This window comes from Paraliobacillus sp. X-1268 (assembly GCF_003426095.1).
Lineage (GTDB): Bacteria > Bacillota > Bacilli > Bacillales > Amphibacillaceae > Paraliobacillus_A > Paraliobacillus_A zengyii.
Genome location: NZ_QJSK01000021.1, coordinates 1 through 45,329, shown reverse-complemented (window position 1 = coordinate 45,329; position 45,329 = coordinate 1). Strand labels below are relative to the sequence as shown.

The 45,329-nt window shown below is 36.5% G+C and carries 42 protein-coding genes and 2 pseudogenes; 26 read left to right on the top strand and 18 right to left on the bottom strand.

Annotation, left to right across the window (positions count from 1 at the left end; genetic code table 11):
- Positions 1-383 precede the first annotated feature (383 nt).
- The gene (locus D2K62_RS16185; RefSeq protein WP_112179470.1) at positions 384-761 is read right to left on the bottom strand and encodes a carboxymuconolactone decarboxylase family protein; all 378 of its coding nucleotides are present in this window, start codon (positions 759-761) and stop codon (positions 384-386) included.
- 638 nt (positions 762-1,399) lie between these two features.
- Here D2K62_RS16185 and D2K62_RS16180 point away from each other — a divergent pair.
- The 7 genes from D2K62_RS16180 (at position 1,400) to D2K62_RS16150 (ending at position 7,062) form a co-directional block, all read left to right on the top strand.
- A complete protein-coding gene (locus D2K62_RS16180; RefSeq protein WP_112179472.1) occupies positions 1,400-1,570 on the top strand; it encodes a XapX domain-containing protein in 171 nt (56 codons plus the stop codon).
- Positions 1,571-1,583: 13 nt separating this feature from the next.
- Positions 1,584-2,252 (top strand): deoxyribose-phosphate aldolase, encoded by a 669-nt coding sequence (gene deoC / locus D2K62_RS16175; protein ID WP_112179474.1) that lies wholly within the window; start codon positions 1,584-1,586, stop codon positions 2,250-2,252.
- A 626-nt stretch (positions 2,253-2,878) separates the two neighbouring features.
- Positions 2,879-3,418, top strand: a complete 540-nt coding sequence (locus D2K62_RS16170; protein ID WP_112179477.1) for an HD domain-containing protein — start codon at positions 2,879-2,881, stop codon at positions 3,416-3,418.
- A gap of 267 nt (positions 3,419-3,685) precedes the next feature.
- On the top strand, positions 3,686-4,267 hold the full coding sequence (locus D2K62_RS16165; protein ID WP_157967898.1) for an RNA polymerase sigma factor: 582 nt from the start codon (positions 3,686-3,688) through the stop codon (positions 4,265-4,267).
- Positions 4,264-5,061 carry a DUF4367 domain-containing protein gene (locus tag D2K62_RS16160; RefSeq protein WP_117161759.1) on the top strand — a complete coding sequence of 266 codons (798 nt, stop codon included), beginning with the start codon at positions 4,264-4,266 and terminating at the stop codon, positions 5,059-5,061. The genes D2K62_RS16165 and D2K62_RS16160 overlap by 4 nt, the downstream gene beginning before the upstream one ends.
- Positions 5,062-5,154: 93 nt before the next feature.
- Positions 5,155-5,427 (top strand): YrhK family protein, encoded by a 273-nt coding sequence (locus D2K62_RS16155; RefSeq protein ID WP_112179484.1) that lies wholly within the window; start codon positions 5,155-5,157, stop codon positions 5,425-5,427.
- Positions 5,428-5,592: 165 nt separating this feature from the next.
- The gene (locus D2K62_RS16150; protein ID WP_112179486.1) at positions 5,593-7,062 is read left to right on the top strand and encodes a Na+/H+ antiporter NhaC family protein; all 1,470 of its coding nucleotides are present in this window, start codon (positions 5,593-5,595) and stop codon (positions 7,060-7,062) included.
- Positions 7,063-7,122: 60 nt separating this feature from the next.
- On the opposite strand, the gene pepT is transcribed toward D2K62_RS16150, so the two are convergent.
- Complete coding sequence (gene pepT, locus D2K62_RS16145) at positions 7,123-8,355, bottom strand: peptidase T (RefSeq protein WP_112179488.1); 1,233 nt, start codon at positions 8,353-8,355, stop codon at positions 7,123-7,125.
- Between the two features lie 246 nt (positions 8,356-8,601).
- The gene (locus tag D2K62_RS16140; protein WP_112179490.1) at positions 8,602-9,516 is read right to left on the bottom strand and encodes a MerR family transcriptional regulator; all 915 of its coding nucleotides are present in this window, start codon (positions 9,514-9,516) and stop codon (positions 8,602-8,604) included.
- 173 nt (positions 9,517-9,689) lie between these two features.
- On the opposite strand from D2K62_RS16140, the gene D2K62_RS16135 reads away from it, so the two are divergent.
- The 10 genes from D2K62_RS16135 to D2K62_RS16090 all read left to right on the top strand — a co-directional run bounded on the left by D2K62_RS16135 (position 9,690) and on the right by D2K62_RS16090 (position 20,189).
- Positions 9,690-11,222 (top strand): phytoene desaturase family protein, encoded by a 1,533-nt coding sequence (locus D2K62_RS16135; protein ID WP_117161758.1) that lies wholly within the window; start codon positions 9,690-9,692, stop codon positions 11,220-11,222.
- The gene (locus D2K62_RS16130) at positions 11,222-12,676 is read left to right on the top strand and encodes a phytoene desaturase family protein (protein WP_117161757.1); all 1,455 of its coding nucleotides are present in this window, start codon (positions 11,222-11,224) and stop codon (positions 12,674-12,676) included. The genes D2K62_RS16135 and D2K62_RS16130 overlap by 1 nt, the downstream gene beginning before the upstream one ends.
- A complete protein-coding gene (locus D2K62_RS16125) occupies positions 12,666-13,493 on the top strand; it encodes a phytoene/squalene synthase family protein (protein WP_112179496.1) in 828 nt (275 codons plus the stop codon). The genes D2K62_RS16130 and D2K62_RS16125 overlap by 11 nt, the downstream gene beginning before the upstream one ends.
- A 139-nt stretch (positions 13,494-13,632) precedes the next feature.
- On the top strand, positions 13,633-14,244 hold the full coding sequence (locus D2K62_RS16120; protein WP_157967397.1) for a carotenoid biosynthesis protein: 612 nt from the start codon (positions 13,633-13,635) through the stop codon (positions 14,242-14,244).
- Complete coding sequence (locus D2K62_RS16115; protein WP_117161756.1) at positions 14,222-14,971, top strand: lysophospholipid acyltransferase family protein; 750 nt, start codon at positions 14,222-14,224, stop codon at positions 14,969-14,971. The genes D2K62_RS16120 and D2K62_RS16115 overlap by 23 nt, the downstream gene beginning before the upstream one ends.
- Positions 14,953-16,062 carry a glycosyltransferase family 2 protein gene (locus tag D2K62_RS16110; RefSeq protein ID WP_117161755.1) on the top strand — a complete coding sequence of 370 codons (1,110 nt, stop codon included), beginning with the start codon at positions 14,953-14,955 and terminating at the stop codon, positions 16,060-16,062. Before D2K62_RS16115 ends, D2K62_RS16110 begins: the two co-directional genes overlap by 19 nt.
- Positions 16,059-17,531 (top strand): phytoene desaturase family protein, encoded by a 1,473-nt coding sequence (locus D2K62_RS16105; RefSeq protein WP_117161754.1) that lies wholly within the window; start codon positions 16,059-16,061, stop codon positions 17,529-17,531. Before D2K62_RS16110 ends, D2K62_RS16105 begins: the two co-directional genes overlap by 4 nt.
- Positions 17,532-17,546: 15 nt before the next feature.
- Entirely contained in the window at positions 17,547-18,575 is a 1,029-nt protein-coding gene (gene fni, locus D2K62_RS16100; protein WP_112179505.1) for a type 2 isopentenyl-diphosphate Delta-isomerase, read from the top strand.
- Positions 18,576-18,657: 82 nt separating this feature from the next.
- On the top strand, positions 18,658-19,200 hold the full coding sequence (locus D2K62_RS16095) for a hypothetical protein (protein ID WP_112179507.1): 543 nt from the start codon (positions 18,658-18,660) through the stop codon (positions 19,198-19,200).
- Positions 19,201-19,202: 2 nt separating this feature from the next.
- Positions 19,203-20,189 carry an NAD(P)/FAD-dependent oxidoreductase gene (locus D2K62_RS16090; RefSeq protein ID WP_157967897.1) on the top strand — a complete coding sequence of 329 codons (987 nt, stop codon included), beginning with the start codon at positions 19,203-19,205 and terminating at the stop codon, positions 20,187-20,189.
- A 101-nt stretch (positions 20,190-20,290) separates the two neighbouring features.
- Here the strand turns inward: D2K62_RS16090 and D2K62_RS16085 are convergent, their stop codons facing one another.
- Positions 20,291-20,836 (bottom strand): M15 family metallopeptidase, encoded by a 546-nt coding sequence (locus tag D2K62_RS16085; RefSeq protein WP_112179511.1) that lies wholly within the window; start codon positions 20,834-20,836, stop codon positions 20,291-20,293.
- 150 nt (positions 20,837-20,986) lie between these two features.
- Here D2K62_RS16085 and ilvD point away from each other — a divergent pair, with 150 nt between their 5' ends.
- Positions 20,987-22,669, top strand: a complete 1,683-nt coding sequence (gene ilvD, locus D2K62_RS16080; RefSeq protein ID WP_117161753.1) for a dihydroxy-acid dehydratase — start codon at positions 20,987-20,989, stop codon at positions 22,667-22,669.
- Positions 22,670-22,795: 126 nt separating this feature from the next.
- Here ilvD and D2K62_RS16075 read toward each other — a convergent pair whose 3' ends face one another.
- Positions 22,796-23,908 carry an NAD(P)/FAD-dependent oxidoreductase gene (locus D2K62_RS16075; RefSeq protein ID WP_112179515.1) on the bottom strand — a complete coding sequence of 371 codons (1,113 nt, stop codon included), beginning with the start codon at positions 23,906-23,908 and terminating at the stop codon, positions 22,796-22,798.
- 241 nt (positions 23,909-24,149) lie between these two features.
- On the opposite strand from D2K62_RS16075, the gene D2K62_RS16070 reads away from it, so the two are divergent.
- The 4 genes from D2K62_RS16070 (at position 24,150) to D2K62_RS16055 (ending at position 28,377) form a co-directional block, all read left to right on the top strand.
- Positions 24,150-25,157: an ABC transporter substrate-binding protein gene (locus D2K62_RS16070; protein ID WP_117161752.1), complete on the top strand. Its 1,008-nt coding sequence runs from the start codon at positions 24,150-24,152 to the stop codon at positions 25,155-25,157.
- Between the two features lie 96 nt (positions 25,158-25,253).
- Positions 25,254-26,240 carry an ABC transporter permease gene (locus tag D2K62_RS16065; RefSeq protein WP_112179520.1) on the top strand — a complete coding sequence of 329 codons (987 nt, stop codon included), beginning with the start codon at positions 25,254-25,256 and terminating at the stop codon, positions 26,238-26,240.
- A gap of 1 nt (position 26,241) precedes the next feature.
- Complete coding sequence (locus D2K62_RS16060; protein WP_117149510.1) at positions 26,242-27,036, top strand: ABC transporter ATP-binding protein; 795 nt, start codon at positions 26,242-26,244, stop codon at positions 27,034-27,036.
- 150 nt (positions 27,037-27,186) lie between these two features.
- Complete coding sequence (locus D2K62_RS16055) at positions 27,187-28,377, top strand: aminotransferase-like domain-containing protein (protein ID WP_117149513.1); 1,191 nt, start codon at positions 27,187-27,189, stop codon at positions 28,375-28,377.
- 35 nt (positions 28,378-28,412) lie between these two features.
- Here D2K62_RS16055 and D2K62_RS16050 read toward each other — a convergent pair whose 3' ends face one another.
- The 7 genes from D2K62_RS16050 to D2K62_RS16020 form a co-directional block, all read right to left on the bottom strand.
- Positions 28,413-28,847 carry a YueI family protein gene (locus D2K62_RS16050; protein ID WP_332871759.1) on the bottom strand — a complete coding sequence of 145 codons (435 nt, stop codon included), beginning with the start codon at positions 28,845-28,847 and terminating at the stop codon, positions 28,413-28,415.
- Positions 28,848-28,962: 115 nt separating this feature from the next.
- Positions 28,963-29,349, bottom strand: a complete 387-nt coding sequence (locus tag D2K62_RS16045) for an ectoine synthase (protein ID WP_112179524.1) — start codon at positions 29,347-29,349, stop codon at positions 28,963-28,965.
- 30 nt (positions 29,350-29,379) lie between these two features.
- Positions 29,380-30,639 carry a diaminobutyrate--2-oxoglutarate transaminase gene (gene ectB / locus D2K62_RS16040; protein WP_369974657.1) on the bottom strand — a complete coding sequence of 420 codons (1,260 nt, stop codon included), beginning with the start codon at positions 30,637-30,639 and terminating at the stop codon, positions 29,380-29,382.
- 68 nt (positions 30,640-30,707) lie between these two features.
- Positions 30,708-31,223 carry a diaminobutyrate acetyltransferase gene (gene ectA, locus D2K62_RS16035; protein WP_112182615.1) on the bottom strand — a complete coding sequence of 172 codons (516 nt, stop codon included), beginning with the start codon at positions 31,221-31,223 and terminating at the stop codon, positions 30,708-30,710.
- 243 nt (positions 31,224-31,466) lie between these two features.
- Complete coding sequence (locus D2K62_RS16030; RefSeq protein WP_112179529.1) at positions 31,467-31,613, bottom strand: YfhD family protein; 147 nt, start codon at positions 31,611-31,613, stop codon at positions 31,467-31,469.
- Positions 31,614-31,679: 66 nt separating this feature from the next.
- On the bottom strand, positions 31,680-32,285 hold the full coding sequence (locus D2K62_RS16025) for a DNA-3-methyladenine glycosylase (protein ID WP_112179531.1): 606 nt from the start codon (positions 32,283-32,285) through the stop codon (positions 31,680-31,682).
- Positions 32,286-32,402: 117 nt separating this feature from the next.
- The gene (locus tag D2K62_RS16020) at positions 32,403-33,872 is read right to left on the bottom strand and encodes a catalase (RefSeq protein ID WP_112179533.1); all 1,470 of its coding nucleotides are present in this window, start codon (positions 33,870-33,872) and stop codon (positions 32,403-32,405) included.
- A gap of 396 nt (positions 33,873-34,268) precedes the next feature.
- Here D2K62_RS16020 and D2K62_RS16015 point away from each other — a divergent pair, with 396 nt between their 5' ends.
- The 3 genes and pseudogenes from D2K62_RS16015 to D2K62_RS16005 all read left to right on the top strand — a co-directional run bounded on the left by D2K62_RS16015 (position 34,269) and on the right by D2K62_RS16005 (position 36,507).
- A complete protein-coding gene (locus D2K62_RS16015; protein WP_112179535.1) occupies positions 34,269-35,045 on the top strand; it encodes an ABC transporter ATP-binding protein in 777 nt (258 codons plus the stop codon).
- Positions 35,046-35,105: 60 nt separating this feature from the next.
- A pseudogene (locus D2K62_RS16010) lies at positions 35,106-35,976 on the top strand (bile acid:sodium symporter family protein).
- 183 nt (positions 35,977-36,159) lie between these two features.
- A complete protein-coding gene (locus tag D2K62_RS16005) occupies positions 36,160-36,507 on the top strand; it encodes a DUF1360 domain-containing protein (RefSeq protein WP_112179537.1) in 348 nt (115 codons plus the stop codon).
- A 102-nt stretch (positions 36,508-36,609) separates the two neighbouring features.
- Here D2K62_RS16005 and D2K62_RS19510 read toward each other — a convergent pair.
- From D2K62_RS19510 to D2K62_RS15975, 6 genes and pseudogenes are all read right to left on the bottom strand, one after another.
- Positions 36,610-36,918, bottom strand: a pseudogene (locus tag D2K62_RS19510) (Mov34/MPN/PAD-1 family protein); the annotation flags it as partial.
- A gap of 184 nt (positions 36,919-37,102) precedes the next feature.
- On the bottom strand, positions 37,103-38,179 hold the full coding sequence (locus tag D2K62_RS15995; protein WP_112179541.1) for a glycosyltransferase: 1,077 nt from the start codon (positions 38,177-38,179) through the stop codon (positions 37,103-37,105).
- Between the two features lie 152 nt (positions 38,180-38,331).
- Positions 38,332-40,554 carry an NTTRR-F1 domain gene (locus D2K62_RS15990; protein WP_117161751.1) on the bottom strand — a complete coding sequence of 741 codons (2,223 nt, stop codon included), beginning with the start codon at positions 40,552-40,554 and terminating at the stop codon, positions 38,332-38,334.
- Positions 40,555-40,806: 252 nt separating this feature from the next.
- Positions 40,807-41,508 (bottom strand): acyltransferase, encoded by a 702-nt coding sequence (locus D2K62_RS15985; protein WP_112179544.1) that lies wholly within the window; start codon positions 41,506-41,508, stop codon positions 40,807-40,809.
- Positions 41,508-42,596, bottom strand: a complete 1,089-nt coding sequence (locus D2K62_RS15980) for a Gfo/Idh/MocA family protein (protein WP_112179546.1) — start codon at positions 42,594-42,596, stop codon at positions 41,508-41,510. The genes D2K62_RS15985 and D2K62_RS15980 overlap by 1 nt, the downstream gene beginning before the upstream one ends.
- Positions 42,593-43,696 carry a DegT/DnrJ/EryC1/StrS family aminotransferase gene (locus tag D2K62_RS15975; protein ID WP_112179548.1) on the bottom strand — a complete coding sequence of 368 codons (1,104 nt, stop codon included), beginning with the start codon at positions 43,694-43,696 and terminating at the stop codon, positions 42,593-42,595. Before D2K62_RS15975 ends, D2K62_RS15980 begins: the two co-directional genes overlap by 4 nt.
- 209 nt (positions 43,697-43,905) lie before the next feature.
- Here D2K62_RS15975 and D2K62_RS15970 point away from each other — a divergent pair, with 209 nt between their 5' ends.
- Positions 43,906-45,228, top strand: a complete 1,323-nt coding sequence (locus tag D2K62_RS15970) for a nucleotide sugar dehydrogenase (protein WP_232824292.1) — start codon at positions 43,906-43,908, stop codon at positions 45,226-45,228.
- The last annotated feature ends 101 nt before the right edge of the window (positions 45,229-45,329 follow it).

Genomic DNA, 45,329 nt, shown 5'->3' with positions numbered 1-45,329 from the left:
TCTATCAAAATGTCTACAGGCATGGAAGGAAAGATCATCGCTATAAGCATAAGAGTCCTTTTGATATTCTAAATCTTGCGTATGAAAGAACCGTTAAAGCAGCATAGAACAACTGTATAAAATTTCCGCAATAAAGCAGGAAACGCTTCTTATTTACCTTGTTGTAAAATAATTCAATATTTAGTAAAAAGTTGTTTGGACACTGTTTTGTTTTTCTATATTTTATCCTTAGCTTGACGGCTATGAGCCGTGCCCACGGAAAGCGGAGTATACTTCCAAGGCGGTATGTTACGTCGCAGTTTCTATCACTTGCGATGTTACAGGGTAATGCGGCTTACTAATAAACAATAAAAAAGAGCCTTCGGTTAAGGAAGGCTCAAAAGTTAATGTGTTTGTTGTGAAAAATATTGATATGCTTCCATTGTTAGAGTAACGCCTTGTGCAAATGCGGCGCCTCCACCTAATGCAGCACTTACACCGATAGTTTCGGTAATTTCTTCTTCAGAAGCACCATGCTCAATGGCACCTTTCGTATGGTAGATAATACAATATTCGTCTTGAGCATAAATACTGATTCCAAGTGCAATAAGTTGTTTTTCTTTTTCTGCAATAGAACCACCTTCAAAACAAGCATCTGTAAAATCCATATAATGTTGGGTGATCTTAGGTAAATGCTCTTTTAAATGACTTGTTCCTTCTTTGTAGTCAAAAATAGCTTGATCAAAAAAATTTTCAAAGGTTTCTTGTTGAGGTTCTTCCATTTCATCCCGCCTTTTATTTTCAATAATAGTTAGAGTTTACAATTAGAAAAAGATTATACGTAGAATCTGTTTTCAGTTTAAAAAAGCATGTAAAGGGTAACTAATTACTATAGATGAGCTTTATATTTAAGGAGATGATAAGAATATGGAACAAAATAAAGATGTAGAAATAGAGAAGAGAGAGAGAAGAAATCTGATTCGAGTAAGGTAGGTGTAGCGTTAATAAAATATACTACCTATCTAATTATATTTTTTGGTATTATATGGTTTTTAATTACTTATGTATTTGGACAACTTTTATAAGGAAACGGAAGCGCCATAGTGAGCCTGCTATGGTGCTTTTTTAATTCCGATTCAAACCTTTAACAAAAATCTCACTTCAAAATTGACGGGATTGAAACGGTTTAAGCGGGATTAAGAGGAGATTAACAATCCAATTGATTTAACTAATAAGCCGTGATGGAGAGTGAAAATCCGCACTAATTGGAGTTTCAGTTTGTTTAATATACTGTGTTTTTGAGTATCAAATAGATTGATGTATGTTATTATTATTATGTTATAGGAACAGCTTAAGGCGTATTGTTGTTGGGACAATAGCGCAAAATAAAGTCATCAAAAGATAAGTAAGGAGAATAACAATGAAGGAATTATTTCTAAGTTTAGTGGCAGGCATGATTATTGGTATCGTATTTAAGTTTTTACGGCTACCATTACCAGCTCCACCAGTTTTAGCAGGGGTTTTAGGAGTTGCGGGTGTATATTTTGGTGGAACTCTGGTAGATTGGATATATAAAACATTTTCAATGTGAAAGGATTGATAACATGGAAGAATTAGCTAATAAGATTGATCATACAATTTTGAAAGCTGATACGACGAAAGCGCAAGTATTACAAGTATGTGAAGAGGCAAAAGAACATGGTTTTTATTCTGTTTGTATAAATCCTACTTGGGTAGAGGAAACCAATCAAGCTTTAAGCGATTCAGACGTTAAAGTATGTACTGTTATTGGATTTCCTTTAGGAGCAACTACATCAGAAGTAAAGGCAATTGAAACTTCTGACGCAATCCGTAAAGGTGCTAATGAAATTGATATGGTTATTAATATTGGCAAGTTGAAGAGTGGCGATTATACGGTTGTAGAAACAGATATAAAAGCTGTTGTAGCTGCAGCAAAAGACAAAGCATTAGTAAAGGTTATTATTGAAACGTCCTTGTTAACAGATGAAGAAAAAGTAAAAGCATGTGAACTTGCAGTACAAGCTGGGGCTGATTATGTAAAAACTTCTACTGGCTTTTCGACTGGAGGAGCAACTGTCGAAGATATCGCGTTAATGCGTAAAACAGTAGGACCAAATATTGGTGTTAAAGCTTCTGGTGGGGTACGTGATCGTGAAACAGCGATAGCGTTGGTAAAAGCTGGTGCATCTAGACTGGGAGCAAGCTCTGGTATTGCGATTATAAAAGATGAATTAGGAACCAGTGATTATTAACTAAAAGTTGGAAATAGGATGTATATTCGCTTGTAAAGCGTATGTGCATCCTATTTTGTTAGATGTAACAACCGAAATTAAGATTCTAGAGAAACAAAGTCTCGTCAGCAAAAGAAAAACCTATTGCTTAATGAATTCTGATTTATAATGTAGCATATAAAAAACGTCTTTTGAGTATAATTCAAAAGACGTCATCATCCATAATAGTGACTTAGGAAACTGATTCGAATATTATTGGTGTTGGATCTGTATCCATGAATGGTTTATTATTGTTGCGTGTAGTTAATCTGTCAATCAAGGAAATGACTTTAAAAGTAATTAATATAACAGCTAAAAGAAGAAATAATAACATATTCAACTAGCCCCTTTCAAAACAAAAATGTTTAAATATAAATGAATTCCTCTATATAATACCAAATAATACGTATAAGTAAAGAAATATATTGAGATTCTTTTATATTCTTTTAATTACTTAACTATATGCTTGATTTCTCGTATTTATAAGTAACATAATCTAACAACTTCAAAAGGTAAAATCGAGCATAAATATTGCAATTTAAATTGAGTTATGCTATTTTATTTAGCAAAATACTTTTCTTTTGAATTAGGATTAGGAGGTAGAGAAAATGAGAAATGTCACTATAGAAAAGCTGTTTGTTCATCCAATTGTTCAAAAGTATGTCGGAAGATCCGGAATGGAACATGCCATCACAGTTGCCGAAAAAGCTGTTGATATAGCAGTTAAAAAGAATGTGAATCCAGATCTTGCAGCAAAAGCAGGTCTCTTACATGATATTGGTCATTATAAATGGTATCAAAATGGTGAATGGAACTTTGAACTTTATAAAGAAAATGATATTCATGCAATTAAAGGAGCAGAACGAGCACATAAGTTATTAGTAAGGTGTAACGAGAATTTGCAAGATGCAAAAGAAATTGCTTTGGCAATTTTACTGCACACAGATTCGTATTTACCAGATGGAGAATTGCATTTAAGGCCATTACAAAAAATCGTTGCAGAAGCGGATACTTCAGATGAAGAAACTGGTGGTGCACACCATTACCGAGAAATTGATTATGAAACCGCTCTTGATCGAGTTAAACGTTTAGACAGGAAAATAGACGATTTAATAAATATGACAGAAAATGCCGAACAACATAATTAATCCTTCAATCCCCTAAAATACCACTTACAATTAAGAAGAATAGTGCCAATAAACCTTTTGTCTGTTGCCTCTCATCGATTTCTTTATTTTTCTTTTAACAAGAAGAATAAAGAAAATTACATATCCTCTACATCAACTTGTAAGAGTGTAAAAAATCCCCTTTTAAAATACTAATATTACCTTTTGATAATTAAATTGTGATAAACTAAGGGAATAAATATAGAAAATTTTAGTGGACGCTCAATTTGGTTGCGAAGGTGTGATGGAGTGAAAGTAAAAAAACACATAAAAAAATTGGAACTATCTGAGCAAGAGTTCCGTCTTATATATGATCTATTCTATGACCGTGTGTATCGAGATGCTTATTTTGTTATTAAAGATAAATATTTAGCACAAGATATTGTCCAAGATACGTTTGTGAAGGTTTATAAACACATTGATAATTTAGAAAGTAGAGATAAGTTGGGTTCCTGGCTATCAACAATCGCAACAAGAACAGCAATTGATTTGATTCGCAAACAAAATACTTGGAATGGTATACCTACAGAGGATTTGGTGCTAGAGCATGTAAAATCGAAACATGAAATCGCAGCTTCAGTAGAGACGCTAGTTGTAAGTGGTATTATCCAAGAAGCTGTTATTGGAAAAATTGCAGAGCTTAAACCTGAATATAGAGAAGTAATGATTTTAAAGTATATCCATGAATTAAAAGATAAGGAAATTTCGAAGTGGACAGACTTAAAAGAAGGAACGATTAAATCACGTATTCATCGAGCGAAATCAGAATTGCGTCAACTCATAAAACAAGACGAGTCATGTAAACATTTATTTGGTGGTGAACCGTTATGAAGCAGTCCAGCAAAAATGACATCATGAATGATCGATTTGTTCAAGACATTGTAAAAAAGGATTATGATCAGCCCCCAGAAGCTCCACTTTCAAAAGAAACAGTGTGGGAACGAATTAATGCAGACTTAACAGAACAGCAGGTTTCAAATTGGTTTTCGCGTAGAATAAATAACAAAATGCTAAGTGTGGCTAGTATACTTGTTATTTTGATTATCAGTTCACTGTTTTTTCATATAAAAGATGGGGAGGCATTTGGTTGGTTTACAGACTATTTTGTTACTAAACAAGGTTCAACAACACAGGTAACCAATCAATTGTCTGATGAACCTATAGAGGCAGAGGATCTGCCACCAGTCCCGTCAAAGGATGAAATAGAGGTAAAAGAGTTGATCCCGTTAGAAGAATCAATGAGCTTTGAGGAAGCGAAAGAAGTGGTTACCTTTTCCTTATTAAAACCTACTTATGTACCGGATGGCTATATATTGTCTGATGTTACGGTCATCACATTTAATGATCATCCACAAGAAGAGGTGATTTTATCTTATCAAAGTGAAGAAGAAATAGTCACTATAGGACAGGAACCTATTATGGGTGAACAGTTTTCTGCTAATATAACTGTAAATAATGAAGATGCTGTTGTATCTACTATTGATGTTAATGGACAAGAAGCAACATATTTTGCTTTTAATGATGGGGTAGCTCAATTAGTTTGGATGCGTATGCGTACATTGATTACAATAGAAGGTTCGCTTGGACAAAGTGAGATGCAAAAGGTTGCCTCAACATTACAGTAAGAAAAGCCTATTATAGGCTTTTTTTATTTTAATAGTAACTACTCAGATTGGTGTTAAAGATAGGGAATAAGTATAGATGGGGGGTGAATTTTAATGAAAAGTCAGATGCCAACTGATATAGACGTTTTTTTTGGAAAACATGAGATAAAAATTAGTCGTCGATATGAATTCTATTATAATGTAAATGATATTTTAATAGCGTTGTGGTTTATTATTGGAAGTATTCTATTTTTTAAAGAAACTACTAGTTTTGCTGGAACATGGTTCTTTTTAATAGGTAGTGTTCAGTTATTGATTCGACCGGTTATTCGTATTATTAGAAGCGTACACTTAAAGAAATCGAATGAGAAACGTTCAAAACGATAAGTTACTTGTTAGATTTCTTTTCCTATATAATTTAACAAGTAAAATGAAGTATAAAAAATGTCATCAAATTGTTTTTTTTAGTCTTCAGAAAGTTCGTATGATTATGATAAAATAAGATATCTCATATGAGTGATTAATATATTCCGTGGTCAAAGGAGGAGCATTATGCAACAGGGTAATGAAGAACTAGCACGTGCAACGGGAAATGCTCAAGTCAGAACCTTAAGTTTCCGATTAGGAGCATTTGGAGCAGCTGTTCCCTTACTATTTTTTGTGGTGTGGGCGATTACCACTAGTGTATTAAAATTATCATCAGAAGTGGGTCTTGTAATGGGTGCAGTAATTGGTCTTACACTAGGTTTGTTTTTTAGTAAAAGCAAATGGGCTGATTATGCACAGGGATTATTTGAAGGTTTGACGCAACCAATTGGTGTGGTTGCGATGGTTGCTTGGTTTTACGCCGGAATGTTTGCCCAGGTTTTACAAGTAGGTGGTTTAGTCGAGGGACTTGTCTGGGTTGGGGCAGTAACAGGTTTTACCGGTGGATTATTCGTTGCGTTAACGTTTATTTTGGCAGCAGTATTTTCAACTGCAGTTGGGACAGGTTATGGTACGACTGTTGCATTTTGTACGTTAATGTATCCGGCGGGCGTTGCTACAGGGGCTGACCCGACGATGTTATTTGCAGCAATTTTAGCTGGTGCTGTCTTTGGTGATAATTTAGCGCCAGTTTCTGACACAACAATTGTATCCGCTACTACACAGGATGCTGATGTTCCTGGAGTCGTACGTAGTAGATTTAAGTATGCAATTGCAGCAGCAATTCCAACAGTTATTTTATTTGCCATCTTTGGTGGTGGAGGTAACGCATTAACTAATGAAACGGTGATTGGAGAATCTACAAGTCCAACAGGTTTACTTATGTTAATTCCATTTGCAATTGTATTAATTTTAGCTTTATCTGGTCATCATTTACTTACTTCCTTAACATGGGGGATTCTAGCAGCAATTGTTAGTATTGTTGTTTTCCCAATCGGTTCTTTTGAAGCAATCATATCTTTTAATCCAGATTCAGATGCAATTGTTGAAGGAGCACTAATAAATGGTATTACCGGTTACATGAACATGGCAATATTAATTTTATTAATTGTAGCAGCTGCACATTTAATGAAATTAGGTGGTACGATGGAGGCTATAACAGGAGCGTTAGTTAAGTGGATTAAGAAATCTGTCAGACGAGCTGAACTCTCTATTTGGGCAATTGTGGCGCTTTTGAATAGTGCAATTACAATTAATACGGCTGCAGAGATTGCAGCGGCTCCGTTTGTTAAAGAAATAGGAGAAAAGTATAAGATTCATAGCTATCGACGGGCCAATATGCTTGATGCGATTACATCAGCTTTAGGATATATCTTCCCTTGGGGTGCACCAGTTCTACTCGGTTGGTCTACTATTAATATGATGAAAGAAACGTATGAGTGGCTTCCAGTTGTAGCACCAACAGCAGTCTTTCCGTTTGTTTTTCAGGGTTGGTTCTTAGTGATTGTTATGCTAATAGCGGCATTGACAGGATGGGGCTTGCGCTACCAAGGAAAGAATGGTGAAGAATTAATAGAGCCACCAGAAGATGAATAAAGTATCTTAATGATTAAAATAAAAGCCAACTATGCGTTTAATCGCTAGTTGGCTTTTATTTTATGCTCTTTCTTCAAACAGTGTACTAATTTCTACAATCGTTTTAACTGCCTTCTCCATATTGTTAACTGATATATACTCATATTTACCGTGGAAGTTTTCTCCACCAGTAAATAGATTTGGTGTAGGTAGTCCTTTAAATGAAAGTTGTGATCCATCTGTACCACCACGGATAGGGTGAATTAGTGGCTCGATACCTAAATTCTGCATTGCGTCTGAAGCGGTATCAACTATTTCACGTACCGGTTCAATTTTTTCGCGCATGTTGTAATATTGATCAGACATTTCTAGGGACACAGCTTGGTTTCCGTGCTTCTTCTTAAATTCAGCTACAAGTTTTTCAATCACTGATTTTTTTGCACTAAATTTGGTTCGGTCATGGTCACGAATGATATAGTATAATTTAGCATCTTCTACGTCCCCTTGAAAGGAAAGAAGGTGATAGAAACCCTCATGTTTGTCAGTAAATTCAGGTGCTTCTTGAGCAGGTAGTCTGCTGTTAAAAGCAATAGCAATCTTTGTAGCACTTATTAGTTTATTTTTAGCTGTTCCTGGATGTACGTTGTTTCCTTTAAAAGTGACTTTAGCTGCTGCGGCATTAAAGCTTTCGTATTGTAGTTCGCCAAGAGGACCGCCGTCAACGGTGTAAGCAAAGTCAGCTCCAAATGCTTTTACATCGAATTTATGAGGGCCACGGCCAATTTCTTCATCGGGAGTAAAAGCTACACGAATTTTTCCGTGTTTCACTTCTGGATGTTTGATAAGGTAATCCATTGCTGTCATAATTTCAGCAACACCAGCTTTATTATCCGCGCCAAGTAATGTTGTGCCGTCTGTTGTTATTAATGTATGTCCTTGATATTTTTTAATTTCTGGATAGTCTTTCGTTTTCAATAGGATACCTAAAGATTCATTTAAAATAATATCATTTCCATCATAATTTTCGATAAGCTGAGGCTTAACATTTTTTCCGGTAAAGTCTGTTGCAGTATCAATATGTGCTAGAAATCCAATGGTTTGAACTTCTTTTTCCGTATTAGCAGGCAGTGTAGCCATTACATAACAATTCTCGTCAATCGTTACATCTTGCATACCAATTTCCTTTAGCTCATTAACTAATATGTGAGCTAGTGTCCATTGTCCTTCTGTTGATGGACAAGTATCGTTATTTTCATTTGATTGCGTATCAATTTTGACATATGTAGTAAAGCGATCTATTAGTTTCTTGTTCATTCTCAGTTCATCTCCATTTATTAGAATCCTTTTCATTTTAACACATTTATCCCGGTGTAACCGTCCATAAGACTTCCTCTGCAAAATAGGAAGTGAAACGAAGCAATTTAAGTGGGAGTTAGTGTATGCTAATACCCAGAATGGTTTAATTGATAAAATGGGGGAATAGCATGTCATGGCTAGAAGTGCCGCCTTTCAGAGAGAATATAAATTGAAATTAATAAATCTATTGACTAGCGTAATGAATTAAATTTTCACATTACGTCGTTTTTCTTGTTTGTGGTAATGCGTTGTTTGAAACCATTTTTCCCAATCTTCTAGTTCACCAGTAAGTACATGATTCTGATATTCCTTTGGTAGTTGATTAGCTGCATGTCCACCAATTAAATAGTCTAATTTAACGGGCTGCTTTTCAAGATATTCAATAAAATCTACAACGTAATGGATATGAGAATCCAATGTAACAGAAAAGCAAATCAACCGAACTTGGTTTATCTGAATTAATGACTTAATACTTTCCTTTGTCGTGTTTTCTCCGATATATATAACATCAACGCCTCTTTTTTTGAGAAATAATGAGAATAGTAGTAAGCCTATATTATGAAATTCATTTGGAGGACAGATTGCCAAGGCTTTAACATTTCCTTGTTCACTTTGCGTATCTTCAAAAAAACGCAGAATTTTTCGTTGTATAAAGTGACTAATAAAATGTTCTTGTGCAACACTTAGCTTCCCCGTCTCCCATTGATAACCAACATTATATAAAATAGGAATGAAAATTTGATGAAAGACAGTTTCATAGTCAAAATTTGCAAAGGCTGAATTGACGATTTCTGTAGCTGTGCTTGCATCATATTCAATAAGAGCTTCGTAAATAGTATCTATTAAATTGGAGAAGTTGATGTCCGAAGAAGAGAGTGATGTAAAGCTAGTTTGCGATGCTTGCTTTTCTTTAAAGGCAAGCATCGCTTGTCGGATTGAAATCATTTTATCTTCTTTTTCATCTAGAATCCATTTTAAATCACTTAGGTCTTGCTCGGAGTAAATTCTAGTACCCCCTTCTGTTCGGGTTGGTGTTATTACACCATAGCGATTTTCCCATGCACGTAAAGTGATAGGTGAAACGCCAAGCAATTCAGATATTTTTTTAATGCCATACATGTTTCCCACTCTTTTCTACAAGACAGTTAAATTTGTACTATTAGTATACCATTTTTATATGTAATCCAAAATCTATACAAAAGTTATACAAATATTATATAATTAGAGTAATAGATTTGTCACGGCGTATTCAGCATGAATAACTAGCTTTTTAGTGAAGAGGAGAAGATTGGATGAAGAAGAAAGTTATAGTAGTAGGTGCAGGTCCAGGAGGTTTGGCTGCAGCAATGCGTCTAAGTGCCGAGGGTTATCAAGTAAAGGTATTTGAGAAGCAACCGCATATTGGAGGGCGCACTTCAAAATTACAAGTAGGGGATTACACATTTGATTTAGGTCCGACGTTTTTTATGATGCCACAGATGTTGGAAGAGTTATTTGTGAAATCAGGGCGAAATTTGCATGATTATGTAGATATGCGAGAAATTGATCCACTCTATACACTCAAGTTTGGCGATGTGACATTCTTACCTAGCCAAGATCCTGAAAAAACAAAAGCTGAAATTAAACGGTTATTTCCAGGTGATGAAGAAGGGTATGAAAGATTTCTTCGGTATGAAGGAGAAAAATTTGATCGTGTTATTGCATTGTTAAAGCAGCCGTTCACAAAATGGAGTGATTTCTTTACCAAAGAAATGTGGCGAGCATTACCTAAGTTAAATGCTTTAGATACAGTATATGGACGTCTATCAAAGTATTTTAAAGATGAACGTTTAAAATGGGCCTTTTCTTTTCAATCTAAATATCTTGGGATGTCTGCTTGGGACTGTCCGGGTACATTTACGATTTTATCTTTTTTAGAACACCGTTATGGTTTATTTCATCCTATTGGAGGAGTAAACCAAGTTTGTGCAGCAATGGAGCGTGTAATTATAGAGTTCGGTGGAGAGATATTCACTGAAACAGGTGTCAAGCATGTCTTAGTTGAAGAAGGAAGTGCAACAGGTGTTTTGTTAGAAAATGGTGAAAGTATTTTTGCTGATGATGTCGTAATTAATGCCGATTATGGTTATGCGATGGCGAATTTATTCGACCAAGATAAATTAAAAAAACATACAAAAGAAAAGGTAGATAAAAAACGTTTTTCTTTATCCACTTTCATGGTGTATTTAGGTATTGATCAAAAACTTGACTTGCCTCATCATATGGTACTGTTTGCGGATGATTACAAACAAAATGTTGATGATATTACGAAGGAAGGCCGAATTTCAGATGATGCATCTATTTATATCCATAATCCGTCCAAACGGGATCCTACGATGGCACCAGAAGGGAAATCTGCGTTATATGTGTTAATGCCTGTTCCTAATTTAGATGCGAATATAGATTGGGAAGAAGAAAAACCGAGGTTACGAGAAAAAATAATCCGTCGCTTAGAGCTTGAGACTGGAATTAGTGACTTTAAAACCCATATCGAGGAGGAAAAAATTGTATCTCCTTTAGAATGGCAAAATGATTATTTCGTATATCGAGGTGCGACTTTTAATTTAGCGCATAATTTAGATCAAATGATGTATTTTAGACCGCATAATAAATTTGAAGATGTTGATCACTGTTTCTTAGTTGGTGGCGGAACTCATCCGGGAAGCGGCTTGCCGACTATTTTTCAGTCAGCAATGATTAGTTCGGATCTATTGAATAAACAATACGAAACGAAAGTAACGAAAAGTATTAAACGAGATATTGCCAAAGCGAAGGAGCAGGTATAATGGAGATCGCTATTGTTGGAGCTGGAATCGGAGGACTTACTGCTGCACTTTTATTAGAGAAACAAGGTCACAAGATAAGCATCTATGAGAAAGAAGATCGACTGGGAGGAAGAGTAGTCTTTCAGTCAAACGGTGAATTTACAATTGACCAGGGACCTACCATCGTACTGTTGCCAGATATGATCCGTGAAATTTTGGGTGAGGCAGGAATTGATCAAGAAGCAATTGAGTTCATTCCTTGTGATCCGCTTTACGATATTCATTATCCAGATGGAACGATTTATCGAAAATGGCGTGATCAAGTAAAACAACTAGAGGAAATTGAAAGATTGTTTCCTGGAGATAAACAGGGTTTTCTTCATTATACGGATGAAATGAAGAAGGTTTATCAGTTTGGTACAGAAGCCTTTTTATCTCGTATCTTTGGACGTAAACGGGATTTTCTATCCTATCAAAATATTAAATTTATTTTGCAGTCGCAATCCTATCAAAGTGTTACCAATTATTTAGCTAAATTCTTTAAAGATATTCGTTTGCGTCATGCATATGCATTACAAACGTTATACATTGGGGGCGCGCCACATCGTGTTCCAGCACTATACGGTTTAATTTCATATAGTGAGCATGCATTTGGTATTTGGTATGTGAAGGGTGGTTATGCAAGTTTAATACCTGTTTTAGAACAAGCTTGTGTAGAGCGGGGGATTGCTGTCCATAAACAAACAGCTGTAGATGAAATTATTGTAGAAAAGGACCGTGCTACAGGGATTAGAATAGACCAAACAATCTTCTCGTATGATGCAATTGTTTATAACGGGGACTATCCAATGATCAAGTCACTTGTTCCAAAAAAACATATAGAAAAGAAGAAGGTTAAACCCTCATCAGGCTGTGTGCTGGTTTATTTAGGGGTTAAGAAAAGATGGGAAAATGCAATTCCGCATCAATTTTTCTTATCAGAGGATTTCGATAGCTATATGAAAAAAGTGACAGAAAAGAGTAAGGTGCCAAATGATGCGTCATGTTATATGTTTAATCCAGTGACACTTGACCAAGACGCTGCACCACCAGGCAAGAGTGTTCTTTATATGCTAATCCCAGTACCTTCTAGTATGGAAGATGATCAAGAGGCTATCGAACATTTAATAGATACTCAAATTAGTAGGGTAGAACGTGCTAGTTTTCCTGGTTTACTAGAAGCAATTGAATGGAAGGATGTTCGTACTCCACGAGATGCTGAAGTAGAAGGATTATTTCAAGGAGGAAGTTTTGGAGTCGCACCGGAGATAAGACAATCAGGAGGGTTCAGATCTCAAATTATCCACCCTACTATTAAAGGTCTATATGCAGTTGGTGCGTCTGTGCACCCAGGTGGCGGTATTCCAATTGTCATGCAAGGTGCTAGATTGCTGAGTCAACACTTTGAGAGAGAGGTGGAGAGAAATGTTAGATGAGAATATAGCGTTAGCATGTAAAGCCATGATGAAAAAAGGTTCATCTAGCTTTTATCACGCTTTTAAATTTTTGCCCAAAAAACAACGAGAGGCTGTATATGTCATTTATTCCTTTTGTAGAATGATTGATGATGCAGTTGATGAGCCTGAAAATTCACCTTATTCATTAGATGAATTAGAACGGCTGTTTGACCATTTAGACACGGCAGAGGGACATTTTATCTGGCCGGCTTTACGTTGGGTAATAAAAGAATATGATTTGCCGAAGGAACCTTACTATATTCAAATTAGTGGTCAACGTTTAGATTATATTCGTACATCTTACCAGACAATGGACCAATTAGAAGACTATTGTTACAGGGTTGCTGGTTCAGTTGGTGAGATGTTAATTCCAGTCCTGCGTAGTGATGCGGATGAAACGTTAATAGAGGCTGGTATTTCTTTAGGTAAAGCCATGCAAATTGTTAATATAATTCGAGATATTGGTGCAGATAAGAAGCTTGGTAGAAGGTATGTACCACTTGAAATTATGGAAAAGTATAAGTATCAAGAACGAGAGTGGGAAAATAAGGTTGTTAATGATGAACTGAGAGAAGTAATCGAAGCATTAACTGATCAAGCAGATGAGTGGTTTAATGAAGGTATGCGTTATATAGATGCATATCCTCCTAAAAGCGCGTTATCGATGAAGCTTGCAGCTGGATATTATCGTGAAATCATACGGGTTGTTCGAGATAATAATTATCATGTTTTTACGGAGAGGGCCATTGTTACGAGTAAACGAAAAAGTCAATTGTTATTACAATTGACGAAATAGAGAGTGGGTTACTGTTATCGGAGGAGAGAAAAGATTCTTATTATATCCAACTTTTTTAATATGGTATACCATTGGCCTTATTCTACAATTGTTCTGGTATGTACCTACTAGTCTAGCATTCTCTAAAGCGCTTTTTCTTGTGTTTTATGCACTATGTTTAATTGAAATTTTTGGGCGAATATTTAATAGTTGGAAAATATTCTATGTAGGTGTCGGAGTCATCGCCCTGATAACTTTTGGTATTGAAGCAATTAGCGTTGCAACTGGTTATCCATTTGGTTCATATAATTATACTAATACGCTAGGCCATCTCATAGCGGGTGTCCCGTTTACGATAGCAATTGCTTGGGTGGGTGTCATTTTAAATAGTATGCTATTATCAAATCAAAAGTCGAAAACGAAGCGTGCAGTGGAAACTGGGGTTTGGGTAGTTGTACTTGACCTTATTTTAGATCCAGTCGCAGAAAAGTTAATTTTTTGGGAGTGGCATGGTACCGGAGCCTATTTCGGTATTCCACTATCAAACTTTATTACATGGTTTATTCTTTCAGCATTACTAACATATATTTTCCCATTATATAAGATTAACAAATCGATACATCGAAAAGGCGCACTTGTTTTTCAGTTAATGCTTTTCTTCTTTGGGATGCTTGGTTTTAAAACAGGCTTAGTAGCAATTGGGTGTTTGAGTATGCTGTTCATAATTCTGGTAGAAAGTAGGTACCGATATGATTACCGCGAAAAAAAGTAAATGTTTTTCGCAATTATTTTATTTTTATTTAAATAACTATTTATTAAAACGACACTTTCAATCTATTGTGGTCGAAGGCGAAGTGGATCCACTGCATAAGGGACCTGTTATTTATATAGCAAATCATAGCTCTTGGTGGGATGGATTATTGCTCTTTTACATGACACATCAGCAATCTAAACGTCACCATTATATTATGATGGACGAAGTTGGTTTGAATAAATATCCGTTCTTTCGCAAAATAGGTGCATTTTCTATTAACCGTGATCAACCAAAAGAAGTGGTTAAGTCTTTACGGTATAGTGAACAACTAATTAAACAAGGAAATTCGTTATGGCTTTTTCCACAAGGAGAAATTCAAAATCAGGAAATACGACCACTTCAATTTAAAACAGGTATTGGTTATCTATTAGAGCGCTTTGAACAAGTGACTATTAAGCCTGTAACTTTTTATTATGCTTTCGGAGAAGCGCAAAAACCAATTGTTTCTATTCGAATTGGCAATCCGTTTTTAGTAGAGGGTACGAGTAAAAGTCGAAAACGCTGGACCTCTTATACGCAAAGACTTATAGAAAAACAGGCAGATGCACAGAGGAAAGAAGTTATTACAAATCTTCATTTTGATCATTTGCCAAGACAGTATCAATTGATGAAGCAGAGTAAGTCGACAAGCGACCGTTTTGATAACTGGAAAGAAGGGGTACGTAAGTGGACACCATTCTCCTAATCGTTATAGCTCTTTTATCTTATCAATTGTTGTTCGTGTTGTGGAATCTTGCAACGTTTCCTTCTCTGAAAAAATCCGTTAAAGAAAGATATGCATCAACACGTCTTTCTGTATTGATTCCAGCGCGGAATGAAGAAAGAAATATCAAGGATTGCTTGAATTCTGTATTGAAACAAACGCATTTACCTGATGAAATACTTGTATTAAATGATCATTCTACAGATCAAACAAAAGCTATTTTAGAACAAATTATGATAAAACAATCCCGTGTCAAGGTAGTAGAAGGTGTTGCGTTACCGCTTGGATGGATGGGTAAATCTTTTGCATGTCAACAATTAGCTGATCATGCAAAAGGAGACTGGTTAGTGTTTCTTGATGCGGATGCTCGATTAGAAAAGGATGCATTAGAGAAATTACTCCCTTTGGTAGATAAGCAACAAACTGGAATAATTTCCGGTTTTCCTAGACAAATTTTAGGTACATGGATGGAAAAACTAGTTGTTACAATGATGCAGTTTGTGATCATTTCTCATCTTCCGATACGATATGTGCAAAAGGCGAAAAGTTCTCTATTTGCTGCAGCGCACGGCGCATTTATTTTAGTCAATAAAGAAAGTTATCAAAAAGTTGGCGGACATGAAGCGATTAAAAGTAGTATGTTAGATGATATGCAATTAATGAAACGATTTAAATTGTTTGGTTATCCTGCAACTTTAGTGAAGATTGATCAAGTGGTCAATATGCGTATGTATAGGAATGCGAAAGAAGTTTGGCAGGGTTATCAAAAAAACTTATTTGCCGGACTAAACCGAAATGTTTTTTTATTTGTCATTATTTTTAGTTATTACACTTTTTTATACATATTACTGTGGGTAACCTTGTTATTTGGAGGAAGTTTTATATATGTTTGTGTGGCTTATGGGTTAGCTGTAATAACAAAGATAGTAATCGATTTATCCAATCAAGCATTGACCTTGGCTAGTTTCTTGCTCCCAGTTAGTGTAATACTGATGTTAGCGATTGCGACAGATTCTCTACGAATAAGTTACTTAAGAAGAGGATATGTCTGGAAGGGAAGGCGTTATCTGTGAAAAGAGTAGTAGTTATTGGAGCGGGTCTAGGTGGCTTAACTAGTGCAATTCGATTGGCTTATCATGGATTTTCAGTTACAGTAGTAGAAAAAGAAGCATCTGTCGGTGGGAAATTGCAACAGGTAGATACAGGCGAATACCAATTCGATTTGGGTCCAAGTACAATTACCATGCAACATGTGTTTGAAGAGGTTTTTACAGCATGCGATAGGCGGATAGAAGATTATGTGACATTTTACCCCATTAAAGCAGGGACACGGAATTTTTTTACTGATGGTAACATCGTTGATTTTAGTACAGATGTGGATCATGTAGAAGAACAAATTGCAAGATTTAGTCCACATGATGCGGCAAATTATCGACGTTTTTTACAAGAGAGCTCGAAGTTTTATCAGATTGCTGAGCGGCAATTTTTTAGTCAACTCATGTACAGTTGGAAAGTAAAGTTATCTTCTGCCTTGCTTGTAGATTTTATGAAAATAAAACCATTTACTACATATCAAAAATTTCTTCGACAATTTTTTGAACATCCAAATACATTAGCGATGTTCGGTCGATATGCGACTTATGTTGGTTCTTCCCCATATCAAGCGCCAGCTATTTTTGGAATGATGGCGCACTTAGAAGGAAATCAGGGTATATATGGAATTAAGGGTGGGACATATGAAATTGTGTCAGCTTTTGAGAGACTTGCATTAGAGTTAGGTGTTACAATTAGAAAGAACACAACGGTGAAGAAAATATTGCTAGACAAGAAAAGAGCAGTAGGTGTACAAACGGACTCAGAAGACTTTTTTGCGGATGAGGTTATTGCAAATGTTGATGCATTAACCGTCTATCAGAATTGGTTAAAAGAGCACCCTATGCATAAAAAGATTGCAAAAAAAGAACCTTCTTTATCTGGGTTTACGATGCTCTTAGGCATTGATCAACAGTACAAACAATTGCGACACCATAATGTTTTCTTTCCGAAAGTGTATAAAGATGAATTTGATTCAATCTTTACGAAGAAGAAAATGGCAGATGATGCAGCAATTTATATTTGTAATTCAAGTTACTCTGAGCCGGTACGATCTAAAGAAGGTGGTAGTAATTTATTTATTCTTGTAAATGCACCAAGCTTATCGGAAGTGGAGTCTTGGAAACTTGATGAGAAATATAAAGTGCGAGAACGTATTTTGGAACAGTTAGAAGCTTATGGATTAAACCATCTTGGTAACTCCATTAAGTATGAAGAAATCATGACGCCAGCTGATATTCAGGCGCGAACAGGAGCGCATCAAGGTACGATTTACGGGATGTCTTCAAACCAATTTAATCAAGCATTCTTTAGAGTTCCGAACAAAGATATGTCTATCGAACATCTATATTTTGTCGGAGGTTCAACTCATCCTGGTGGTGGCACGCCAATGGTAACGATCTCAGGTTCTTTAGTAGCAGAAGATATAATAAGTCATTCAACAACATAAAGGAGTTCATTTAATATGACAGATTCAATTAATAAACGAAAAGCAGAACATATAAAACTTTGTCTTACCGATCAAGTAACAGGAAATAATATTAAAACAGGGATGGAATCTGTTCGATTAGTACATAATGCATTGCCAGAAATCGATTTTGAGAAGGTTTCTCTTGCGACTTCTTTCTTAGGATATGAACGTAGTGCGCCATTTTTAATAAGCTCAATGACTGGTGGAGCTGAAATGGCAGAAACAATAAACCGTAATTTAGCTATTGCTGCAGAAGAAAAAGGCTGGACATTTGCGTTGGGTTCAACCCGTGCACTTGTTGAAAATAAAGAATATCGTCCTTCTTTCCAAATTAGAAAATATGCTCCGACAGTTCCAATCATAGCTAACTTAGGCGCTGTTCAGTTAAATTATGGATTTGGTGTAGATAAGTGCCGACAAATTATTGATATTACCGAGGCAAATGCGCTTGTATTGCATTTGAATGCAATTCAAGAAGTTATTCAGACTGGTGGGGATACTAACTTCTCGTCATTGTTAGGTAAAATTGAACAACTTTGTAAAGAACTCGATGTACCGGTTGGTATTAAAGAGGTTGGCTGGGGTATTGATGGTGCAACAGCAAAGAAACTACGAGATGTGGGAATAGCGTTTATTGATGTCGCAGGGGCAGGCGGAACATCTTGGAGTCAAGTTGAGAAATTAAGATCTAAAGATAAAGTTAAAAAGGAAGCAGCAGAAGCTTTTGTAGATTGGGGAATTCCTACAGTTGAAAGTATTGTTTCTGTTCGTGAACATGTGAAGGATATTCCTATTATTGCTAGTGGTGGCATGAAGACTGGTTTAGATGCTGCTAAAGCAATTGCAATTGGCTCTGATATGGTTGGTTTTGCACGTTCGATTTTACGTGAAGCAACAGAATCAGTGGAGCAATTAATTGAATTGATGGAGACGCGAGAACTTGAGTTACAAATGGCAATGTTCGCACTAGGTGTAAGCTCAATTGATGAATTGAAAACAACTGATCGTGTCATTATCGGATAATAATTAAGAGTTCATGGACGAAACTTAAATTTCATTTTAAAAAGTGTCATTAAGTTTGGTCCTATAGAAAGGAGTCCTTCCTATGCGAACAGCTTTTCACAAAATATTTTGGGGATTTCTTTTGGCAGTAATCGAAATTCATATTTATGTAATTGATATCTTACCAGAACCTGTCGGCTATTTTTTGATTGCTGGAGGACTTATTTGGTTTAAAGAGACATATAAAGAGGCGAAATATGCACATCAGCTTGCAATGATACTGGTAGTTATTTCGATTCCATCTGTTTTCATTCAACAACAACCAATTGATCAAATAACAACGTTTGGATCAATATGGGGAGCATATGGTTTATTAATTCAAATTGTCAATCTTATTCTTGTTTATTTTGTTTTCCGTTTATTGGTAGCAATTGCTATTCAAAAGAGTGCCAATGAATTAGCTCGCGGTACAACAATTTTATTTAAAGTCTACATGGTGGTTATGTTACTTGCATTTATATTGCCGTTATTCTCAGTGAATTCACAATTTATAGTTTCAATAGCTGCATATGCGGTGTTAGGTGGGTTAGTAGTAGAAGTGGTGTTTTTAATATGGTTACGTAAATTTGCTAATCTGGAGGAATGATAATGGAACGATTCGATGTTACCATTATTGGGGGTGGTACTACTGGTATGTATGCAACCTTTTATAGTGGTTTACGTGAGTTGAAAACAAAACTAGTAGAAGCAAGTTCTGGCTTTGGTGGAAAAGTAGCTCTATTTTATCCAGATAAATATATCTATGATATTGGTGGGATCCCAGGAGTTTCAGGTGATGAAATCGTTGAACAAACGCTAAAACAAGCCGATACATATAAACCAACTATTATACAAAACGAGTGGATTGAGCATGTCGTAAAACAATCAGATGGAACTTTTCTTTTAATAGGAACAAGCGGTAAGAAACATCTATCGAAAACAATTATATTAGCGACGGGTAATGGTAGATTTACGAATGTTGCGCCAGCACTTCTAGATCCGATAAAGGATCAAAATGTTACGGCATTGGTCAAGGAATTGGAACAATACAAGGATAAAAACGTTGCAATATTTTCGAATAATAAAACAGGTATTGATTGGGCGCTTGAATTAAGTGATGTAGCCAAACAGGTTTATTTATTCAATGACAAAGTGAATTTTCAAAAAGCAAAGCAATCGGATATTGCGCATTTAGAAAACTCAAATGTAAGAGTGTCTACAGAGGTAACGATAGAAGAGGTTGTCCGTGAGCAAAGCATCGTAAAAGAATTGATAGTCAGTGACAAGGATAGCGTTCGAAAACACATAACAATTGATGCAATCCTGTTGAATAATGGTTTGAATTTACAGGCTGTACCTTTTGAAAAGTGGGGATTAGAAACAGATAAAGGGAGAATTGTCGCTGATACTAGAATGGCAACAAATGTGGAAGGGGTTTTTGTTTCTGGTGATGCAGCATCTTATCCAGGTAAAACAATGCTAATTGCATCAGGCTATACAGAAGCAATGACCGCAGTTAACAGTGCTAAAAAATATCTTGATCCTAAATCAAGTGAGCAAGTATATAGTACGGTGATTTATCGGGATAAGAAATAATTGTGATTACTAAACTATATATATTGAATAAACGAAAAAGTACTATTACGGATTAAACCATAATAGTACTTCCTTTATAACGGAGTAGTAATCGTATTAATCTACTCAACATCCGGCCTTTTCCCTTTTTGCAGATCTCTTATGCTTAGGCCAAAATCCATTTGTAGATGTGGATTATCCTGAAAATTAGCCCAATCGCCGCCCCAAGAAAACCCAAGCTCTTTAGCGATTGCTACCACTTCTGACCAATCAGACTGGCCATTCTCATTACCATCATATTCTAAGTCCCAAATAATATCACCGTTTGTTAATTCAAGTGCAAAATCAATTGCTAAACCATAATTGTGATATGACTGACCACCTTCTGCATTTGTAACAATCGATCCGTCGTCTGTTCGCCCTTGTGCATATAAGTTGTCCTGTTCATCTTGAGAACGAAATCCTGCTGTTATAACAATTGTAATTCCCTTTTCAGCCGCTTGCTCGATCAATCTGTTTTTCTTCTCCTCTACAATAGGATGTAATGCAGTAGGCATTGGTTGATTAGCCAGTTCTTTTTTTTGTTCCATATAATAATAAACGGATAATCCGATTAAAAATAATACTAGTAATAATGTAGCTTGCTTAATTAAACGTTCAAGTTTCATTTTATCCCCCAAAAATAACAATATATCTGGAGTATACCATATGAAAGTAGTTCATTAATTAGACAAAAATATTTTCTGAAAATAACAAAAATATTGAAATGCAAATCAAAAGCCTTTATAGTATATAGAAAGGGAATTGGAGGTAGAGCAATGTCTAAAGATTTACGTATTAAAAGTAATGTATTTGATGATCCAAAACGTGCACCAAATAGAGCAATGTTACGAGCTGTAGGTGTTACAGATGAAGATTTCAAAAAGCCTATGATTGGTATTGCAAGCACATGGAGTGAGGTTACACCTTGTAATATCCATTTACATGATTTGGCTATGAAAGCTAAAAAGGGTGCGAGAAAAGCAGGGGGCGTTCCACTTATCTTTAATACCATAACGGTATCAGATGGTATTTCAATGGGTACAGGTGGCATGCTTTATTCGTTACCAAGTCGAGATGTTATCGCGGATTCAATTGAAACGGTTGTTGGGGCCGAAAATTTAGATGCTTATGTCGCAATTGGCGGCTGTGATAAAAATATTCCAGGCTGTATGATTGCAATTTCCCGTTCTGATGTTCCAGCAGTATTTGTTTATGGTGGTACAATTGCTCCAGGATACCGAAACGGAGAAAAGCTTGATGTTGTTTCTGTATTTGAAGGTGTAGGTAAGCATAACAACGGCGATATCTCGGATGAGGAATTACATGGGATTGAATGTAATGCGTGTCCTGGTGCAGGATCTTGTGGTGGTATGTATACGGCAAACACAATGGCTGCTGCTGTTGAAGCACTTGGAATGAGTTTACCGGGAAGCTCTTCGAATCCTGCTGAATCAAGAGACAAGCATAAAGATACGGAGCAAGCTGGAGAAGCGGTATACAAATTATTAGAACTAAGTATTTATCCAAAAGATATAATGACAAAAGAAGCATTTGAAAATGCAATTACTGTTGTTATGGCACTTGGTGGCTCTACTAATGCGGTCTTGCACTTATTAGCAATGGCACACGCAACAGAAATTGATTTATCTATGGATGACTTTGATCGCATTCAGCAAAAAGTTCCACATCTAGCAGACTTAAAGCCAAGTGGTAAATATGTTATGGAAGATTTGTATAAAGTTGGCGGTGTACAAGCTGTTATGAAGATGCTTTATAATAATGGTTATTTACATGGTGACTGTTTAACGGTAACTGGCAAGACGCTTGCAGAGAACCTTGCTGAAGCACCAGATTTAGCTGAAGGACAGAAAGTTATTTTACCAATTGAAAAGCCTTATCGCACAACAGGACCACTTGTTATCTTAAAAGGGAATTTGGCTCCTAGTGGCGCTATTGCTAAAGTTTCTGGTGTTAAAGTTAAACGACATACAGGACCTGCTCGTGTGTTTGATAATGAAGCAGAAGCGACAGAAGCTGTTATGCATAACATTATTAATGATGGTGATGTACTTGTTATTCGTAATGTGGGACCTAAAGGTGGACCAGGAATGCCAGAAATGTTATCTATTTCTGCAATTTTAGTTGGTAAAGGAATGGGTGAAAAAGTCGCATTGTTAACGGATGGTCGCTTTTCTGGTGGAACACATGGTCTAGTAGTTGGACACATTGCACCTGAAGCACAATCTGGAGGACCAATTGCCTTTCTACAAGAGGGTGATCTTGTAACAATTGATTCCGATTTAAAAGAAATCTTTATGGATGTCGAAGAAAGTGAGATTGAAAAACGAAAACAAGCATGGACTGCACCACCGCTTTATAAGAAAGGTGTACTCGGTAAGTATGCACATAATGTTTCCTGCTCTTCAAAAGGTGCAGTGACAGATGATTTTCAAGATTAAAAAAATACCCTCAATGCATGATTGCCTTGAGGGTATTCTTTTTTTTAGACATAAAGTGAATGGAATACAAGCGATGTAACAGACACCTTTCAAATCATAGAATAATGTCGTGTACACTATAGGTTATTACTTAATTGCACCGCTAACAGGATAATCATCTATATTAATTTCCATTTCTTCGCCTAAAACTAACTTAGCTAATTGCTGGCCTAGAAAAGGTCCGGTTGTTAACCCAGAAGAACCAAGCCCATTCGCAATATAAATATTTTCAAAATTAGGTAACGAACCAACAACAGGTAGATAACCAGGTGTGCTTGGTCTAAAACCAACCCGTGTTTCTAAGACTGAACTTTGTGCTAGACCAGGTGCGATACGAAGTGCCTTGTCGATGATTTCTTGCATACCGATTGGGGTGATATCGTTATTAAAACCAAGTCCATTTTCATGTGTTGCGCCCGCAATAACGCGTTGATCATCATAAGCTACTAAATAATGATCACTTGGTGGCATAACAACAGGCCAGTTACTTGTATTTGCTTCGGGTAAATGTAAATGCATAATTTGCGCTTTTTGAGACTCGACTAAAAATTCAATATCAAGTGGACGGAGCATTTCATTTGTCCAAACACCTGCAGTGATAATAATTTTATCTGCACAAAATGCTTTTTCTTTTACTCCTACTGTTACCTCATTATTATTTACGTTTAGATGAGCTTCTTCTGCAATGAATTTCGCACCATGTCTAATGGCGGCGTTCAGAAGTGCGTCTCGCATTTTCTGTCCATTAACACGAGCTGCACCACTTACATGAATGGAACCAAATTCCTTGGCTAACGGAGGGAACAAAGCTTTTGTTTCTTCGGGAGATAGTTTTTTGACTTCACCAATTTCTGGAGCATCAACACGCCTTGCTAATGCACGTTCTAAAATTGCCTCTAGTTTATCAGGTTCTTGACGAATGCATATCGCTCCAACTTTTTTATAACCTGTGTCGGTTTCGCCGTCATCTTGTAATTTATTAAGAAGTTTAGGATAATAACGAGCACCACCTTTTGCCAATGCATACCATGCCTTATTTCTGCGTTGTGAAAGCCAAGGGCAAACGATTCCTGCAGCAGCTTCAGTTGCTTGACCAAGATGTTTTTTATCAATAATGGTTACATTTTCTCCGTGCTTTGCTAAATGATAGGCAGTAGACGCACCCAAAATTCCAGCACCTATTACAATATATGTTGACAATATAGCCTACTCCTTTTTAAACAGTATTATTATGTCATTATTTTGCTAGATATAAATAAAAATAGCAAGTAAACCAATCAATCAAATTTTACAATATTCATAATTAAAATCATAATTCTAGAAGGGGTAGATAACTTTCTGAATAAACATGTATTCTCATCTATAATTATGTGATATAATAATCCGCATAAATTCAGAAAATTGAAATCAGTACAGATAGATTAATAAGGGGGCATAATACATGCATAAAAAGTTTTGGATTAGTTTAGTAGCAATTATAAGTATTATAGTTTTAGCGGCATGTGGTAATAACGATAGCGAAGATACAGATTCTGGTTCTGATGATGGCTCGGAAACATATACAATTGGAGCATCACAATTTGTCGAGCACCCCTCTTTAGATGCTGCATATGAAGGGTTTAAAGAAGCGATTGCAGATGCAGGATTAGATGTAGAGTTTGACTTACAAAGCGCACAAGCAGATCAAAATAACACAAGCACAATTGCTCAAGGATTTGTTGCAGATAATGTGGATCTGATTTTTGCTAATGCTACGCCAAGTGCACAAGCGGCATTACAAGCAACTAAAGATATTCCGATCCTGTTTACTTCAGTGACAGATGCAGTTGAAGCTGGTTTGGTAGAAAGTATGGATCAACCAGGTGAAAATATTACTGGTGTTATGGATTTACATCCTGATGCAATTAGCAATACGATAGAATTTATTGCTACCTATTTTGAAGGATCAACAGTAGGTGTTGTGTATAACGCTGGAGAGCAAAACTCCGTGTCTCAAATTGATGCGGTTAAAGAAGCAATCGATGGAACGAGTCTTAGTTTAACAGAAAGAACTGTTTCTACTTCAGCTGAAGTACAACAGGCAGCTACTTCATTAGTAGGGGATGCAGATGTTATATATATTGTGACAGACAATACAGTTGTAAGTGCGTTAGAAGCGGTTGTTGGAGTGGCAAATGAACAAGATATTCCGTTAATTGTTGGTGAACCAGATTCGCTGGAACGTGGTGGATTTGCAACATATGGAATCGATTACCACACAATTGGATACCGAACAGGTGAGATGGCAGTAGACATTTTAACTGGTGAGCAAACAACTGCAGATATACCAGTAGAGTATCCGTCTAGCATGCAATTATTTATTAATAAAGGTGCTGCAGAGGAACAGGGTATTGAGTGGAATGATGATTGGGATGTAGATGCGGAATTTAAAGAGACTGTAGAAGAATAAAAGGTTGTTAATAGAGAATATAAAAGATAAACCGACTCTTATCCTATTTTGTTTACTAGTCGGTTTTCTTTTTTAGTTAGATAGGAGCGTATTAAGATGTTAATATCAATGTTTGGAGCGGTTGAATCAGGCGTTATTTATGCGATAATGGCTTTAGGTGTCTATTTATCATTTCGTATATTAGATTTCCCAGATTTAACAGTGGATGGTAGTTTCGTAACAGGTGCAGCAATTGCAGCAATTTCAATTGTAAATGGTGTACCAACAATTATAGCAACGCTTCTAGCAGTGTTAGCGGGTTTTATTGCTGGTAGTATTACAGGAATATTAAATACTAAAGGTAAAATCAATCCGCTTTTATCAGGTATCTTGATGATGATTGCATTATACTCGATTAATCTGCGTATCATGGGGCGACCTAATTTGCCACTATTAAATGAGCCAACTATATTTAAACAATTACAAGAATTATGGGCATCAACAGGAATTGATCAAGCTTTAAATGCTTTTCTTACTTCAATAGGAGCAGAACGACTACCAACCACTTGGTCAATCGTTATTATTATGGTTGTGGTTACAGCAATTATTAAACTTATAACAGATTATTTTTTAAAAACCGAAATTGGCTTAGCATTACGTGCTACCGGTGATAATGAAAAGATGATTCGCAGTTTTTCAGCAAATACAGATAACTTAACAATTGTAGGACTAGGAATTTCTAATGCATTAGTCGCTCTTTCTGGTGCATTGATTGCGCAATATCAGGGATTTGCTGACGCTGGTATGGGAATTGGTATGATTGTTATCGGTTTAGCCTCTGTCATTATTGGTGAAGCTTTATTTGGGACAAAAACAATCATGCGTACGACATTAGCTGTTATTGGTGGAGCAATTGTATATCGCATTGTTGTAACTTTTGCTCTCCGTTTAGATTTCTTAGACACTGGGGATATGAAGTTAATTACGTCACTTATGGTGATTATAGCATTAGTCGTTCCGAAGATAATTGATAGACAAAAAGAAGCTAATCGAAAGAAAAGAAAAAGGCAAGAATTACAGGCGCGTTTGAAAGGAGAGGTATAATATGTTAGATATAAAAGATATCTCATTAACCTTCAATGAGGCCACTCCAGATGAAAAAAAGGCATTGCAAGGTGTGAACTTAACATTAGAAAAAGGCGATTTCATTACAGTTATTGGTAGTAATGGAGCAGGGAAATCCACTTTAATGAATGTGATATCAGGAAGTTTGATACCAGATGTTGGGGACGTAAAGATTGATCAACATAATGTGACGATACTACCTGAATTTAAACGATCTCAATACATTGGACGTGTTTTTCAAGATCCAATGGCTGGAACGGCACCGGATATGACGATAGAGGAAAATTTAGCAATGGCTTATGCACGAAACAAAAAAAGAAAATTAAAACCAGGTGTATCCAAAAAACGTAAAGTGTTATTTCGTGAGTATTTAGAAACATTAAATATTGGTCTAGAAGATCGTCTAAATGCGAAAGTAGGTTTGTTGTCAGGTGGAGAAAGACAAGCGCTTTCCTTACTTATGGCAACTTTCACTGAGCCTAACATCTTACTATTAGATGAACATACGGCGGCGTTGGATCCTTCACGTGCGGAATTAATAACGAATTTAACACATGATGTTGTTGAAAAGTTTCATTTAACGACGTTAATGGTAACACATAATATGCAACAAGCATTAGATCTTGGTAATCGATTAATAATGATGGATAAAGGTCAGATTATTTTTGATGTAGCAGGAGAAGAAAAACAAAATTTAACAATTGAAAAACTATTATATGAATTTAAACGTATTCGTGGAACGCAGATGGACAATGATCGGGCCATATTAGGATAGGAAAGAACAAGGAAGTGCGCTAGTTTAAGCTAGTGCACTTTTTAAATTGTACTAATCCTTGAAAACAGAACTAAAAGTGTTATAATTATAAAACACAAATGAAGTCTGACTTTTCTAAATTGTTTAATAAATGAAGGTGGGAGAGCAATGATGAAATATGGTTTTTCACATCGTGTACGTTATTTAAGGTCTTCAGCAGTTCGTGATATTCTGAAAGTCGTAAATAAAGGGGATGTGATTTCTTTTGCAGGGGGATTACCAGATGAAGGTTTATTTCCAGTCGAGGCGATGCAACAAGCTTTTACTAAGGCGCTAACATCGGGTAATAAAGCACTACAATATGGTGAAACAGAAGGGCTATTAGCATTAAGAGAAAGGTTAGTAGAAAGAATGAAGTGTAAAGGTATATCGCGACGACCAGAGGATATTTTGGTTACGTCTGGTTCACAACAAGCAATTGATCTGTTTGCTCGTATTATGTTTAATCCAGGTGATATAGTTCTAACGGAAAATCCGACATACTTAGCTGCTTTGCAAGTATTCTCTTCTTATGAAACAAATGTTGTAGCAGTTGATTCAGATCATGATGGTATGCTCGAAACAGACTTAGAGGAAAAGATTAAAACGCTAAAACCTAAATGTATTTATGTTGTGCCAACTTATTCAAATCCAGGTGGAAAAGTATGGTCGTTAGATCGACGAAAAAAATTATTGAGTCTAGCTAAAAAGTACCATGTTGTTATTTTAGAGGATGATCCTTATGGTGATATTCAATTCGAAAAGAAAGAAACACCGCCATCTTTAGCTTCAATGGATCAAAATAAGTATGTACTTTATACAAGTACATTTTCTAAAACCGTTGCACCAGCACTTAGGATTGGTTGGATTGTTGGGCCTCATCAAATCATACGGCTAATGGCACAAGCTAAACAAGCAACCGATCTTCACACAAATTCTATTAGTCAACATGCACTTGTTCATTTGATAGATGATTTTGATATTGATGGACATATTCAACGGATAAGAGATACCTACTATGAACGGATGCTTATCATGAAGAATTTACTTGATCAAGTAGAATTAGAAGGAATGTCTTATACAGAGCCTAAAGGTGGCATGTTTATGTGGGTAAATATGCCGAAACATATTAATACAACAAAGTTATTAGAAACGGCTGTCAGTAAAGGGGTTGCATTTGTACCCGGTGCACCGTTCTACGTTTCAAATCCAGAAGAAAATACAATGCGTTTAAATTTTACGAATGCCAATCCAGAAAGTATTAAGATAGGAATGGAAAGACTAGTTTCAGTAATCGAAGAGACAAAACTTCAGCTCACCTAAAAAAGAAGCCGGCTATGTGTAAAAGCTGGCTTCTTTTATTGATTATATCCAAAAAGTCGTTTCCAGAAGGACGGCTTTTTCTTTTGCTCTGATTCTAATTCTTCTTCCTCTTGTAAATAAATATCTTCTTTATCAATAGCGTAATCATACGTTAATACAAGACCGAAATCCGATTCAGCATCTCTATTATTAACAGTGGTATAGAGGACTTTATGTTTTGTTGCTAATTGGCGATAAGGCTTAAAAAACCCAAATGAAATATTTCCGTTCAACAAAATAGTAGTCGTAGGGTTTTCTTTTATCAGTTGTTCTAATTCTTTTATTCCTTTAGCTTTCATTACTTGCCCTTTTGTAAGTACGAAAACAACTCTTTCACGAAGTGTACCTAAAAAAACCTTTCGTTCAGCAGGGTTAATCTCTTTCGCACCGTAGATACCGTCTTGCAAATAATCTTCTACATCTTTTTTCAAAATTGCACACTCCTTTGGAAAGTAATCAAGCCTTATTATATATGATTTATGTTTCTTTGTAATCTTATACAACTAATTAAATGAAAAAAACCCCCGTAATGGAGGTTCTTTCTAATTAATCTTCGTCTACTGGATAGACGCCGTTCTCATCATGTACTTCATTACCTGAAAGGGCAGGATTGAAAACACAAACCATTCGCATATCAGTTTTTGCACGTAAAAGGTGTTCGTCGTTTTTATCTAGTGCATAAAGTTGATCTTTTTTAATAGGCCACACTTTGTTGTCACTAATTGTTACAACTTCTCCTTCTCCTTCTATACAGTAAACAGACTCTAGATGATTTTGATACCAAATATGCGTTTCTGTACCAGCTTTAATAATGGTGTCATTTACGGAATAACCCATTCCATCACTTTTATTAATTAAACGACGACTAATCCAATTGCCACCGTCTACTTCATGTTTTGTGCCTAATACTTCTTCTAAAGATACAACTTTCATAAAAAAATTCCTCCTGTTGATTATCCTAGTCTAATTAGTAACTGGTTTTTTTACGACTGATTTAATACTTGCTTCAAGTATTTCTAAGCCTTTATTTAATCCCTCATCATCAATGTTTAAGGCAGGGAATAATTTAAATACTTCATCATTTGGGCCAGATGTTTCCATTATAAGACCAAGTTCGAATGCTTTTGCAGCAATCTTATTAGAAAGACCTTCAACTTCTGAAGCAACACCAACCATAAAGCCACGACCACGTACTTCACCTTTAAGTTCCGGATATTTTTCGACCATTGTTTCTAAGAAATCAATGATTGTCTGTGATTTTACTTTTACATTATTCTCTAGTGCATCGTCTCTCCAGTAATCAAGTGCGGCAGTTGCAGTAACAAATGCATGATTATTACCACGGAATGTTCCATTATGCTCACCTGGTGCAAACTTATCTATCTCTGGTTGAACTAATGTCACTGCGAATGGTAAACCATAACCGCTAAGTGATTTAGATAGACAAACGATATCTGGTTTAATGCCTGCTGGTTCAAAACTAAAGAACGTACCAGTGCGACCGACACCTGCTTGGACATCATCAACAATTAGCAAAATGCCCCAACGCTTACATACTGTTTCTATTTTCTTCAACCATTCAAAGCTTGCAGCGTTAATGCCACCTTCACCTTGAACAGTTTCTAAAATAATAGCCGCTGGAATCGCAACGCCACTACCACTATCTTCTAAAAAGCGTTCTAGATATTCAATTGAATGATCATCATCGACATAATTATCATAAGGCATTGTTACAACATTTTGTAATGGGATACCAGCTCCCTTACGCTTCATGGAGTTACCGGTCACAGATAATGATCCAATTGTCATACCGTGAAAACCATTCGTGAAACTAATAATATCTGTTCTACCTGTTACTTTACGCGCTAATTTTAATGCGCTCTCTACTGTGTTTGTACCAGTTGGTCCAGGGAACATAATTTTATAATCAAGATCACGTGGTTTTAAAATAACATCACGGAAAGTTTCTAAAAAATCTACTTTTGCTGTAGAAGCCATATCAAGTGAGTGTGTAATTCCATCACTCTCTATATATTCTATTAGTTTTTTCTTCATTTTATCGTTATTATGACCATAGTTAAGAGCACCGGCACCAGAGAAGAAATCAATGTACTCTTTCCCTTGTTTATCCCACATTTTGTATCCTTTTGTCTTGGTGAAAATGGTTGGAAAACTTCGCACATAACTACGTACCTCAGATTCTAAATCATCAAAAATTTTCATATCTTCACTCACAGATTTGCCTCCTTGTATTTGCTATCCTAAAAGTATTTTCTAAATATTTAATCTATTTAAGTTTCTATTGGACCTACTCGGAAGTTTAGTTCTTCCTCATGCGAGTCATTTGGAAATAGTTCTTGTTTAAAAAACTCACTTACTTCACACTTTGTATTATACTGGCGAGCTAATTTTTTAAATAATGCTTGTGATGCTTTGTTTGATGGGGTTACAGTTGCTTCAACAAAACGGACTTCTTTACATGCGTCTCGTTTAAATAATTCATTTAATAATTTAGATGCAACTCCCTTACCTCTTTGAGATGAATCCACACCTACTTGCCATATGAATACAACATCTGATCTTTCTGGGGGTATAAATGCAGTAACGAATCCCACTAGTTTATCAGCTTCTTTTGCAACAACACATGTTTCAGCAAAATACTCACACATCATTATATATTTGTAAGCAGAATTTTGATCTAAAGTTGATTGATTGACTAACTCCCACATCGCTGCGCCGTCTTCCACTGTTGGTTTTTCTAACCTAATAATATCATTTGGAGCAGTTGTGATTTGACTGTTAATGATAACTAACCCCTTTCTTAATTCAAATTGAATTCTAGCCGTATCGTGTCCATATATTATATTAAGGGCAAATAGAAGTAATGGCAAATAAGGTATAGCGTGATTAATTGGCTCTAATCACGATTACAGTTGATTAGATGTATGAGAGTTGCTTAACTTTAAGAATGCTACCGAATTGTTAGTAATTCTAACAATTCGACCATATTTGCTATTATTTACCTAAAAGAAAAACAAGCGCTAGGCTTTCTAGCGCTTGTTTTTCTTTTTCTCAGCACGTTCGTCTGCTTCTTGCATCCGATTCATTGCTTCCATATCGTCTTTATCAGCTAGTTCTCTTGAAAATTCTACATCTTCATTTTTGGCAATGTTGTTTGTGTTCGTTTTTTTATTCACTTCGTATGTTCCTTTCTTACTTCAAGTTCATTTTAGTTTGAGAAAAAAACGGATAAATATGCATGTTTACCTGGAAACAAATGAATTTCCCTTAATCCAAAAACGCCAAGGATAATTTGTTGCGTCGCCAGCATTATCAATCCCAATTCTGGGGCCAGTTTGAATAGATGATACTGATGTATGAGGTCTAGCGATCCAAAGAGGAGAGTGATTTAGTTGATGTCCATAATCATCCATAGTTATAGATAAAGCTTTGGTTAATTTTCCGGGACCATTAGTTAATTGTTTGTCTTTTGTTATTTTAGGTCTTCTTGTCCTCATTAACTCAAGGTTAAAAGTGGGTTCTACAGCACGAATTAATACAGCTTCTGGTTGATTAACCTTGCCACTTACTACATTAAATAAAGAATGTGTGTGCATGCTATACATGTATGTTGTTCCAGGTTTCGAAAACATTGCTTCTGTTCGTTTTGTTCTTCGATTTAAATAGCTATGGGAAGCTTGATCATCTGGACCGATATAAGCTTCTGTTTCAACAATAATACCGGCAGCATTACCTTCAGTTGTTTCTTTTACTAAGACACAACCAAGTAGTTTTTTTGCTAATTCTAAGGTAGGTTGTTGATAAAATAAATTGGGCAAAGATTTCAGTTCAGATAGGTTAGTTAACATAGATTTTACTCCTTTGCTATTTTTTTATCCTGGTGAATCAGGGAATGGAGTTGTGCTTCGTTAGTATTACCTAAAAAAATAAAGACACTGCACAAAGGCAGTGTCTTTATCGCGATATTATTCGCTTATTTCTTGTGGTAATGCAGTACCAAGTTCTTTGGCAATGCCTTCTGCTAATTCTGGAGCTACTTTGTAAAACTCTTTAAGCTGTCTCGCAACAATTTCTTCATTTCTTACGCCACTCATGTGGTCAGCAAAGTTTTTAATTGTATGTTGACGTTCTGCATCATTCATTACATCACGGAATAAAGCACGAGGTTGTGAGTAGTGATCATCACTATCATATCCTACACTATCTGCTGTTCCAGAAACTTCGAATGGGTTAATTTTGTTTTCAGGCGTTTCTTTTGGACCACTGTAACTATTTGGTTCATAGTTAACAGCTCTGCCACCATTGCCATCAAAACGCATTTGACCATCACGTTGATAGTTATCGACACTAGATTTAGCACGATTAATCGGTAATCCTTCATGATTTGCACCGATACGATAACGGTGTGCATCTGAATAACTGAATAAACGGCCTTGTAACATTTTATCTGGTGAAGCTTCAATACCAGGAACAAAGTGTGCAGGTGAAAATGCTGCTTGTTCAACTTCTGCAAAATAGTTCTCTGGATTACGATCTAATACCATACGACCAACTTCGATTAGAGGATAGTCTTCATGTGACCATACTTTAGTTACGTCAAATGGATCATAATGGTAAGATTTTGCTTCTTCTTCTGGCATAATTTGTACTTTAAGCGTCCAAGAAGGGTGGTTACCATCTTCAATTGCATTAAACAAGTCTTCTGTATGATAATCTGGATTGTCACCAGCCAACTTACCTGCTAAATCAACATCTAAGTTTTTAACACCTTGATCAGTTTTAAAGTGATACTTAATCCAGAATGCTTCACCTTCTGCATTTACCCATTTAAAAGTATGACTTCCATACCCGTTCATGTGGCGAAGTGTAGCAGGAATACCACGATCAGAGTGTAAAATCATGATTTGGTGCAATGATTCCGGTGATAAAGACCAGAAATCCCAAACCATGTTAGAGTCTTTAAGATGTGTTCTTGGATCACGCTTTTGTGTATGAATAAAGTCAGGGAATTTGATTGCATCACGAATAAAGAATACTGGTGTATTATTACCTACTAAATCGTAGTTTCCTTCTTCTGTGTAAAATTTAACTGAAAAACCACGAGGGTCACGTACGGTATCAGCAGAACCTAGTTCGCCTGCAACTGTTGAAAAACGGATAAACATTGGTGACTTTTTACCAGCTTCTGATAAGAAATCTGCCTTTGTGTATTTTGATATGTCATTGTTAGTTACTTCAAAGTAACCATGTGCGCCTGCACCTTTAGCATGTACAACACGTTCTGGAACGCGCTCACGATTAAAGTGTGCTAGTTTTTCTAAAAGGTGTACATCTTGAATTAATGTAGGTCCATGTTGACCTGCTGTAATTGAATTTTGATTATCTCCGACTGGAGCGCCAGAGGCAGTTGTTAAATTTTTTCTCTCGTTACTCACTAAATAACACCTCTCCTTATTAAACTCTAATATTTAAAGAATATATCCTTTATTATAATACAAACTTTATAAAAATCAATGTTTAATTAAAATAATTGTAATTAAAAAGATGTTGTAATTGATTGATAGTTAGTTTGCTAGATAATTATTGTTATATTTAAGTGGTAAGAATTGCATTATGTTATTTTGGTATTTCCCCAATGCAACCCTTTGTATTAGTTGTGATTACGCTTTCCTAAAACAGAGTTTATATTCTAACTAGAATACTTAAACAATATAAATGTATCTAAAAAATTTTATTGATCAGCAAACGCAAGTGAGAATTAGTTTAAAAGACTCGAATTTTTTAAAAATTTGCGCAATAATAGACAGTAATGGAATTAGAGGAGGAAAGTCATGATACTAGAGATAAAGAAAGCTGGTTTGTTGCGTAATGGAACTTGGATTTTGAAAGAACTTGATTGGAAAATTCAAAATCAGGAACATTGGGCTTTGCTTGGCTTGAATGGAGCGGGGAAAACAGCTCTATTACATATGTTATGTGCCTATTATTTTCCGACAGAAGGGGAAGTTACTGTATTAGGTAAGCGATTCGGGAAAGATCGGCTTGGCGAGGAACTACGACAAAAAATAGGAATTGTTTCCTCAATTATTCAGGGACGTTTTTATGAAGCAGATAGTGCCTATCAAATTGTTTTAAGTGGTGCGTTTGCTTCAATTGGATTATATGAAACCCCAACAGATGACATGCGTGATAAAGCGCAAAATCTTTTAAAAGATTTAGGTTGTTTTAGTTATGCGAATCGTAGCTTTTATACATTATCACAAGGAGAAAGACAACGGGTTATGGTTGCACGAGCGTTAATGGCTGACCCAGAGCTATTGATTTTAGATGAACCTACAAATGGATTGGACTTTATGGCAAGAGAACAGCTACTTGAGTCAATTGAGCACCTGACAAATCAGCCTAATTGTCCATCATTTATCTATGTAACACACCATGTGGAGGAAATTTTACAATGTTTTAATAAAACATTGTTACTTAAAAACGGGAAAGTTTTCGAAGCGGGAAATACGAAGGATATTATGCAAGAAGACAAACTTTCAACATTCTTTGGAACTAATATCGAATTAATTTGGCAAGATAATCGACCAACAATACGAAAAAGGTAAAGGTTTAATTTTGACAAAACCATATAATCTCAACAGGATGGAAAGGGCGTATTTTCATTTATGTTAAATCAAGTCAAGCATATATTAGAAAAACTAATGCCTTTTAGTACACCAATCAGTGTCTCTGCATAGTCTTGTTGTTGGCTGATGATTTAAAGCAATTTTCCATCTTTATGCCATGGATATTTGCATTTATGACCTTTTCCGGGAGTTTAAAATCTAGCTTCACTGCATTAAAACGAGCAGTTTCGCATCCCTTACCTATTGTAATTGCTTTGTTTATGTTATATATTATAATGCCTTTATGGGCATGGGGTGTGGGTCATATTGTTTTGCTAATGATACACTAACCATTACTGGTTTAATTTTAGCAATGGTTATACCTACAGGAATTACAAGCTTTATTTGGGTGTCAATGTATTGAGGTAACATAGTTCTAACTCTATCAATTATTTTAATTGATACGATTCGATCGCCGTTTATTGTACCTTCAATAGTAGGGATGTTAATTAATGAATGGACAAAAGGAAAAGTAAGAGATGGGTTAGGGGTAAAACTTAAACCATTTTCAAAAATAGGATTAGCCGCTGTAATTATGATTAATACATCGGTTGTTGCACCTTATTTAAGAAATATTAATAAGAAGTTAATCCTTATTGCAATTGTAGTGTTCTTTATTGCCTTTTGCGGTTGTTTATTTGCTTGGTTAATTGGAATTTCGACTTAACGCGATCGAGATATTATTTCCTTAACATTCACTGGTGGCATGCAGAATATTAGTGCAGGAGCTGTAATCGCTGTAGCATATTTCCCTCCTCCAGTAGCAGTTCCTGTTGTAATCAGTATGTTGTTCCAACAAATTCAAGCATCTATTTATGGACAACTATTAAAACGATATTATTCAAGATCGAGTTATCAATATAATTATTAAGATAGAGTCTAAAACCTTTTTATATAACTACTGATGGGAACTATGAGGTGTGATTAGTTTTTCAACGTAAAAATTCAAGAAATTGTTTGTTTCTTATTTCAATATTGGATATATAACTCAAACCTTTTAAGGTCGTATTGCATAGAATAGACGGGTAGGCTCAAAGCTAAATGAGGTGAAAATGTGCTTTCCGTATTTGAATTTATTTTATTGGGTTTAGCAACTTTTCGACTAGCACGATTATTTGTATACGATCAAATTACCACCAAATTTCGTTTACTCTTTCAGATGGAAGAAGAGAATGTGCTCCATGATGGAACAGTTGAAATCATCATTAGTGGAAAGGGAACAGGAATTAGACGTTTTATTGGCGAACTCCTAGCTTGTCATTGGTGTGTTTCCGTATGGTTTAGTGTTATTTTATATGGAGGCTTATTATTCTTTCCTTTTCTTTTCACACCAATTGTAATCATCTTTTCCGTTGCGGCTATTTCGGGAATTGTGCAAACAATAACCAATTATTTTATTTAAAGAGAAAGATAGTTCACTTTAGCTATCTTTCTTTTTAATCCAATATACGTATTGATTTCAATAAAAAGTGCAGTTCCGTCATATGATGGAACTGCATTCAAATTACTTACGTTTTATTGTCTTTTTACCACACCCACAGCCTCCAGTTCGTCTAACAGGTTTAGCTTTAATAACTCTCCTTTGCGGCATCTTATTCCCCCCTTTCAAGTTGCAGTGGATAACCTTTAAATGAATTATCTTTAATAGTGAAACAAGAAATAGAATATGGTGTTGTTTTAACGAAAGAATAATCATTTTTACTTTTTTATCTGGATGTTGACGTATATCTGTTTTGGATGGTCTTGGACGTGAAGTGGGATGGCTATGATAAATAGCGATAGGTTCTTCACCTTTTTTTGAGATTGCTTGGAGTGTATGTGTTACTTTATCTTCATTGACTTAAAATCGAGTAGGGATGTTTGCTTTGTTTGATAGGATATAAAGGCTAAATATTGTTTTCCCCTTTCCACTTAAAATTCCACAAGTTTCATTTGGCACCTGTTTTATTGCGTCTAATACTAGTTGTTGATAGAGACTTTTTGGTAAAATAAGTATTCTATTTATTTAATTTCTTTTCTAAAAGTACTTTGTTAAATAAAATGCGTTCATCTTTTGGTCTATAGTTACGAGCAAGTTCGTTATGCTGAAAAGATTTCTGGAAGTCTTGTAAATTATAGTAACAAACGCATAATTGCAAGTGTGGATACCAAGTGGAATAAGCTGGATAAGTGAAACTCCATTTGTTTGGATCTATTTCTAATGTTGTTGCTAGTTCATACCAAAAAATTGCATGTTGAAATTCTCTGTTCCTTTGGAAATGAAATCCTATCCGACTAGAAATCTCAGGACGTGGTGTCCTAGCAAACTGAAGAGATTCAAATAGTGAAGCTAATTCATTTTGTTTGTCATCTAGATAACGGTAACAATCAGCTTTATTAATACAAGCATAAACTTTGTCTTCAATCCAACCAGAAGAGAGAGAAATATTTTCTTTATAGCTTTTTATCGCTTCTTCGTAATGTCCATTCTCACGTAATTCATTTCCATAATAAAAATAGTCGCGTGCGGTAAAAGTCTCTCCTTTTTTTCGACGATTTTCATAAATAGCTAAATTTCTCCCAACAGAGTGATTCATTTTTTTGTGTGTTATGGAAATTTCTGAATTGATGATTTTGCCACTGACATTGAGGTAGTTATGACAATCACCTTGCCACTTGAAATTTTTCTCTCTTTTTAATAAGCGATTCAAACGATATTTTAATGTGACATTACCGTATTCATCTGTTTCTGCATTATAATACATGGAAACTGCATCAACGCTTGGATTAAGTGATTTTTTTAGATCTCTTAGCTTTTTCTGATCTTCTGGTAAGATAATATCATCAGCATCTAAGTAGATAATATAATCTTGTGTAGCATATTTAAATGATTCATTTCTAGCAGCGGCAAAATCACCAGTCCAGTCAAAATGGAATACCCTATTTGTATAACGCTTTGCAATTTCTACTGTTTTATCTGTTGAACCCGTATCGATAATGTTAATTTCATCTGCAATATTTTTAATCGTCTCTAAACAACGTGCTAATACTTCTTCTTCATTTTTAACAATCATACACAAACTGATAGATATCATTTGATCTAATCCTTTCATAAGAAGCTAGTTAATAATCATTTTATGTTATGTTGTTGTTTCGGTTTGTATTAAAACCTATAGTTTAAAAATTTTTTTAACGATAAAATAAATAGAAGAGAAAGAAAATTCTTTCTCTTCTAAAATAGTTATTATTACGGAAATACAATTAGATTCAATTCTCTATTAATTGCGTCTGCAGTTTGAACGTTGGTTGCAGTAGTCACAATTACTCTTACAGTATAATCCACAGTATCTGTTGCAGGTGCTGTATCTACATAGGTGTCGGAAAGTGGAAATCTTTCTGTCCCAGCTGATGCGAGTTGACGATTTAAGACTCGTGTTTGAATTAAGTTAGCGTCTCGATATAATCTGACTTCAAATATTACTTGATTATCTGCGGTATTGGTTGTTTCAACGGCTAGAGCGTAATCTATTTTAATGTTCTCGTCTAATTCTACATCGACACCAGCTACCGTAGCTACAGTTACTTCAGTGTTTAAGGGAACAGTTGGTGGGTCAAATACAGAAATTGATCCCGGTGTATTAATAAAGAAAAGTTCTGGTTGTATACCCGTAGGTCCAATAGGCCCTGTTGCGCCAGTAGGTCCAATAGGTCCGGTAGCCCCAGTGGCTCCGGTGGGTCCAGCAGGTCCAGTAGCGCCTGTAGCCCCAGTGGCTCCGGTAGGTCCAATAGGTCCGGTAGCGCCAGTGATTCCGGTAGGTCCAGTAGCGCCTGTAGCCCCAGTGGCTCCGGTGGGTCCAGCAGGTCCGGTAGCCCCAGTGGCTCCGGTAGGTCCAGTAGCGCCTGTAGTACCAGTGGCTCCGGTAGGTCCAGTAGGTCCGGTAGCCCCAGTGGCTCCGGAAGGTCCAATAGGTCCGGTAGCCCCAGTGGCTCCGGTGGGTCCAGCAGGTCCGGTAGCCCCAGTGGCTCCGGTAGGTCCAATAGGCCCTGTAGCCCCAGTAGGTCCGGTAGCGCCAGTGACTCCGATAGGTCCAGTAGCCCCAGTAGCGCCAGTAGGTCCAATAGGTCCAGTAGCCCCAGTGGCTCCGGAAGGTCCGGTAGCGCCAGTGGCTCCGGTAGGTCCAGTAGGTCCGGTAGCCCCAGTGGCTCCGGAAGGTCCAATAGGTCCGGTAGCGCCAGTGGCTCCGGTGGGTCCAGCAGGTCCAGTAGCGCCTGTAGCCCCAGTGGCTCCGGAAGGTCCAATAGGTCCGGTAGCGCCAGTGATTCCGGTAGGTCCAGTAGCGCCTGTAGCCCCAGTGGCTCCGGTGGGTCCAGCAGGTCCGGTAGCCCCAGTGGCTCCGGTGGGTCCAGCAGGTCCAGTAGCGCCTGTAGCCCCAGTGGCTCCGGTAGGTCCAATAGGTCCGGTAGCGCCAGTGATTCCGGTAGGTCCAGTAGCGCCTGTAGCCCCAGTGGCTCCGGTGGGTCCAGCAGGTCCGGTAGCCCCAGTGGCTCCGGTAGGTCCAGTAGCGCCTGTAGTACCAGTGGCTCCGGTAGGTCCAGTAGGTCCGGTAGCCCCAGTGGCTCCGGAAGACCCAGTAGCGCCTGTAGCCCCAGTGGCTCCGGTAGGTCCAATAGGCCCTGTAGCCCCAGTAGGTCCGGTAGCGCCAGTGACTCCGATAGGTCCAGTAGCCCCAGTAGCGCCAGTAGGTCCAGTAGCCCCAGTGGCTCCGGAAGGTCCGGTAGGCCCAGTAGCGCCAGTAGCCCCAGTGGCTCCGGAAGGTCCAATAGGCCCTGTAGCCCCAGTAGGTCCGGTAGCGCCAGTGACTCCGATAGGTCCAGTAGCCCCAGTAGCGCCAGTGGCTCCGGAAGGTCCAGTAGGTCCAGTAGGCCCTGTAGCACCAGTAGGTCCGGTAGCGCCAGAGGCTCCGATAGGTCCAGTAGGTCCTGCTTCCCCGTCACCAATAGCGTCAAGTAAAGCAACATCATCAATAAATATGAATGGTGTATTTAATGCACTATTCGGTTTACTGATAATTACTTGTGCCTGTGTTGTGCCCACGGGTGCTGTAGAAGTAGTTTGATAAATTTCGTTCCAGTTATCGTCTATAACAAGTGGAAGTGTGTCATATGCAATTGTCACGTCTAATCCAGTACCTATTACACTATCTGTAGCGTCTAAGAATAATACTTCGAGAAAAATAGTAGGACTTGCTTGAAGTTTAAACTTTGCTAAAGACACGATCAATTCAAAGCTATCTCCAGACTCAGCGGAAACTGTTTGTGAGATTGAAGCAGGTGCTACACTACTGGGGAATCGTGCAGAATAGTATCCTGAATGGGATTGTTGAACTGTTACAGTTGTGTTTAGAGAATCCCATCCCGTTAAATCACCTGTTTCAAAACTTCCATTTATTATTAAATTTTGGATTGGCATAAAAAAATTCCTCCCTTCAATATATTTGAGATACATTGCTAGTTTCACTAGAAATGCAACTCAATAGTATAGTATGAGAGGGAGAAGAAATTGCAAAGGCGCTTAACTTAAGAGCTGAGGTCCAATCTGAGAATGTGCGAAATTCTAGTAGATTATAATAATGCTAATTGTAGTTTTATGCCGAAAGAATAGTTTAAAGAAAGTGATAACAGAAAAGGTAAGCATTTTTCGTTTGGTTATCTAATCAATCATTTATTTCTCTAGTTCTTTTCCAGCGACTCCAATAACTGTTTTATGGTCTGGAACATCATGGACGACCACTGTTCCAGCACCGATAGTAGACTCTCTCCCAATCGTAACGTTAGGGAGTAGTGTTGCATTGTTTCCTATTTTAGCTCCAAATTTAATGAGTGGGCCTCTAAGTCCAACCCCACCAGAACGCATATATTTATCATTGGAAGTAGAACAACAGGGACCTATAAAAACATCATCTTCAATCTCCATAAAGGCAGTGATATAACATCCTGTTTGTATGGTAACGTTATTGCCGATTAAAGTATTGTTTTCTATTATCGCATTGCGTCCTACTACACTTTGTTTTCCGATTTCTACATGTTCTCTTACGCTAGCTAAATCACCAATAAAAATTGAATCGTGTAAAATACTGCCGCGATAGATCACGCAGTTATCTCCAATCTTCACACCATTCCCAATAACTAATGGTGGTAAATCGGATATTTTATTTTTAACTTGGTTCATCTGCTTATTCCCAGAAGGTGATTTACCCAGAGAAGTCATATTTCCAACAGTAACGTAGTCGTCAATGACAGTATCTTTTTTAATAACACTATGATGGCCAATTGTGACGAAATCCCCTATTATTGCATCCTTTTCAATCACTACGTTTTCTCCTAATGTTACATTTTTTCCTATAAAAGCTCGCTCATCAATCATTATTTTCCCTCCTTATCTGAATTCTGTTGCATTTGGATTGTTGAAAAGTCAGTAATAGGGAAGCGAACTTCTTTGTTCAATTTATCCGAATAATACAATCCAAAAATGAACTCAAGTACTTTTTTCGCCTCATAAACATCTATTGTTGCGGTGTGTTCTGGGTTTGTTAAGGCTTGATAAAAATCTTTATACATATAAAGTCTATCTTCATGATCCATTGCAATCTCGCGTACTTCTTTTTCTGAAATGGACTCATTTTCAAGATAAAAACGCTCTACTTGGTTTAAAGCAGGTCCGCTAAAAGCTACTGTTCCATTTTCACTAACAACATGTAGGGCATAGCCAATGTTTTTTGGTTGTGTTAGAGCATTTGCAGAAATCGTTCCAGGCACATCGTTTTTAAATTGAATCGTACCAACTGCGACGTCTTCCGTTTCTTTCCATGACGCAAAGTTTTTTGTTTTTCCATAAATGGATTGGATATCTCCCATAAACCAAAGAAGCAGGTCTGCTACATGCAACCCCTGATTCAGCAACATACCACCATCATCTTCCCAAGTACCTCTCCAACTTGCCTGTTGATAATATTCTTTGGGTCGATTGATTTGAACAGATGCAGAGGCAGTATATAACTTCCCAAATTGGTTTTGCTCAATTAATGCCTTGGTTTTTTGGAAAATCGGTCGATAACGAAGTTGATGACACACAAGAACTTGTCGATTACATGCTTCAGATAGAGCGATAATTTCATTTGCGTCTTTTAAAGATAAAACGAATGGCTTTTCAACAATGACATGCTTTCCTTTACTTAGTGCTTGTTTAATCATCGTACTGTGTAAACCAGAAGGCGTAGTGATGATGACGACGTCAATTTCTCCCAATTCTAATAGTGCTTGGTAATCGGTGAATAAAGCTACTGTCTTTTCTTCCTTATTAGTTGGAAGAAGTGCTTTGATTTTATCTGCCCTTCCTAAATCAGAATCGGCTACAGCAATTAAGTGAAACTTATCTTTCAACTGGGAAAGGATTTGAACGTGTTTCTCTGAAATGAATCCACACCCAATTAATCCAGCGTTTAGTAGCGTCATTGTAAATCAACTTCTTTTATCGAATTGATAATTTTTCTTTGTTCTTCATTTGTTAGAAATGGATGCATTGGAATAGATAAGACAGATTTAGATAATGTTTCTGCCTCAGGGAAATCGCCTACTTGATAATGAAGATCTGCGTATGCTTTTTGTAAATGAAGACAGCAAGGATAATAAATTGCTGCTGCTATTTCGTTTTTCTTTAGGTTTGTAATAATCGCATCTCTATTGGTGCTCTTTAGGCAAAAAAGATGATAAACATGCTTGTTATCCTGCTTCTCATTGAGAAATTCAACTGTTGAAAGAGAGCTTAATTGATCTATATAAACCTTTGCTGCTTTTCGTCTCTTTTCATTCCAATTGTCTATATGGTCTAGACACACTAGTAAAATTGCAGCTTGGAGTGAGTCTAGCCTACTGTTATAACCAACTTCATCGTGATAGTACTTTTTATTACTTCCGTGTACACGAAGTTGGCGAATGCGATTTGCTATTTGTGTGTTATTGGTTGTGACAATCCCTCCATCTCCAATTCCACCAAGATTTTTAGTCGGAAAAAAAGAAAAGCATGCTGCATCTCCTAAACTTCCTACTGGTCTATCCTTATACGTAGCTCCATAGGCTTGACATGCATCCTCAATAACTATTAAATTATTATCTTTGGCAATTTGGTTGATTTGATCCATTTCAGCTGCTTGCCCAAATAAATGAATGGGAATAATACATTTCGTTTTTCTGGTAATATGTTTCCTTATTTGAGCTGGATCAATTAAACCTGTTGCAGAATCGACATCAGCAAATACCGGTCTTGCACCAATACGACTAATGGCCTCTGCTGTTGCAATAAATGTAAATGGCGAAGTAATAACTTCATCTCCCTTTCCAATCCCATAAGCGTGAAGCGTTAATATTAATGCATCTGTTCCGCTTGCTACAGTGATTGCATCTGAAACAAGCAAATTAGTCGCAACCCTTTTTTCCAACTGTGCTACTTCTGGTCCTAAAATAAAGTTTCCACTTTGCAATACATTTTTCATTGTTTCTAGAAGTTCTGTTTCAATCGATTGATACTGTCTTTTTAAATCTATTAGGCGAATCATACAAAATCTCCTTTCTAATGTTTACATACTCTAGTTACCTTATGACTATGTCGTAAGAGAAGGAACGGCAAGTAACTAAAGGCGCGTGGGTATGATCACTGATTTTAAAAACTAGTAGCATCGCCTTTTTTAGAAGAAACAAGAACTTGATTCAGTCAAATCTCATATAAAGAAGTAGATTACTATAAATTAGAGAGGATAAATTTGGTATGAAAATTAAAACGGATTCAAATGATCATGTAGTGCAGATGAGTGAAAAGACAATTGGGGTAGTTGGACTTGGTTATGTTGGCTTACCAGCAGCAATCTGTTTTGCTGAGAAGTATCAAGTTATCGGATATGATATTAATGTCAATAAAGTTGAAGCGTTGATAAATGGAAAAGATGAAACGGGTGAGGTAACAAAGGAGCAGTTGCAAGAAACAACGTGTATATTTACAACAGAAGCTGAAAATTTGAGGGCTTGTGACTTTATAGTTGTAGCTGTTCCGACACCGCTTGACCAGGAGAATAAGCCTGATCTATCTTATGTGAAGGACGCAACAAAACTGATTGGAAGAAACATGAAACAAGGTGCAATTGTTATTTATGAATCAACAGTTTATCCTGGTGCAACAGAAGAAATTTGTTTACCACTATTAGAAAAAGAATCTGGATTAACAATAGAAATGGACTTTTCAATAGGGTATTCACCTGAACGAATTAATCCTGGAGACAAAAAGAATACATTTAAAACAATTGGAAAAGTAGTTTCAGGATATAACGAAAAAACTACAAAAAGTATAGAACTGTTATATGCAAGTGTCTTAGAAGCTCCCGTTTATCGAGCAACATCGATTAAGGTAGCTGAGGCATCAAAAGTGGTTGAAAATACGCAAAGAGATATTAATATAGCTTTTATGAATGAGTTAGCGATGCTATTTGATCATATCGGGATAAATACAAACGATGTGTTAGCTGCTTCACGAACAAAATGGAACTTTCATCCCTTTACACCAGGTTTAGTTGGCGGACATTGTATTAGTGTAGATCCTTATTATTTAATTGAAAAGGCTGAGCAAATGGGTTATTCACCAACCTTTATGAAAGAAGCGAGAAAAATCAATGCTTTTATGCCTCGATTTGTAATTGATAAAATTAAACACTATAGTCAACAGCAACAAATTGAATTACATCAGTTAAGTGTCAATATATTAGGAATAACTTTCAAGGAAAATGTACCAGATTTAAGAAATTCTAAAACATTCGAAATCGTAAAAGGGCTACGAAATTTAGGCGCGCACGTTACTATTAGTGACCCACATGCAAGTGGAAAAGAGGTAATGGATATTATGGGGGAGCCGCTTATTCCATTTCAATCATTACCAGAGGCGCATATCAATTTACTTGCAGTTCCTCATCTTGCTTTTAAAGATCAAATCACGCATTCTTATAAGAAGTTATTTGTAAATGATCAGGGATTAATGATCGATCTAAAAGGATTTTTATCCCCAGAGAAATTTCCTGATACAATTGAATGGTGGACACTATAAGTAAAGAAAAAGAGGCTGGGACAAAACTCAGATAAACAATAAAAAGTTGCATCTTCCAACGGTAGTTGGAAGATGCAACTTTTTTATAAAATCGAAAATTT

What these genes read in the sequence shown, in the direction of transcription:
- D2K62_RS16185 (WP_112179470.1), bottom strand. Translation starts at nt 761, where the DNA reads ATGGAAGAACCTCAACAAGAAACCTTTGAAAATTTTTTTGATCAAGCT.
- D2K62_RS16180 (WP_112179472.1), top strand. Translation starts at nt 1,400, where the DNA reads ATGAAGGAATTATTTCTAAGTTTAGTGGCAGGCATGATTATTGGTATC.
- deoC (WP_112179474.1), top strand. Translation starts at nt 1,584, where the DNA reads ATGGAAGAATTAGCTAATAAGATTGATCATACAATTTTGAAAGCTGAT.
- D2K62_RS16170 (WP_112179477.1), top strand. Translation starts at nt 2,879, where the DNA reads ATGAGAAATGTCACTATAGAAAAGCTGTTTGTTCATCCAATTGTTCAA.
- D2K62_RS16160 (WP_117161759.1), top strand. Translation starts at nt 4,264, where the DNA reads ATGAAGCAGTCCAGCAAAAATGACATCATGAATGATCGATTTGTTCAA.
- D2K62_RS16155 (WP_112179484.1), top strand. Translation starts at nt 5,155, where the DNA reads ATGAAAAGTCAGATGCCAACTGATATAGACGTTTTTTTTGGAAAACAT.
- D2K62_RS16150 (WP_112179486.1), top strand. Translation starts at nt 5,593, where the DNA reads ATGCAACAGGGTAATGAAGAACTAGCACGTGCAACGGGAAATGCTCAA.
- pepT (WP_112179488.1), bottom strand. Translation starts at nt 8,355, where the DNA reads ATGAACAAGAAACTAATAGATCGCTTTACTACATATGTCAAAATTGAT.
- D2K62_RS16140 (WP_112179490.1), bottom strand. Translation starts at nt 9,516, where the DNA reads ATGTATGGCATTAAAAAAATATCTGAATTGCTTGGCGTTTCACCTATC.
- D2K62_RS16135 (WP_117161758.1), top strand. Translation starts at nt 9,690, where the DNA reads ATGAAGAAGAAAGTTATAGTAGTAGGTGCAGGTCCAGGAGGTTTGGCT.
- D2K62_RS16130 (WP_117161757.1), top strand. Translation starts at nt 11,222, where the DNA reads ATGGAGATCGCTATTGTTGGAGCTGGAATCGGAGGACTTACTGCTGCA.
- D2K62_RS16125 (WP_112179496.1), top strand. Translation starts at nt 12,666, where the DNA reads ATGTTAGATGAGAATATAGCGTTAGCATGTAAAGCCATGATGAAAAAA.
- D2K62_RS16115 (WP_117161756.1), top strand. Translation starts at nt 14,222, where the DNA reads ATGATTACCGCGAAAAAAAGTAAATGTTTTTCGCAATTATTTTATTTT.
- fni (WP_112179505.1), top strand. Translation starts at nt 17,547, where the DNA reads ATGACAGATTCAATTAATAAACGAAAAGCAGAACATATAAAACTTTGT.
- D2K62_RS16095 (WP_112179507.1), top strand. Translation starts at nt 18,658, where the DNA reads ATGCGAACAGCTTTTCACAAAATATTTTGGGGATTTCTTTTGGCAGTA.
- D2K62_RS16090 (WP_157967897.1), top strand. Translation starts at nt 19,203, where the DNA reads ATGGAACGATTCGATGTTACCATTATTGGGGGTGGTACTACTGGTATG.
- D2K62_RS16085 (WP_112179511.1), bottom strand. Translation starts at nt 20,836, where the DNA reads ATGAAACTTGAACGTTTAATTAAGCAAGCTACATTATTACTAGTATTA.
- ilvD (WP_117161753.1), top strand. Translation starts at nt 20,987, where the DNA reads ATGTCTAAAGATTTACGTATTAAAAGTAATGTATTTGATGATCCAAAA.
- D2K62_RS16070 (WP_117161752.1), top strand. Translation starts at nt 24,150, where the DNA reads ATGCATAAAAAGTTTTGGATTAGTTTAGTAGCAATTATAAGTATTATA.
- D2K62_RS16065 (WP_112179520.1), top strand. Translation starts at nt 25,254, where the DNA reads ATGTTAATATCAATGTTTGGAGCGGTTGAATCAGGCGTTATTTATGCG.
- D2K62_RS16060 (WP_117149510.1), top strand. Translation starts at nt 26,242, where the DNA reads ATGTTAGATATAAAAGATATCTCATTAACCTTCAATGAGGCCACTCCA.
- D2K62_RS16055 (WP_117149513.1), top strand. Translation starts at nt 27,187, where the DNA reads ATGAAATATGGTTTTTCACATCGTGTACGTTATTTAAGGTCTTCAGCA.
- D2K62_RS16045 (WP_112179524.1), bottom strand. Translation starts at nt 29,349, where the DNA reads ATGAAAGTTGTATCTTTAGAAGAAGTATTAGGCACAAAACATGAAGTA.
- ectB (WP_369974657.1), bottom strand. Translation starts at nt 30,639, where the DNA reads ATGAAAATTTTTGATGATTTAGAATCTGAGGTACGTAGTTATGTGCGA.
- D2K62_RS16025 (WP_112179531.1), bottom strand. Translation starts at nt 32,285, where the DNA reads ATGTTAACTAACCTATCTGAACTGAAATCTTTGCCCAATTTATTTTAT.
- D2K62_RS16015 (WP_112179535.1), top strand. Translation starts at nt 34,269, where the DNA reads ATGATACTAGAGATAAAGAAAGCTGGTTTGTTGCGTAATGGAACTTGG.
- D2K62_RS15995 (WP_112179541.1), bottom strand. Translation starts at nt 38,179, where the DNA reads ATGATATCTATCAGTTTGTGTATGATTGTTAAAAATGAAGAAGAAGTA.
- D2K62_RS15990 (WP_117161751.1), bottom strand. Translation starts at nt 40,554, where the DNA reads ATGCCAATCCAAAATTTAATAATAAATGGAAGTTTTGAAACAGGTGAT.
- D2K62_RS15985 (WP_112179544.1), bottom strand. Translation starts at nt 41,508, where the DNA reads ATGATTGATGAGCGAGCTTTTATAGGAAAAAATGTAACATTAGGAGAA.
- D2K62_RS15980 (WP_112179546.1), bottom strand. Translation starts at nt 42,596, where the DNA reads ATGACGCTACTAAACGCTGGATTAATTGGGTGTGGATTCATTTCAGAG.
- D2K62_RS15975 (WP_112179548.1), bottom strand. Translation starts at nt 43,696, where the DNA reads ATGATTCGCCTAATAGATTTAAAAAGACAGTATCAATCGATTGAAACA.
- D2K62_RS15970 (WP_232824292.1), top strand. Translation starts at nt 43,906, where the DNA reads ATGAAAATTAAAACGGATTCAAATGATCATGTAGTGCAGATGAGTGAA.